The sequence below is a fragment of the Bartonella sp. A05 genome, from assembly GCF_026930145.1.
Classification (GTDB): domain Bacteria; phylum Pseudomonadota; class Alphaproteobacteria; order Rhizobiales; family Rhizobiaceae; genus Bartonella.
Map to the genome: position 1 here is coordinate 57,672 of NZ_JANHOJ010000004.1, position 57,671 is coordinate 115,342.

Annotated in this window: 46 protein-coding genes, 4 tRNA genes and 1 pseudogene (2 of these 51 cut by a window edge); 26 read left to right on the plus strand and 25 right to left on the minus strand. The window is 35.7% G+C overall.

The genetic code is table 11. The features are described 5' to 3' along the window. Both hutH and NPX98_RS04885 read left to right on the plus strand, forming a co-directional pair. Positions 1–686 carry the 3' end of a histidine ammonia-lyase gene (hutH, locus tag NPX98_RS04880; RefSeq protein WP_269023038.1) on the plus strand. It extends 853 nt beyond the left edge of the window, so 686 of the gene's 1,539 nt are visible here — the last part of the coding sequence; its start codon lies off the left edge, out of view; it ends in the stop codon at positions 684–686. A gap of 551 nt (positions 687–1,237) precedes the next feature. After that, on the plus strand, positions 1,238–2,662 hold the full coding sequence (locus NPX98_RS04885; protein WP_269023039.1) for an amino acid permease: 1,425 nt from the start codon (positions 1,238–1,240) through the stop codon (positions 2,660–2,662). 486 nt (positions 2,663–3,148) lie between these two features. Here the strand turns inward: NPX98_RS04885 and NPX98_RS04890 are convergent. The 3 genes from NPX98_RS04890 to NPX98_RS04900 all read right to left on the minus strand — a co-directional run bounded on the left by NPX98_RS04890 (position 3,149) and on the right by NPX98_RS04900 (position 5,454). Next, positions 3,149–3,223: transfer RNA gene (locus NPX98_RS04890), tRNA-Val, on the minus strand. A 100-nt stretch (positions 3,224–3,323) separates the two neighbouring features. Continuing rightward, complete coding sequence (gene cpdR, locus NPX98_RS04895; RefSeq protein ID WP_269023040.1) at positions 3,324–3,686, minus strand: cell cycle two-component system response regulator CpdR; 363 nt, start codon at positions 3,684–3,686, stop codon at positions 3,324–3,326. A gap of 847 nt (positions 3,687–4,533) precedes the next feature. Further along, a complete protein-coding gene (locus NPX98_RS04900) occupies positions 4,534–5,454 on the minus strand; it encodes a serine aminopeptidase domain-containing protein (protein WP_269023041.1) in 921 nt (306 codons plus the stop codon). 266 nt (positions 5,455–5,720) lie between these two features. On the opposite strand from NPX98_RS04900, the gene NPX98_RS04905 reads away from it, so the two are divergent. Beyond that, positions 5,721–6,218 carry an Hsp20 family protein gene (locus NPX98_RS04905; RefSeq protein WP_269023042.1) on the plus strand — a complete coding sequence of 166 codons (498 nt, stop codon included), beginning with the start codon at positions 5,721–5,723 and terminating at the stop codon, positions 6,216–6,218. A gap of 114 nt (positions 6,219–6,332) precedes the next feature. Here the strand turns inward: NPX98_RS04905 and NPX98_RS04910 are convergent. Further along, positions 6,333–6,409 (minus strand) — tRNA-Pro (locus tag NPX98_RS04910). Between the two features lie 662 nt (positions 6,410–7,071). On the opposite strand from NPX98_RS04910, the gene sufA reads away from it, so the two are divergent. After that, complete coding sequence (gene sufA / locus NPX98_RS04915) at positions 7,072–7,449, plus strand: Fe-S cluster assembly scaffold SufA (protein ID WP_269023043.1); 378 nt, start codon at positions 7,072–7,074, stop codon at positions 7,447–7,449. Positions 7,450–7,517: 68 nt separating this feature from the next. Here sufA and mazG read toward each other — a convergent pair whose 3' ends face one another. The 4 genes and pseudogenes from mazG to NPX98_RS04935 all read right to left on the minus strand — a co-directional run bounded on the left by mazG (position 7,518) and on the right by NPX98_RS04935 (position 17,668). Then, positions 7,518–8,339 (minus strand): nucleoside triphosphate pyrophosphohydrolase, encoded by an 822-nt coding sequence (gene mazG / locus NPX98_RS04920; protein ID WP_269023044.1) that lies wholly within the window; start codon positions 8,337–8,339, stop codon positions 7,518–7,520. A gap of 566 nt (positions 8,340–8,905) precedes the next feature. Then, positions 8,906–9,215: pseudogene (locus tag NPX98_RS04925) on the minus strand (acyl carrier protein). Between the two features lie 174 nt (positions 9,216–9,389). After that, positions 9,390–11,723: an NADP-dependent malic enzyme gene (locus tag NPX98_RS04930; RefSeq protein ID WP_269023045.1), complete on the minus strand. Its 2,334-nt coding sequence runs from the start codon at positions 11,721–11,723 to the stop codon at positions 9,390–9,392. 1,286 nt (positions 11,724–13,009) lie between these two features. Beyond that, positions 13,010–17,668, minus strand: a complete 4,659-nt coding sequence (locus NPX98_RS04935) for a hypothetical protein (RefSeq protein WP_269023046.1) — start codon at positions 17,666–17,668, stop codon at positions 13,010–13,012. Between the two features lie 678 nt (positions 17,669–18,346). Here NPX98_RS04935 and hfq point away from each other — a divergent pair. From hfq to NPX98_RS04950, 3 genes are all read left to right on the plus strand, one after another. Continuing rightward, a complete protein-coding gene (hfq, locus tag NPX98_RS04940; protein WP_269023047.1) occupies positions 18,347–18,586 on the plus strand; it encodes an RNA chaperone Hfq in 240 nt (79 codons plus the stop codon). A 52-nt stretch (positions 18,587–18,638) separates the two neighbouring features. Then, complete coding sequence (gene hflX / locus NPX98_RS04945) at positions 18,639–19,985, plus strand: GTPase HflX (protein ID WP_269023048.1); 1,347 nt, start codon at positions 18,639–18,641, stop codon at positions 19,983–19,985. A 790-nt stretch (positions 19,986–20,775) separates the two neighbouring features. After that, complete coding sequence (locus tag NPX98_RS04950) at positions 20,776–21,882, plus strand: COX15/CtaA family protein (protein ID WP_269023049.1); 1,107 nt, start codon at positions 20,776–20,778, stop codon at positions 21,880–21,882. On the opposite strand, the gene argC is transcribed toward NPX98_RS04950, so the two are convergent. Then, complete coding sequence (gene argC, locus NPX98_RS04955) at positions 21,871–22,806, minus strand: N-acetyl-gamma-glutamyl-phosphate reductase (protein ID WP_269023050.1); 936 nt, start codon at positions 22,804–22,806, stop codon at positions 21,871–21,873. The two genes, NPX98_RS04950 and argC, sit on opposite strands and share 12 nt — an antisense overlap. 307 nt (positions 22,807–23,113) lie before the next feature. On the opposite strand from argC, the gene glyA reads away from it, so the two are divergent. From glyA to nusB, 6 genes are all read left to right on the plus strand, one after another. Then, positions 23,114–24,427: a serine hydroxymethyltransferase gene (glyA, locus tag NPX98_RS04960; RefSeq protein WP_269023051.1), complete on the plus strand. Its 1,314-nt coding sequence runs from the start codon at positions 23,114–23,116 to the stop codon at positions 24,425–24,427. A gap of 12 nt (positions 24,428–24,439) precedes the next feature. Beyond that, complete coding sequence (gene nrdR, locus NPX98_RS04965; protein WP_269023052.1) at positions 24,440–24,922, plus strand: transcriptional regulator NrdR; 483 nt, start codon at positions 24,440–24,442, stop codon at positions 24,920–24,922. After that, complete coding sequence (ribD, locus tag NPX98_RS04970; protein ID WP_269023053.1) at positions 24,915–26,039, plus strand: bifunctional diaminohydroxyphosphoribosylaminopyrimidine deaminase/5-amino-6-(5-phosphoribosylamino)uracil reductase RibD; 1,125 nt, start codon at positions 24,915–24,917, stop codon at positions 26,037–26,039. Before nrdR ends, ribD begins: the two co-directional genes overlap by 8 nt. Continuing rightward, a complete protein-coding gene (locus NPX98_RS04975; protein ID WP_269023054.1) occupies positions 26,021–26,638 on the plus strand; it encodes a riboflavin synthase in 618 nt (205 codons plus the stop codon). Before ribD ends, NPX98_RS04975 begins: the two co-directional genes overlap by 19 nt. Positions 26,639–26,722: 84 nt before the next feature. Further along, positions 26,723–27,181 carry a 6,7-dimethyl-8-ribityllumazine synthase gene (locus NPX98_RS04980; RefSeq protein WP_269023055.1) on the plus strand — a complete coding sequence of 153 codons (459 nt, stop codon included), beginning with the start codon at positions 26,723–26,725 and terminating at the stop codon, positions 27,179–27,181. Position 27,182: 1 nt separating this feature from the next. Next, complete coding sequence (gene nusB / locus NPX98_RS04985) at positions 27,183–27,653, plus strand: transcription antitermination factor NusB (protein WP_269023056.1); 471 nt, start codon at positions 27,183–27,185, stop codon at positions 27,651–27,653. A 69-nt stretch (positions 27,654–27,722) separates the two neighbouring features. Here nusB and NPX98_RS04990 read toward each other — a convergent pair whose 3' ends face one another. Further along, positions 27,723–28,196: an outer membrane protein assembly factor BamE gene (locus NPX98_RS04990; RefSeq protein ID WP_269023161.1), complete on the minus strand. Its 474-nt coding sequence runs from the start codon at positions 28,194–28,196 to the stop codon at positions 27,723–27,725. Between the two features lie 238 nt (positions 28,197–28,434). Between NPX98_RS04990 and NPX98_RS04995 the strand changes: the two genes are divergently transcribed. The 5 genes from NPX98_RS04995 (at position 28,435) to NPX98_RS05015 (ending at position 32,299) form a co-directional block, all read left to right on the plus strand. Beyond that, positions 28,435–28,992 carry a DUF177 domain-containing protein gene (locus NPX98_RS04995; RefSeq protein WP_269023057.1) on the plus strand — a complete coding sequence of 186 codons (558 nt, stop codon included), beginning with the start codon at positions 28,435–28,437 and terminating at the stop codon, positions 28,990–28,992. A gap of 141 nt (positions 28,993–29,133) precedes the next feature. Next, a complete protein-coding gene (plsX, locus tag NPX98_RS05000; RefSeq protein ID WP_269023058.1) occupies positions 29,134–30,204 on the plus strand; it encodes a phosphate acyltransferase PlsX in 1,071 nt (356 codons plus the stop codon). A 49-nt stretch (positions 30,205–30,253) separates the two neighbouring features. Further along, positions 30,254–31,228, plus strand: a complete 975-nt coding sequence (locus NPX98_RS05005) for a beta-ketoacyl-ACP synthase III (RefSeq protein WP_269023059.1) — start codon at positions 30,254–30,256, stop codon at positions 31,226–31,228. Between the two features lie 76 nt (positions 31,229–31,304). Further along, entirely contained in the window at positions 31,305–31,616 is a 312-nt protein-coding gene (locus NPX98_RS05010; RefSeq protein WP_269023060.1) for an integration host factor subunit alpha, read from the plus strand. A 173-nt stretch (positions 31,617–31,789) separates the two neighbouring features. Further along, entirely contained in the window at positions 31,790–32,299 is a 510-nt protein-coding gene (locus tag NPX98_RS05015; protein WP_269023061.1) for a MerR family transcriptional regulator, read from the plus strand. 417 nt (positions 32,300–32,716) lie between these two features. Here NPX98_RS05015 and thrS read toward each other — a convergent pair whose 3' ends face one another. The 3 genes from thrS to NPX98_RS05030 all read right to left on the minus strand — a co-directional run bounded on the left by thrS (position 32,717) and on the right by NPX98_RS05030 (position 36,019). Next, positions 32,717–34,693 carry a threonine--tRNA ligase gene (thrS, locus tag NPX98_RS05020; RefSeq protein WP_269023062.1) on the minus strand — a complete coding sequence of 659 codons (1,977 nt, stop codon included), beginning with the start codon at positions 34,691–34,693 and terminating at the stop codon, positions 32,717–32,719. Positions 34,694–35,217: 524 nt separating this feature from the next. Beyond that, positions 35,218–35,562 carry a membrane protein insertion efficiency factor YidD gene (yidD, locus tag NPX98_RS05025; protein ID WP_269023063.1) on the minus strand — a complete coding sequence of 115 codons (345 nt, stop codon included), beginning with the start codon at positions 35,560–35,562 and terminating at the stop codon, positions 35,218–35,220. Then, on the minus strand, positions 35,549–36,019 hold the full coding sequence (locus NPX98_RS05030) for an iron-sulfur cluster assembly scaffold protein (protein WP_269023064.1): 471 nt from the start codon (positions 36,017–36,019) through the stop codon (positions 35,549–35,551). The genes yidD and NPX98_RS05030 overlap by 14 nt, the downstream gene beginning before the upstream one ends. 127 nt (positions 36,020–36,146) lie before the next feature. On the opposite strand from NPX98_RS05030, the gene folE reads away from it, so the two are divergent. The 4 genes from folE (at position 36,147) to NPX98_RS05050 (ending at position 39,019) form a co-directional block, all read left to right on the plus strand. After that, positions 36,147–36,770 (plus strand): GTP cyclohydrolase I FolE, encoded by a 624-nt coding sequence (gene folE / locus NPX98_RS05035; RefSeq protein ID WP_269023065.1) that lies wholly within the window; start codon positions 36,147–36,149, stop codon positions 36,768–36,770. Positions 36,771–36,899: 129 nt separating this feature from the next. Then, positions 36,900–36,984 (plus strand) — tRNA-Leu (locus NPX98_RS05040). Positions 36,985–37,205: 221 nt separating this feature from the next. After that, entirely contained in the window at positions 37,206–38,396 is a 1,191-nt protein-coding gene (locus NPX98_RS05045; protein WP_269023066.1) for an alpha/beta hydrolase, read from the plus strand. Between the two features lie 134 nt (positions 38,397–38,530). Then, entirely contained in the window at positions 38,531–39,019 is a 489-nt protein-coding gene (locus NPX98_RS05050) for a hypothetical protein (RefSeq protein WP_269023162.1), read from the plus strand. A gap of 322 nt (positions 39,020–39,341) precedes the next feature. On the opposite strand, the gene NPX98_RS05055 is transcribed toward NPX98_RS05050, so the two are convergent. From NPX98_RS05055 to NPX98_RS05070, 4 genes are all read right to left on the minus strand, one after another. After that, a tRNA-Thr gene (locus tag NPX98_RS05055) sits at positions 39,342–39,417 on the minus strand. A 439-nt stretch (positions 39,418–39,856) separates the two neighbouring features. Continuing rightward, positions 39,857–41,215 carry an acetyl-CoA carboxylase biotin carboxylase subunit gene (gene accC / locus NPX98_RS05060; RefSeq protein WP_269023067.1) on the minus strand — a complete coding sequence of 453 codons (1,359 nt, stop codon included), beginning with the start codon at positions 41,213–41,215 and terminating at the stop codon, positions 39,857–39,859. A gap of 14 nt (positions 41,216–41,229) precedes the next feature. Next, positions 41,230–41,730 carry an acetyl-CoA carboxylase biotin carboxyl carrier protein gene (accB, locus tag NPX98_RS05065; protein ID WP_269023068.1) on the minus strand — a complete coding sequence of 167 codons (501 nt, stop codon included), beginning with the start codon at positions 41,728–41,730 and terminating at the stop codon, positions 41,230–41,232. Between the two features lie 232 nt (positions 41,731–41,962). Further along, positions 41,963–42,856, minus strand: coding sequence for a DsbA family protein (locus NPX98_RS05070; RefSeq protein WP_269023069.1), 894 nt, complete (start codon positions 42,854–42,856; stop codon positions 41,963–41,965). A 550-nt stretch (positions 42,857–43,406) separates the two neighbouring features. On the opposite strand from NPX98_RS05070, the gene glpD reads away from it, so the two are divergent. From glpD to NPX98_RS05085, 3 genes are all read left to right on the plus strand, one after another. Further along, positions 43,407–44,906 (plus strand): glycerol-3-phosphate dehydrogenase, encoded by a 1,500-nt coding sequence (gene glpD, locus NPX98_RS05075; protein ID WP_269023070.1) that lies wholly within the window; start codon positions 43,407–43,409, stop codon positions 44,904–44,906. A gap of 430 nt (positions 44,907–45,336) precedes the next feature. After that, the gene (gene dusA, locus NPX98_RS05080) at positions 45,337–46,317 is read left to right on the plus strand and encodes a tRNA dihydrouridine(20/20a) synthase DusA (protein ID WP_269023071.1); all 981 of its coding nucleotides are present in this window, start codon (positions 45,337–45,339) and stop codon (positions 46,315–46,317) included. A 603-nt stretch (positions 46,318–46,920) separates the two neighbouring features. Beyond that, positions 46,921–47,928, plus strand: a complete 1,008-nt coding sequence (locus NPX98_RS05085; RefSeq protein ID WP_269023072.1) for a nicotinate-nucleotide--dimethylbenzimidazole phosphoribosyltransferase — start codon at positions 46,921–46,923, stop codon at positions 47,926–47,928. A 391-nt stretch (positions 47,929–48,319) separates the two neighbouring features. On the opposite strand, the gene NPX98_RS05090 is transcribed toward NPX98_RS05085, so the two are convergent. The 5 genes from NPX98_RS05090 to topA all read right to left on the minus strand — a co-directional run bounded on the left by NPX98_RS05090 (position 48,320) and on the right by topA (position 55,434). Further along, the gene (locus NPX98_RS05090; RefSeq protein ID WP_269023073.1) at positions 48,320–48,955 is read right to left on the minus strand and encodes a uracil-DNA glycosylase family protein; all 636 of its coding nucleotides are present in this window, start codon (positions 48,953–48,955) and stop codon (positions 48,320–48,322) included. 48 nt (positions 48,956–49,003) lie between these two features. Further along, entirely contained in the window at positions 49,004–49,567 is a 564-nt protein-coding gene (locus tag NPX98_RS05095) for a thermonuclease family protein (protein ID WP_269023074.1), read from the minus strand. Between the two features lie 560 nt (positions 49,568–50,127). After that, complete coding sequence (gene rpmG, locus NPX98_RS05100; protein ID WP_269023075.1) at positions 50,128–50,295, minus strand: 50S ribosomal protein L33; 168 nt, start codon at positions 50,293–50,295, stop codon at positions 50,128–50,130. 267 nt (positions 50,296–50,562) lie between these two features. Further along, positions 50,563–52,830 (minus strand): ribonuclease R, encoded by a 2,268-nt coding sequence (gene rnr / locus NPX98_RS05105; RefSeq protein ID WP_269023076.1) that lies wholly within the window; start codon positions 52,828–52,830, stop codon positions 50,563–50,565. Between the two features lie 3 nt (positions 52,831–52,833). Next, on the minus strand, positions 52,834–55,434 hold the full coding sequence (gene topA, locus NPX98_RS05110) for a type I DNA topoisomerase (protein WP_269023077.1): 2,601 nt from the start codon (positions 55,432–55,434) through the stop codon (positions 52,834–52,836). Positions 55,435–55,679: 245 nt separating this feature from the next. Here topA and NPX98_RS05115 point away from each other — a divergent pair, with 245 nt between their 5' ends. Next, positions 55,680–55,886, plus strand: a complete 207-nt coding sequence (locus NPX98_RS05115; RefSeq protein WP_269023078.1) for a hypothetical protein — start codon at positions 55,680–55,682, stop codon at positions 55,884–55,886. On the opposite strand, the gene dprA is transcribed toward NPX98_RS05115, so the two are convergent. The 3 genes in view from dprA to NPX98_RS05130 are tightly spaced (at most 11 nt apart) and all read right to left on the minus strand, a layout consistent with a single transcriptional unit that may run on beyond the window. Next, entirely contained in the window at positions 55,816–57,030 is a 1,215-nt protein-coding gene (dprA, locus tag NPX98_RS05120) for a DNA-processing protein DprA (protein WP_269023079.1), read from the minus strand. The two genes, NPX98_RS05115 and dprA, sit on opposite strands and share 71 nt — an antisense overlap. Further along, positions 56,987–57,640, minus strand: coding sequence for a glycerol-3-phosphate 1-O-acyltransferase PlsY (plsY, locus tag NPX98_RS05125; protein WP_269023080.1), 654 nt, complete (start codon positions 57,638–57,640; stop codon positions 56,987–56,989). Before plsY ends, dprA begins: the two co-directional genes overlap by 44 nt. Before the next feature lie 11 nt (positions 57,641–57,651). After that, positions 57,652–57,671, minus strand: partial view of a dihydroorotase gene (locus NPX98_RS05130; RefSeq protein ID WP_269023081.1) — the final stretch only. The gene runs 1,282 nt beyond the window's last position; only the last 20 of its 1,302 coding nucleotides appear in the window; its start codon lies beyond the right edge, outside the window; its stop codon occupies positions 57,652–57,654.

A 57,671-nucleotide genomic window follows, 5' to 3' on the forward strand; every position in this document is an offset into this window, starting at 1 on the left:
AACCACAGGTCATGGGGGCATGTTTTGATATTCTTGCGGCGGTGGCAAAAACGCTCATTATTGAAGCCAATGCAGTAACGGATAATCCTTTAATTTTAAGTGATGGTTCAGTTGTATCAGGCGGAAATTTTCATGCTGAACCTGTGGCTTTTGCTGCCGATCAGGTCGCTCTTGCTTTATGTGAAATAGGCTCAATTTCTCAAAGACGTATTGCGCTTATGGTTGATCCAGCAGTTTCTCACGGTCTTCCAGCTTTTTTGGCTCAAAATGCTGGTCTCAATTCAGGTTTCATGATTGCTGAAGTGACTGCAGCTGCTTTAATGTCTGAAAATAAACAAATGGCGTATCCAGCTTCGGTTGATTCAACACCAACTTCAGCAAACCAAGAAGATCATGTTTCAATGGCCTGCCATGGTGCTCGTCGGTTGTTGGCAATGACAGAAAATCTTTTTACGATTATTGCTATCGAAACGCTTGTTGCAGCACAAGGTATTGAATGTCGCACTCCTTTAAAAACAAGTCCTTTGTTACAGTCTGTTATAGAGCATTTACGTAAAAATATTGCAACTCTTGAAGTCGATCGCTATATGGCTTCAGACCTTGATAAAGGTCATATACTTGTGCGTGAAGGAGAGTTATTATCCATTTTGCCACAAACAATTTTTCCACAATTAGAGCTAAGATAAGTTATTTGAGGTCAAGTAAAGGAAGAGAGTTAACGGTTTTAGATTTTCTTATATGATATTTTTCACTGAATAGTATATATGATAAGAAATGAATGGTGGTTTATTGCCTAATGTAAATGGACATTTTCATTATTTTTTATAACAGATTAATAACGATACGACGATGCTATGAACACTTTATGTTATTTTGGTGGTCTTGCTCCTCTAAAGTTTTTTTGCTAAATCTAAAAGTTATTGAACTTAAGTACTATGATGATATACGGAAAGTGTTATCGTAAAAGGCTTATCTTGTTATCAGCAGTTCCTTAAAACTGAGAAAGCGGAAATGATGCAATTTTTTTGTTGTAAAAAGTGGGTGTTTTATCACCATACGAAGTAACATTATGCATTTTAGATACCATGATGTTGTGTTCTTTTGTGAAATGAAAAAATAAGATTTTAAATATTTTAGATCCGTTAGAATTTTTTCCACATTTCAATCGGCTTCGATGCTTATTAATCTGCAAACATTGCTTTTATAAAGTTATGATAGCGTTTTAAGAAGGAAATAAATGACAGCAAATGAACTTAAAAGGGGAATGGGAAAGCGTCAGGTTATATTTTTAGCTCTTGGTTCTGCTATTGGAACGGGTCTTTTTTATGGGGCAGCACAGGCGATTAATCTTGCTGGTCCAAGTGTCCTTTTGGCTTATTGTATTGCTGGTTTAGCTGTTTTTATGGTGATGCGTGCTCTTGGTGAGATGATTATTCAAAATCCGCTACCCGGTTCTTTTGCTCGTTACGCTGCAAATTATATATCGCCGTTGGCTGGTTTTTTAACAGGATGGACATATGTTTTTGAAGTTGTTCTTGTCGGTTTAGCTGATATCACAGCTTTTGCAACTTATATGGGGTTTTGGTATCCCAGTGTTGCTCCTTGGATATGGACACTCAGCATTACACTTATTATTACCGCTATTAATCTGGCAGCGGTAAAGGTATATGGCGAGCTAGAATTTTGGTTATCTTTTATCAAAATCACCGCCATTATTGCTATGATTATTGCTGGCATAGCATTAATTTTGTTTGATTGGGGAACGAATACAACCGCTACCTCTGGTATTCATAATTTATGGCAAAATGGAGGTGTATTTCCTAACGGTTTGTTTGGTTTTTTGGCTTGCTTTAGTGTTGTTGTTTTTGCATTTGGTGGGGTAGAAATTGTTGGTATGGCGGCAATGGAAGTGCAGAATCCTAACGCAACTATCTCAAAAGCAATTAATTCTATACCGATTCGTATTTTGCTATTTTATGTCATGACGTTAGCAGTTTTAATGTCACTTTATCCTTGGAATAAACTTGGTCTTATAGATAGTCCTTTCGTTTCAGTTTTTGAAAATCTTGGCATTTCATCAGCAGCTCATATTCTTAATGCTGTTGTTGTTATAGCGGCTATTTCAGCAATTAATAGCGAAATGTATGGTGCTAGCCGTATGATACATGGGTTATCACAGGAAGGCTATGCGTTTAAGAAGTTTCAATATTTATCAAAAAATGGTATACCAATTTTTGTTATTTTATTGATATTATTAATCTTTCTTCTCGGTGTTATCCTTAATTATTTTTACCATGACCAGCTTTTCTTTTTGATTGCTGCAATGGCAACATTTGCGACAGTTTTCGTTTGGATGATGATTTTACTCTCACAAATTTTTATGCGGCTTAAAATGCCTAAAGAGGAACAGCGTAATTTAAAATTTCCAATCCCGTTTTGGCCAATAGGATCGATTTTAGCTTTTATATTTATGGTTTTTATTGTTATTTCATTATGGTTTTTTGATAATACATGGCCAGTTTTGGTTGTAGGCGTTCTTTGGGTTGCTTTGCTAATTATTTGCTTTTACGCACTCAAACTTCATCCTCCTGAAAAAAGCAAGATGCATCAAGCTGTAAAAAAAGATGTAAACAAAGAGCAATATGAGGTTGAGCAACAGTGATTGCGCTAAAAAAGAAATTATTATGCTTAAGGATTCTACGGGGCAGTTTATGAAAGCACTCTTCTCTCATTGTAAGAGATATGAGAAGAACAACTTAAATTGGCAACAAAATAGTTTTCTTTTTTAAAAGAGGCGAGTTTAAGTTATCAGCGTAATTTTAATTGTATGTCAATCGTTTATTGGTGAAGAAAGAGTTTTGCTACGTTTTATAGGTTTATTGTGAGTTACGTTTAATGTACTATTTTAATAAAGGACTATTCATGGAAATATAAAATATTATTGATACAAAATAATTATTTTCATTGCGTCAGCATTATCAGATAGACACATAATTGAGGCTCATTTGATTCAACATCCATGAGGCTTTTTGGGCTAATTCTCAATAAGCTGTTAGCAAACATATTGAACAATTTATTACCGTATTACTCAATAGTAGTTAATATTGAAAAAATATCAATATAATTAACCTATTTCACTTAATAAAGCTGGTGGGCGTGACAGGGATTGAACCTGTGACCCCTACGATGTCAACGTAGTGCTCTCCCGCTGAGCTACACGCCCCACCTAATGATGATTGCATACACCACATAGAATTACAAACGTCAATGCTTAATTCAACTTTTTATTCAGTTTAACACGAATAATTTAAAGGAATATTTCTTTAAGCCGCTATAAGTATTTTTTCAACTTCACTCACCAATTCACGTAAATGAAACGGTTTAGAAAGCACTTTAGCATCAGGGGGAGCATCACTATTTGAGTTTAATGCAACCGCTGCAAAGCCTGTAATGAACATTACGCGTAAATCAGGATCAATTTCGGTAGCGCGTCGTGCAAGTTCAATACCATCCATTTCTGGCATCACAATATCAGTGAGTAAAAGAGAAAACGGCTCTTCTTGTAAACGTTGATATGCGCTTACACCATTATCGAAATCGGTAACTTCATAGCCTGCACGTTCTAGGGCTTTTACTAGAAAGCGACGCATATCATTATCATCTTCCGCAAGCAGGATTCGTTTCATAATTATATCCAATTACTTTTCATGTGTCAGAGTTTTTTGCCATATCGAATCTATACAATATAAGATATTTGTAAAAAAGCGATAAAATGCTTATAATTGGAATCAGTGGCAAAATGGTTAATTTTTATATGTTTGTTAAAAATACGCAGTATCGATTCTGAATTGAGTCAAATTTGAAATGTGTATTATGTCATCAGAAAATCTCAGTGTTTAGATTATGTAAATTCAGTGTGTAGACATTGTATGTCTATTTAGTTGTGGATTCCATTTTTTTTGTAATCCTCCTAATGTTGTCTATATTTTTAAAATTCTTATAGATGTGTCGATTTTAAATGCCGCTGATTTGAATACCGCAGAAAAGAATTGCCATATTGCCATTGTTGCAGAAATCTGTACAACATGATGCCATTTTTATGGCTATGTATTTTGCATTTTCCTTTATTGATATGAATTATGAAGCCTGTAAATTTGATTCGGATTTATGTAGTTTTAACTTTTTTAGATTGAATCAAAATCATTTTACATTGCTTTGCTTGGTTTGAAGATAGACGAAGATAATAATATTATTTGGAAGAAAAACGGCTTTACAAAGGTTTCTTAATGGATATAAATTATTATTTTCTATATGTTTATAGTAAAAATTTTTAGTAATTTATCAGCCATTAGCAATTTAGTTTTGTTTTGCTGTTTTTTTAGAAACTTTTAAAAAATTTTGCTCATATATAGTGCAGATATATATTGAGTGTTTTGCTATACAGAGAATAACATTTTTTCTATCGGGCAAGCTTAGAGGGGTTTTTGATAGCGCGATCCATTATGCTACATAGGGTTTGTTAAATAATTTTACTCATGGATATGTTCCGGGAATGAATGCATCGAATGCTGCCCAAAATTGTTTTTGATAATATTCTTCGTGCATTATTGTATTGAGTTCAGCACCTATAATTGTAATGCTTTCTGCTAGATGCGTGAATAGACATAATTTTCGCGCTTCAATATTGTTTGCAATATTGTTTTGATTGGCAAGGATAAACAGTGTTGGAATTTGTAAATGTCCATTTAGGATATTTTTTTTCATAGCATCAATTGCATTGAGTGTTGACGCCATCCATCGGACTGTTGGTGGTTTGATAGGAAGACTAAGAGGTAAAGGTATTTCATTACTTTGCCCCAATTGCGTATCTTTTTGTTTTGCTTGTTTTAATTTTTTTTCACCTTTGATAGCTAGTTTTCCAAGTCCTATATCGGAAAGAAGTTGTATTAATTTATGTTGGAAACTATTTGTTTTATTCCCTAAAGGAGCGAAAAGAGGAGATACGCACAGCATCTTTTTGAATTTATGGTTGATAATACTCAATCCGCTAAGCGCTATTAATCCACCCATGCCATAAGTTAGCATATAGTAAGGTGGAGGGCAGTTAGGATAAATTATTTTATTAATAAATACATCTAAATCATTAATATCACTGTTTATATCAAAATAATTATGTCGGCTTTGTTTCTGTTTATTCGGTTGAGATCCATCTCTACCAAACCAATCGAATGTTGTTGTATAAAAACTACGTTGAGAAATTTCATTCATTGATGAAAAATATTCCTCTATGGCATTTGCATAACTTTCGAGAATAACAACTGTCCCTTTGGCTTTTTCTGTTGCAGAATGCGTTATCACAAAACGAATTTCACGATTGATATCTGTTTTTAAGTAGCCGTTATGAAAGTTTGGAGGAAAACAATCTCGGCTTGTAAAAGAAAGAGGTGTTTCCAATTGATACGCCTTTATGGTGTGTTTTTATAAATCGAAGTAAGGTAATAGAGAGAACTTACGTTTATTGTAATGATGATGAAAGATTAAGAAACAGTTATCTTATTTTACATGTTATTATGAATTAAAGCAGAAAAGAGTTGAAATGAGGAAGATCTATTCCCAAATAAATATTACAATCGCCATGATGGGATTGTTGGTTCGTAAACAAGTCTGCCATTTGGAGACTTTGTGGGTTAATGATAGTCGCTCTAAAGGAGGGCAATATTATGCGTCAAGTAGACTTTTCACCATTTTATCGTTCAACGGTAGGTTTTGATCATCTTTTAAATTGGTTTGATTCTAGAACTCAACTGGATGATGTTTCTTCTTATCCACCATATAATATTGAGCGTTTAAGTGAGGATTCTTATAGGATTTCTATGGCTGTTGCTGGCTTTTCTCAGAATGAAATCGATATCGAAACGCATTGCAACCAGCTAACCATTAGGGGTGAAAAAACACCTGAAAATTCTGATGAAGGACGTGACTTTCTTTATAGAGGAATTGCTTCACGTGCTTTTGAGCGGCGTTTTCATTTGGCCGATCATGTTAAGGTCATTGGAGCAGAATTAAGTGATGGCCTGCTTCATATTCAGCTTATAAGAGAAATGCCGGCTGAATTAAAACCAAAGAAGATAGTTGTACAAGCATCACCATCTATTGCTAGAAGTAGTGGCAATGGTCATATACGTAAAGCAAGTCTAGAAGTTGAGAAGACAGACTAATTATAGATTTCTAATATGCTAATAACGCGAGATGAAAGTCTCGCGTTTTTTATTCACTGTTTTCTCAAAAACATGCATATTCCTTATTCTTTGATACATGACTTGAAAAAATAATGGTCGGAGCGGCGGGATTTGAACCCACGACCCCTTGACCCCCAGTCAAGTGCGCTACCAGGCTGCGCTACGCTCCGAATAATCCAAAATGACTAAACAACTGTTCTTTTAAAGGCAAGAAAAAAATAAATAGAGTAAAATCTGAGATGTTCTTTTTTCATTTTAGACAAAGAAACTCAAAATGACAAAGATGAAAATTGCGCATTTTAATGTTTTTCTATTGATTTGAGATGAGCTATCAAATCATAAAGATTTTAACGAACATCGTTTATTTTTGTTCTTAATGTACGCATATTATAATTTTTTTATGTGTATTATTAATAGGTTAAATAATTTTTTTTAGATTTTAGATAATTTATTTTTTCAGCATAAACCATAGCTGGAAAAAAGCGATATCCTTTTAATGTTCTGTTTATTGGAGAAAATATTTTTTGAGGATAAACAAAATTTCATGAGTAGAGTAGAAGACTGCGCAATAAGAAAAAATGTTTTTATTTTCGATATTTGCGAAAAAAATTGTTTCCTATCGTTAAAGGGATCATAAAAAAACAGTAGCAATAAAAAGTGGATAATTAATAATTACAATTCAGTTTGTTTGATATGATATTTTATTTCTATAAGGAAAAGATCAAAATATACCAATTTATGTCTTGTTGTTCTATTCTTAATAGAACAAACTAAATAAAGTTTCGTCGACAAAATTATTTTAAGTTCTTGTTTTGCAAGAAAAGAGTGAATGATGAATCGTTTTTCAGTTATAAGTTTAACAGAAGCTGCAATAGCTCGTGTTAAGGCTATTATGGAATCGAAAGATGCGCATGGTATCCTTATCGGGATCAAGAAAGGTGGTTGCGCAGGAATGGAATATAGCATTACTCTTGTAAAAGAAGAGATGCCTGATGCGGATATTGTTGAAGCTAATGGTGCGCGTGTTTTTATCGCACGTGATGCAATATTGTTTTTGTTAGGAACGCAAATGGATTATGAAGTTACAACACTTCGTTCGGGTTTTATATTTAACAATCCTAATCAAATTTCAGCATGCGGTTGTGGTGAGTCGGTAGAGATTCGCCCTGCTTTACAAAATGAGTTCGATGAAATGTACAAAACTAATTGAGTTTAGTGAATAATTAGATTGGATAAGCTTTCTATTGATTTTTAAAGTTAATAAAAACATGCTGTTTTTTATAATTTAATTTTGGCTTCGTTCCAGAGAGATTCCATTTCTGTCAGAGATGCTTCAGACAACGTTTTGGATTGAGCAGATAGATTTTCTTCGATATAAGCAAAACGGTTACGGAATTTTATATTTGTTTTTTTTAATGCTTTTTGTGGATCGAAGTTCAAGTGGTGCGCGAGATTGAGCATGACAAAATAAAGATCGCCAAATTCAGCTTCTATATCTGAGGTTTGATTGGCTTCAATTGCTTCTTGCAGTTCATCAAGTTCTTCTTTGATTTTTGCAAAAATGTCATCATTTTTTTTCCAGTAAAATCCTACTTGAGCAGCTTTTTTTTGTAAAGCAAGTGCTTCTTGCTCTGCTGGTTGGGTTTGTTTTACTTTTGCAAGATAGCTTGTTTGCGTATCATCTGGTAGACCTACTTTTTCGCACTGTTGTTGTCGTTCTTCTTTTTCTATTTTTTTGATATTTTCCCACATACCCTTTATAAAACCGCGACTTTTTTGTTCTTCATTTCCAAAAATATGGGGATGACGACGAATCATTTTTGCAGTAATTGCATAGACGATATCATCAAAAGTAAAGCTGCCTTCTTCTTCGGCAATGACAGCATAGTAGACGACTTGTAATAGAAGATCACCAAGTTCATCGCAAAGATCCCTTCGATTACCCTGTTCAATGGCATCGATGACTTCGTAAACTTCTTCGAGCGTATAAGGTATGAGTGATTCAAAAGTTTGTTTTATATGCCACGCGCAACCGTTATTACGATTTCGTAGTGTTGCAATAATTGCACGAAGACTATTGATATCTTTTGATGCAAACACTTATGTCTCTCTATGAATAATATAAACAGATTATTCGCTTCAACCTTAATGAAAATCACACCTTTGCTCAAGACATTCACGTACCCCAAGGACGTATCCAAGCTAAACAATATCATTTAATTTTTTGTACAGAGCCATTCACTTCGATTTTATTTTTTGTATCAAGAGAAAGCTTTATGCGCTCATATAATTTTAAACGATACCACTCTCCAGTTCATTGAACACAATACAGTGAATAAATATCACATTGCTTGATTAAATTTGTAATAAATGTTCCAGAAATACCTAGGAAAAATTTTTGATCGCTGAGCATCCCAATATTTTTACTTTCTTTTAATCTTTTTGCTAACGCTTAAGCTGCCCAAGCTTTAAGAAAATCAGGTGTTCTAAAAAAGTGTGTTTGCTTCTAAGAATTTGTGCTGCAATATTTTAAAGAGCACTGTCACATTGGATTAAAACTTTATGCACATCTCAGTTCAAAATTTCCACTATGGGCTGTAAAAAAATATGCAGCTTCAATCATATCCATTGTTGATGTTTAACTATTCATTTCTTTTCATTCCGCATCATAAATAAAAATTCATCGGTTGTTTTAAGGAAACAAATTTATCAATCTTTGCACAAAAATTTTCAATAACAAATATTTTTCAGTTGCATTACCTTCTCATTGGCTTCTTTGTATCTATTATTCTAACAGAATTTTAATTCCAAAAACTTTATCAATAGCAAAACAATATCAGAAAAATCGATGTTATCAATTCCTAAGTCATCAATTGTATAACTTTTAGGTGCAATTTATTTGCGATCAATTTCACAGATTTTTGCAATAATATCAGTAATTTTATCAAAAACAGAAGGTAATGCGCAATTCCTTATTATGGTTTATAAATATTAGTAAAATTCCCTATTTAGCTTTTTGACTTTTAAAAAAGGACTTAATTCCAAAACCATCTATTTTTTTGATATTAAAAAATAGGTTCGTCGTATAGCAAGTTGTTTCTTTTCAAAATTTTGAAGAAAGTTTTGAAATTTTATTCCAAGTAACGGTGATTAATTATCTTTATTTAACCTTATGAACGTGTTTTTTTTATTCGCAGCAAGTACTGCAAGTGCTGTCATATTAACAACACCTCGTGAGGTTACTGAAGGCGTTAAGATATAAGCAGGACGTGCAGCACCGATTAAGATTGGACCTACGTGGAGCGCATTTGTTAGGCTTTTAACGATATTGAGTGTGATATTGGCTGCATCAAGCGTTGGAAAGACAAGTAAATTAGCTTCGCCTTTAAGACGCGAATTAGGGAAAACACGATCGCGAAAAATTTGAGAAAGAGCTGCATCACCATGCATTTCTCCATCGGCTTCTAAATCTGGGTATAACTTAGATAGAATTTCAGTAGCGCGACGCATTTTACGCGCACTTGCTGTATTTTTGGAACCAAAGTTTGAATGTGACAGCAAAGCTACTTTAGGTGTTATACCAAAAGCTTCAATTCCTTGTGCTGCTAGCACTGTCATTTCTGCTATTTCTTCTGCAGAAGGATTTTCATTAACGTAAGTATCTGTTAGAAAAAGCTTACCATATGAGGAAATAAGTAAACTGACAGCAGAAAAATGACTCACATTTGGATCAAGGCCAATAATTTGTTCGATTAATTCAAGATTTCGCTCAAAACGTCCTTCTAGGCCGCAAATCATTGCATCGGCTTCCTCCCGCATAACCGCAAGGGCAGCAATAGCTGTCGTTGACGTTCTCACGATTGTTTTTGCAACGTCAGGTGAGACACCATGTCTGCCTGTATAATGCAGAAATAAATTAACATAATCACGAAAACGTGGATCATCTTCTGGATTTGTAAGTTCAAAGTCTATGCCAGGACGAATTTTTAAGCCAAAGCGTTTTAACCTTGCTTCTACTACATGTGGACGTCCAATGAGAAGGGGAATTGCGGTTTTTTCTTCAAGAACAATTTGTGCTGCACGAAGAACACGTTCATCCTCACCATTGGCATAAATCACGCGTTTACGTTTTGCTATTTTTGCAGCTGAAAAAACGGGTTTCATTATTAAACCAGAACGAAACACAAAACGATTAAGAACATCGCTGTAAGCTTCCATATCTTCAATTGGCCGGACTGCCACGCCGGTCTTCATTGCAGCTTGAGCAACGGCAGGAGCGATGCGCAGGATTAAACGCGGATCAAAAGGGGAAGGGATAAGATAGTTTGGCCCAAAACTGGGTTGCTCTTTGGAATATGCACGTGCTGCAATATCTGAAGATTCTTCACGAGCAAGGGCAGCGATGGCGTGGACTGCAGCTATTTTCATTTCTTCATTAATAGCGGTAGCACTAACGTCTAATGCACCACGGAAGATATAAGGAAAACAAAGAACATTATTGACCTGATTTGGGTAATCAGAACGTCCTGTACAGATCATTGCATCTGGTCGTACGATACAAGCTTCTTCGGGCATAATTTCTGGTGTTGGATTAGCAAGTGCTAGGATTAATGGCTTTGGAGCCATTTTTTTCAGATATTCAGGTTTTAAAACACCGCCTGCTGAAACACCTAGAAAGATATCTGCATTCTCAATGATTTCAGATAAAGTCCGTGCATCAGTTTTTTGTGCATACTTTATTTTCCAACGATCCATAAGTGTTTCGCGACCTTCATAAACAACACCGTCTAAATCGCTAAGCCAAATATTTTCAATTTTTGCTCCAAGGTAAACCAAAAGATTAATACACGCTAACGCAGCTGCACCCGCACCCGAGGTAACGATTTTTGCATCTTCAATTTTTTTTTCAGCAAGACTTAATGCATTTAACACGGCGGCGGAAACAATAATGGCCGTTCCGTGTTGATCATCATGAAAAACCGGAATATTCATTTTAGCACGAAGTTTTTCTTCTATTTCAAAGCATTCCGGAGCTTTAATGTCTTCAAGATTGATACCACCGAAGGTCGGTTCCAATGCCGATACGGTTTCAACTACTTTTTCAATATCGTGTGCATTAAGTTCAATATCAAAAACATCAATATTCGCAAACTTTTTGAATAAAACAGCTTTTCCTTCCATGACTGGTTTTGACGCAAGCGGACCAATATTTCCTAATCCTAGAACAGCAGTTCCGTTTGATATAACGGCGACTAAATTGGAGCGGGAAGTATATTGAGCTGCAAGTTTTGGGTCTTCATGGATTGCAAGACATGGAGCAGCGACACCCGGAGAATAAGCAAGAGCCAGATCACGTTGATTATCAAGAGGTGTTGTTGCGTGTATTTCCAATTTTCCTGGTTTTGGATATTGATGATAAAAAAGTGCTGCATCGTCATGTTCAGTTTTTTGTGAACTGAAATTATTGTTTTGTTCTGTAGACATTATTTACGATATCCAGGTTAGTATACGTTTATATAGGGTTGTCATCTATGATATAAGGTTTTTGTTCGCTAATGGCTCCTAATTTGAATACAAAATGCGTCATCCTGAATTACCATTACCAAGTCATTTTATGGATGGTTGTTTTTGCACGGCTTGGTAATTATTTTATTTCTCTCTGTTCTTAGTAAAATTTCTGCCACAATTAGTCACTTTGAAAAAGCTAATAGAATAGACACTGCATTAGCAAGTAGTCACTCTTTTTGCAATGTATACATGATATAACGTCAGAAGTACAAAAGATGATTGCTTGATCCTTTAAAACTGAATTTCATAAAGCATATCCCTCATTATTATTCGATATATTCTTGTAGTAAGTGTGTGAAGAATTTTAAAAATCCCCGATATTTTAATATCTTTTTTGTTATTAATATGCTTTTAAAAGGAGGCTGACAAGCCTTAGTGTTTTTTGTTATTAATGCAAGGTAAAAAAAATTCAACGGCTTTATGATTAAAGCTTTGTCAAATCCTTTGGAAGATGCTGAAAAATAACATCAGGTATAAAGAAGTAAATAGCAAATATATACAATTTAATGAGCATATTGTAAATGGATTTAATCTTTTTAGATGTCTGTTTATCAAAATTGCTAATAGTGTTTGAGAACAGTCAGCTATTTACATATTATTTCCAATATGATTATTATGAAATATTAATAGATAGTCCATTGAAGCACAAATATTCAATTGTTCAATGTTTGAATTTCAGAGTTTAGTTTGGTCATATTGAATTTGAAAGACAACATTCTAAACGAAGAAATTCTTTTATAAGGCAGCAGCTCAGAAAAATCTTATTGCCATTCTATGCTCATATTAAGATATATCAATTTAATGTTAAACGACCTAAATTCTTATAAAAGGTACTACATTTACTGACTACAAGTGTTTACCATGTGCATAATATTTTAGAAATATTGAATAATAATACGTAAAACATACAGATAATCATCTGTATGTTTATTCTTAGAGATCAATCAATATACCTCAATTTGTAGACCACGATATTAATTTTATTATCGCTACAGTAGAAATTAAGCCTAAAATGATAGAAGGCCGCATTGAAAACATTAAAGCTAATAAAGCTTTTTGAGTACACAGAAAAAAATAGATCATCAGAACAGAAAAAATAAATACACTCGCATGCTGAACAAATTCTTTTAACAAACATCCCTAATAAGGTTTATTAAATAACAAGGAAGAAAAAAGTATTTGATTCTCTCTTTGTTTCTATCTTATTGAATTCGTTCGCTTGCATGGGCAAGCATCGTGTAAACCTTTCCAGTAGCTGATATCAGATACTCACGAATTAAGCTGTTATCTTCAGAATTACGGGACATGTCGCGTAATAATTTTTCAAAATCAGCAGTGTATTGATTGACTGACCGTTTAAAATCAATATCACTTGCGTATTTCTTCTTAATTGCTTCAAATATCATTCTTCCATTCAAGGTATAAAGACGTTCTGTCACAATGTTTCTTTGCCCACGTCGATAATTGTTCCATAACGCAACGATAGCATCGTGATCAACGGCTTGTACTATATTTTCTGCCAATGCATCAAGAGATCCACTCATAGAACGGGATTCCGCTTGTACTGATGCAAGAACAGGGGCGCTCTCCATTGAAGAAACAAGGGCACTCTCTATTTCTTCACACAACGGTTCTTCACGTGAGGCTCTTGCCAAGAGGTCTGATACCCATTTGTTTTGCTTTGCTTTGTTCTGATCCTGTTCCCAAATAGGCTTTGGTGGTACTATTTTCTTTTTGGCTGATGCAAGTTCATCATTGCAATTACTATTTTGCATAGCGCTTACCAAGTCTTTTAATGCCATAATCTGTTCATTTAGAGCGTAGCGAATTGATTGCGTTGTCTCTTTTGTCTTGGCTGGAAGTTCTTGAACATTTTCATGAAGATTATCATTAATTTTTGAAAATTCTAAACGAATTTCATTTGCTGAGCGACGTATATCTTCTGCTGCGTTTGAAAAACGTATTGAAGCTTCATTAATCAGTTGATTAAGTGATTGCTGCAGCCCATCTGTGGAATTTCGCGCATTTTCATCAGCACGCTCAAATGCCAAGTTGAGAACATTCTCATAATGTCCGATAAGTTGATTAACTTCAGCAGATTTTGCAACAAGCGTATTGCTTAGTGCGGATAGCATTTGTTGTTTTTGTTCGAGTGTTGCACCGAGTGTATTTTCTGATTGTTCGAGAACATGAATAGTTTCAGAAAGTGTTTTAGCATGCTCAGCAAAATTGCTTGTTATATAACTAATTTTCTCAAATGTGTTTTGTGAAAGCCCCTGGAGAATCTCCACATTGTTTTGGAGAGTTTTGCCTGAAGAAAACAAGTTTTCTGCCACTTGGTTAGTATGGTGGAAAAAATTATTTGCAGTTTCGTTTAACTGACCATCAATATTTTGAACTGCAGATATCAGAGTATTACTATTTTCATGGATATTGTAAATTGATCGATTCAATTGCTCAAGGATAGCAGAAACATTACTGACCATATCCTCTTTGACCATGGTCATAGCTTGAACAGTTTCAGAATTTGTCTGCGTAAGAGTGTTTACTAAGTTTTCATTTTGTTTATGAATTTTTTTCGCAGCTTCTTGCGTCGAGAGAGAAAGTTGTTCACTGATATTCTGTGTTAAATGCTCAATCGATTTTGTTGTGTTCTGCGCAGCTTGATTCAAATAATCTGTTAATCCTGTTAGTTGTTCAATATGTCCCGCAATTTGAATAGTTGTTTGATTTTTTGCTTCTTCTAAACGATTGCCCACATGAGCAATCTGATATCCTAAATTATTTCCAAGCTCTTGCATAGATTGATGAAGAACATTGGAACGTTCATTGAGCAATTGTTCAATTGCTATAGCTGAAGTATGAATTGTCTCATTAAGCAATGTTTGTGCGTTATTACCTGCTATTTTAAAAGCTTCTGAAGTCTGAGCCGTTTGTTTAGCCAAACTAGAAAGAACTTTTTCACCAGTCTCATAAATTGTTTGTTCTACATTTGATACAATACGATTGCCAGATTCCGAGAGAACATTTTCTGCCTTTAAAGTAATATCAGCAAAAGACGAAATAAACTGGCTGCCGGCAGAGAGGATAGAGGTTTCTGACTTTTCTACTTGATCAGCCATTATTAATGTTAATTTTTCAGAAACATTAACGAGTTTTTCTTGTACTTTATCTGTTTCGTTATGCAACGATGAAAGCATTTTCTCACCCGTAGAAGAAAGAGCACTAGACGCTTTTATAATATTATCCTGCATGTTGTCTGTGACCATATTAACGGAATTTTCTAATGTAATACGTATATTATCAACGCTTGATTCCAGTGCTTGTTGAATTGCTTGGCTGTGCTGATTATTAAGAACAATAGATGTTTTCAAGTCATCAGAGCGCTCTTCAAAAACCGAGGTTTGTATCTCAATTGTTTCACACACTTGACCAAGTTTTTCGGATAATGTTCCTTCTAGTGTGGCTGCTCGTTCAAAAATTTGACGCGCACGGTTTTCTAAATCTTCATCAAATGATTCCATGCGTGTTTCGAGAGTTTCAAAGAACACACCATTTGATTGAGAAAGGGTATTTTTAAGAGTTTCAGTATGATTTTCAAGGTTTGTTATATGATGTTGAACAGTTTCACTAATAACTTTGTTATGATTAATAATTGCATTCTCAACAAAGCCCGCTTGTTGTTTTAATGCCATATCAACATGTATATCACTTTTTTCGATGAGACTGTGGATTGTATTCATACGCTGTTCGAGCGTGCGTGCTTGATCTGCCAAAACTTCATTGAGAGAAAAACTATTAATAGCCAAAGAATCACGTAGGGCATCAGCACGTATATCAATATTTTGAGCATGTACTGTTAATGCATTGTTAGTTGTTTCACAGCTTTCTGTAACGACTTTTTGTAGCTTTTCTGTGCAGTGAACTATGTCTGCCACATGATTTTCAGCAAACTGATTAACAATTTGAACATTATCAATCAAAATCTTTTCAATATTCGCAGTATTTTCGGTCAACAGATCAGTCTGATGTTTTAATGTGTCAGCAATTTTATTCCTTTCATCATTGAGCATATTTGCCATTATGTCTCTTTGATCAGAAATTTGTAATTTGAAATCCTGTGAGTGCTCCTCTATAATGTCGACAATCGCACTATCAATATTTTTAATTTCTTCTCTCAGTATTTTTTTACTTTGCTCAACTGCAGAAAAAACATTATTTTGTCCATTCGTAAATACATTGGCAATATCAGAGGTTTTTTCCGTAAGATTTGCATTAATTTGTGAGACATGAGTTTCTAAAAATCCACCAAGTTTTTCAGCATTATCTTCTAAGGCTTGACTACGAGCAATGAAGGATTCGATAATAGAATCACTATGTTTTTTAAGAGAAAGATCAACGTTCACTAAACGGTTTTCAAAGGATTCAATTGCTTTTGAGGTTATGTTATCAAATTTAGAAGAAAGCTTACATGCTCGCTCGTCAAGCTGCACAATTTTTTCATCAAAATTTTGCAATGATTGGCTGTTACGATCAACGATTGCTGCATCCAATATCTTAAATTTTTCATCGACAGTGGATAGTGCTTGGGTCGTAGCTGTTTGTATGTTTTTCGTAATGCCAGCAATATGCACTTCAGCTCTCGCAGTTAGTTCGTGGAAGGTATTTTCTAACTGTTTTTCACTATGATCAAAAAGTTCTGAAAAATTATCAAAGTTTTTTCCTAATTCATGGAAGAAACCTATGTTTTTTTTCTGAATTTGTGTCGTTGTTTCATTAAGCTTTTCAATGACCTGATTTGTTACTCCATCACTTGCATAGGAAATCTTCTCAATAAGATCCTCACCTTGTTTGTGCAAAGTTTGGGAAATAGTTTGTGTAAGATTTTCAATGTTGGTCACAATTTTGGATGTAACCAAACCAAATTCATCACTTAGTTGTTCTTTTGTTCCTGTAATTGTTGACCGTATACGATCAGCATGATTCAAAATTGCTGCGCGCTCATTATTCAATTCTTTGATTAAAGTGTGAAGACGTGATTCATTTTCAGCATAAGCTACTTCAAGATGATGCACTTCACTTTGTATAATAGCTTCAAGTTCAATAGCACGTTCGAGAGTTCGTTCAATTCCCTCATTCATTGCTGCTACTTCTTTACGAATAGCTTGTCCTACAGCAACGGCTTGCTCTTCAGACAGGTACTGGGGCTCACTGAGACGTTGTGCAGCACTTGTCATAAGAGTCGCAATATTGTGTAATTCGTTTGAACGTTTTGTTAGTTGAGCAAATCCCCATGTCATAAGTATAGGGATTGCTGTTCCAGCTGCTACAGCTAATCCAACAGGAGATGTAATAAAATTCGCGATATTCGCTAAAGAGCTTAGTCCAGCAGGAGCTAATTTATGAGCAATGAAAGCACCACCTGTTGCCCATAAAGCACTCAGTGCTGTTGTACTCCAATAGATCTGAGAAGACTTTTGTTTTAATAATTTAAATTTTGAAGGAGCTGTTATATCATCATTGGCGGGAAATAATTGCGTAGACAATAGCGTATTACGCACAGTTCCACCTGAAAGTTCATGTACAGGTCTTTGACCAAAAAGCTGTTCACCAACTGAATCATCAATAACAGCAGTATCATGAATGTTAGAGGTAGATGTTGAGGCATTATTTTTAGAAAGAATTTCTTCTTCTGCTGTCGTAATTTTTTGAATCAAATCATCTACATTGATGTGATTTGCGAAATCATTTGATAACATTGCTTCAAACGATGCATTAGATGCATTATCAGAGTTTATTGCTTTTTCAAGAGCTTCCTCAACTTCTACTTCAAATGTTTGTAATTTGGTTCTGCGTGCCATACTCGCCTCATACTCTATAGAGATGGAAAAGAAATACGTACTTTTCCAGATACTGCTGTATATTAACCTTTAATTATTTAGAAAGAAATACACTCAAGCAAAAAGTTTGAAAACTTGATTACGATAAGGTTAACGCGGCTCTTATTATTTGTTGAAAAATGATAAAAACTTATTAAAAACAAAATGATAGGATATCATAATCTAGGATAAAAATATTGTTCATAACTCAGATGTTATGTACTTTGCTCATTTAACAGAGAGAGATTTCTACCGTCTAGAAGGTAGATATATTAAGTTTTGTGTCTAAACTGTGTCTCAATTCGTTTTTATCTTATTCGATAATCGTTGATTCTAAATCAGATGGATTGGCAGTTTGGATACTATCAAATTATACACTTATCAGAATAAAATTGGTTTTTTCTTCATTATCAAAGAATCGCATATTTTGACAGTATTTTGCGCAAAAAAATTGCACAAAAAATGAAAAATTAATTTCTAGGGTAGAGTATAGTGAAAAACAAACGCTAGAAATTTTTATATTTGGTATTTTTTGTGATATTTATAATTTAGTTAAGCGGCATTTTGTTAACTTTTTAATGCTACTACGTTGACAATGGAGTATTTTTCAGTCGATATGTGTTCACGGGTATTTTGTGCAATTCGAAAGGTGTAAGAATAATGGCAGAACGATCACAGCACCTGCAAGATGTGTTTTTAAATACAGTTCGCAAGCAAAAAATTTCTCTTACAATTTTTCTTATAAATGGTGTTAAATTGACAGGTATTGTAACGTCATTTGATAATTTTTGTATCCTTTTACGTCGTGATGGGCATGCGCAATTGGTTTATAAACATGCTATTTCTACAATCATGCCTGGACAATCTGTACAGATGTTTGAAAGTGAAGATTCTCAATAAATAGGTTCTTCTCTTGTGAGGCTTTTATTCTTTGTTTAATGTTTTCATTTAAATGGTTATGATGGAGAATGAGAGATCTGAGAAGTTTATTGCACAGGCTATAGGGCAGGTGCGTGCTATTGTTCTTATACCGATTTACTATGGGCAGAAATGTGAAAAGATTTCAAGTAAACATTCGTTATCGTCTCGGGTAAAGGAAGCGTTGGGCCTAGCGCGCGCTATTAGGCTAGATATTGTTTATTATGAAACTATTAATATTATCACACCACGTCCTTCAACTTTGTTTGGGACGGGTAAGGTGGAGACGTTTGCTTACTATATAAGTAAGCATCATATTTCTCTTGTAATTGTGGATCATTTTTTGACACCAGTTCAGCAGCGTAATTTAGAAAAATCATGGAGTTGTAAGGTCATTGATAGAACTGCTTTGATTCTTGAAATTTTTGGTGATCGCGCACGAACCAAAGAAGGAATTTTGCAAGTTGAATTGGCGCATTTATCCTATCAAAAAAGCAGGCTGGTTCGTAGTTGGACACACTTAGAAAGGCAACGCGGTGGCAGTGGTTTTTTAGGTGGACCTGGTGAAACACAAATTGAAGCGGATAGGCGTATTTTGCAAAATAAAATCAATCGTATTCGTTGTGAATTAGAAACCGTTGTTAGAACACGTGCTCTTCATCGAGCTAATCGAAAAAAGATACCACATCCTGTTGTCGCTTTAGTCGGATATACTAATACAGGAAAGTCAACTCTTTTCAATTGCTTAAGCGGTGCAGATGTATTGACAAAAGACATGTTATTTGCAACGCTTGATCCAACTTTACGCAAAATTATTCTTCCTCATGAACAAGCCATTCTTTTATCAGATACTGTGGGTTTTATTTCTAATTTACCAACACATTTGATTGCGGCTTTTAGAGCAACTCTTGAAGAAGTGATTGAAGCAGATTTAATTCTCCATGTGAAAGATATATCAGATCCTGATCATTGTGCCCATGCCCAAGATGTGTTGGAAACACTTTCAAGTCTTGGTATCAATACTGGCAATACGGATCATATCGTGGAAGTTTGGAATAAGATTGATATATTGGATGAGCATGCATTAAGTGTTTTGCAAACAAGCGCAAAAACATTGTCAAACCCTGCATTAATGGTGTCCGCGCTTACAGGGAAAGGGCTGGATCAATTGTTAGAAACGATTGAAAAGCGGATTTTTGGAGAAACGCAAAGTGTTGAATTTATTTTAAAACCTGATGAAATGCTGCTTATTGATTGGTTTTATAAGAATTCTGCTCAGATAAAACAAGAAGGCCATGATGATGGTTCTGTTACCATTAGGGCAGTTCTTACCAATGAAGCAAAAAAGCGCTTAGATCAGATAAAACAAAATATGCATTAGAATTTCTTTTAATATATTAAAAGAAAATTTTCTTTTTCTTTATATTCTGCTTCTAAAAAGTAATATATATTTAAATTAATAGTATAGTTATTTATCTTAATCAAGCACTGTAAAGTATTTTTACGATTTATAAATATAAAACTTAATCACAATGAGAGTCTATTGGTACATATATGAAATGCTTTGATTGTTGTTTTTATTTGTACTGTGCACAGTTTTTATTTGACTATTGTTTTATCTTATTCGCTTGCGCCCTTATCAAGCGATATTAACATTTATGTTATCTGATGCTACAGACAAGATAATATTATCGCATTTATTACCACTGCAGTTTATTATTTCTAATCATTCAATCCTTCATGGGGGGATTTTTATTAAGAGAAAACTTTACAGAAATATTCGATTGTTTTGCATAGTGATCTGATTAATCTTGCTTTTGATTCACATCGAGGATTGAGCGATATTAATGGGTGCAGCTGCATGATGTTATTTGTGTACAAAGTTACTCCAAATGGTACTCTTAGCATATTGCGCAATGAATAGACTGTTTATTCTTGTTTTCCCTTTAATAAATATGGCTGGATAGTGTGGAGGGGTATCCAAATTTATGAAAACTGTTACCGCGTTATTGCATAATTAAGCTTTGCAAAACGGAAAGAATGCTCACATGTTATAGTACAGACACTTATTTTTGAATAACATTGTTGCATTTATTGCAACAATCGCGATTTAGTGTTTAAACTTGAAAGATATTTACAGCTGGAGATAAATTGAGTGGGGGCGATCAGAAATGGCAATAAAAAAATTGGATGATATCACTTTGACACCTCTACAAAAGAAAAATCGGAAACAGATTCAAGTATGGCTTGATACGATTTTAGTTCTTTGTTTGATTATTGTTTTAGTTGGGGGAGCAACTCGCTTAACAGGATCCGGGTTATCTATAACTGAATGGAAACCAATACATGGCGTGATCCCGCCGATTGGTACAGATCAATGGCAGGAAGAATTTTCGAAGTATCAACAGATAGCGCAATATAAATTGCTGAATCATGATATGACATTAAATGCTTTTAAGGTTATTTTTTGGTGGGAATGGGGGCATCGTGTTCTTGGTCGCCTTGTTGGTCTTGTCTCTTTATTAGGTCTATTTTGGTTTTGGGTCACTAAGCGTATTGAAAAAAATATGTTGTTGCAGTTGATTTCTGTACCGGTTCTGATTGCATTTCAAGGTGTTATTGGCTGGTGGATGGTGGCATCCGGTCTTGGTCAAAGTAATCTAACAAGTGTTAGTCAATACCGTTTAGCGATTCATCTCATAACAGCATGTTTTGTTATAATTTTTGTTACTTATTTATCTCGAGGTCTTTCTGAATATTCAGAAAGACCAACAGACCAAGCTGTTCAACGTTTTGCGGGTTGGCTTGTTTTTTTTATTTTAATTGAGATTTATTTTGGTGCTTTAGTAGCAGGTCTCCATGCGGGTAAAATGTACAATACATGGCCATTAATGGATGGTCAGATTATTCCTGATGGTTTGTTGAATTATAATCCAGTTTGGCTCAATTTATTTGAAAATCCTTTGACAGTTCAATTTATTCATCGTTGCATTGCTTACTTTTTGTTTATTATAGCGATTATTCACGCTCTATACGTACATAGGTATATTCCGCATTCGACTCATGCTCGCCGTGCGTTTTTTTTATGTTCTGTCATTGTTGCCCAAGCATTTTTAGGGATTATTACATTGTTAAATGAGGTTCCAATAAATTTTGGTCTTATTCACCAAGGTGTTGCATTGGTAATATTATGCTTTTCAGTTGCGCATTGGCGCGCAACAAAGGGAGCATATCCCATTGTTGATAAGGATTGGCAACGGGAAACGCTAGCGTCCTAAGAGCATTAAATCAAGGTTTTGAACAACAGCTGCTGCTGCACCTTTTCCCAAATTATCTAATACGGCACAGAGATTGAAAATATCTTCATTTTCGTTGCCGAAGACGAAAAGTTTCATGTTATCTTTATGCGCTAAGCATTCTGGGTCTAGTTTGGTAAGCGTATTAGTCTCTTCTTGTGATGCGATGGATATAATATTTTGACCATTGTAATGAGCATTAAAAATTTCGCGCAGATTAGAGCAATTTGCGGATTTTGTGAATAAACTGCGATGTAATGGAAGGTTTACGATCATTCCTTGAGGAAAACGACCAACACTTGGTACAAAAATGGGTGTTTGCTCGATTTGTCCGTGGATTTTTATTTCTGGCACGTGTTTATGTTTAAGATTAAGACCATAAACAAAGTAATTTTTCCAAAGGGCATTTTTTTGAGATTTATTTTCCATTTGAGCGATTAATTGTTTACCTCCACCTGTATAGCCAGATATAGCATTAATTGATATTGGATAATGGGCGTCTAATAAACCTGCTTCACGTAAAGGACGAATCAAGCTAATTGCTCCAGTGGGATAACATCCAGGATTAGTAACATAACGCGCTTCTTGGATGCGTTCTTTTTGTCCTGTTGTCATTTCAGGAAAGCCGTAAACCCATCCCGATGCAATGCGGTGGGCTGTTGAGCTATCAATGATTCTAATTCTTTTGTTATTTTTGAGAAGTTTGACTGTTTCGCGTGCGGTATCATCTGGAAGACATAAAATAGCAATATCTGCTTGGTTAAGATACTCTTGCCGAGAGTCAATTCTATGTCGGTCTGCATGAGGAATAGAGAGCAATTCTAAATCAGAACGATTTGCTAACCGTTTTTGTATTTGTAGTCCGGTTGTTCCATGTTCACCATCAATAAAGATTTTTGTCGCCATCATAGTTGCCTTAAATCAATTTTTTGCTGCAATATCTAGCTTGTATGATCATAATTTGACTCAAAGTATTAGATGTTTGGAGATGATAATTCCATAGTTTATCTTTTTTGTACAAAAGATATAGTAATAAGAACAATTTAGAAAGTTTCTCCTTGTTAAAATTGTAAAAGAATCAAAGTGTATTTGTAATTAGTTTATCTACTGTATTTTCAATTTTGGCAATTAGAATAGCTTAAAGTATTTTATCTATATAAGCCGTTATGTTACTATCCATTATTTCATTTTTTCTAATGTTAGGACGTATTTTATGACACAGCAAATAAATGAACTACAGAAGCGTTTTTTTAACGATGATTTACAAACCGTGGATTCTGCGGTTTTAGATGCTATAAATGGTGAACTTGAACGCCAACGTTCTGAAATTGAACTGATAGCGTCAGAAAATATTGTTTCGAGAGCGGTTCTTGAAGCGCAGGGGTCCGTTTTTACCAATAAATATGCAGAAGGTTATCCAGGAAAACGCTACTATATTGGTTGCCATTTTGCAGATTTGGTTGAAAAATTAGCAATTGAGCGAGCAAAGGAGCTTTTTGGTGCTGCTTTTGTAAATGTTCAACCGAATTCTGGTAGCCAAATGAATCAAGCTGTATTCTTAGCTTTGCTACAACCTGGTGATACATTTATGGGATTGGATTTGAATTCTGGTGGTCATCTTACGCATGGCTCAGCTGTTAATATGTCTGGAAAATGGTTTGATGTTGTTTCCTATGGTGTTCGTCAAGACGATCAGCTTATCGATATGGAAGAAGTTGAACGTCTTGCAAAAAAGCATAAGCCAAAGCTTATAATAGCAGGTGGAACGGCTTATTCGCGTATATGGGATTGGAAGCGGTTTCGTGAAATTACAGATGAGATTGGGGCTTATTTAATGGTTGATATGTCTCATATTGCAGGTTTAGTTGCTGGTGGTGTTCATCCTTCTCCTATACCATATGCTCATGTTATTACCACTACAACGCATAAGTCATTGCGCGGTCCTCGTGGTGGTATGATATTGACGAATGATGAAACTTTAGCAAAAAAAATTAATTCAGCCGTTTTTCCAGGTCTTCAAGGTGGTCCTTTGATGCACGTCATCGCTGCTAAAGCTGTCGCACTAGGAGAGGCTTTACAACCCGCTTTTAAAAATTATGCTGCTAATGTTGTTTCTAATGCGAAAACCTTGGTCAATGGTTTACAGAATAATGGCTTTAACATTGTTTCTGGCGGTACAGATAATCATCTATTATTGCTTGATTTGCGTTCCAAAAGCATAACAGGAAAAAGTGCAGCGTTAGCTTTGGGGCGTGCTGGAATTATCTGCAATAAAAATAGTATTCCTTTTGATCCCGAACAGCCATTTATAACATCGGGCATTCGTTTAGGTACACCTGCTGCAACAACACGTGGTTTTGCAGCAAGTGAATTTATACAAATTTGTGACTTTATTTCCGAAGTTCTTGATGGTCTTAGAGCTGTAAACAACGATGAAGAAAATGCTGCCGTGGAAATTTCTGTTAAGAAAAAGGTAAAGAATATGACAGAAAAATTTCCTCTTTATTCCTATCTTGCCCCTAATTAAGGTGTACAAAAAATGCGTTGCCCATACTGTCAATCTGAGGATACACAAGTTAAGGATTCACGCCCTGCGGAGGAAGGAGCGGTCATTCGTCGCCGTCGTGTGTGTTCCATTTGTGGTGGTCGTTTTACAACCTTTGAGCGTGTTCAGTTGCGTGAACTTTTGGTTCTTAAAAAAAGCGGTCGTTGTGAGCCATTCGATCGTGATAAATTAACGCGATCGGTTGATGTAGCAGTACGTAAACGGAATATTGATCATGAGCGTATTGAACAGGCAATTTCTGGTATTGTACGTCGGCTTGAGAGTTTAGGAGAACCTGAGATTGCTTCAGAAAAAATTGGGTGTCTTGTTATGGAGTCTTTAAAGAGCATTGACGATATTGCGTATATCCGTTTTGCTTCTGTATATCGAGATTTTCGTAATGCAAGTGACTTTCATAATGTTATAAATGAATTGTCAAAAGATGTGACGGATATAGAATCTTTTTTTGATGAATAAAGAAGAACAAGATAAGCGATTTATGGCTGCAGCTATTCGCTTAGCAGAGCGTCATATTGGCCTTACTGGTGAAAACCCTTCCGTCGGTGCGTTAATTGTACGAAGTGATGGTATGGAGGCATGCATTGTTGGTTATGGTGTAACAGCTGTTGGCGGAAGGCCGCATGCCGAAGTGCAAGCTTTAGGTATGGCTGGTTCATTAGCTCATAACGCAACTGCCTATGTTACTTTGGAGCCTTGTTCACATTATGGGAAGACTTCCCCATGTGTAAATGCACTTATTGAATCAGGTATTTCGCGGGTTGTTATTGCTCTTACTGATCCAGATAAGCGGGTTAATGGCCGTGGTATTGCTCTTTTACGCGCAGCTGGCATTGAAGTTATTGAGGAGGTTCTTGCTGAAGAAGCGTTTGAAGTATTAAGTTCTTATATATGCATAAAGAAATTGCAACGGTGTGCAGTGACTTTAAAAATGGCAATTTCTAAAGATAATGGTGTGGGTAAAACGGGGCAGGGTGGATTAAAAATTAGTGGCGCAATGGCTCATACATATACTCATATTCTGAGAGCGCAAAATAATGCTATTATGGTTGGTATTGGCACTATATTAGCTGATGATCCACAATTAAACTGCCGTTTGCCAGGGTTAGAAATGCGCTCTCCTATACGTGTTGTTTTGGATTCAGATTTACGTATTCCACTTGATGCAAGAGTTGTTCAAACAGCAGCAAAAATTCCTACTTGGGTTTTTTGTAATGCAACTCTTTTGAATAAAAGCAAAAAAAAGGCGCTGGAAAAGCGTGGTGTGTCTGTGTGTTCTGTAGAAGTTAATCATAATTGTATGCCGCCCTTTGTTGTTTTACAGCTGCTTTATCAACGTGGAATCAATAGCGTTTTACTTGAGGGTGGAGTTAAGACAGGAGAGAAGTTTTTAAATGCTGGTTGTGTAGATCATGTGATATGCTTTCATGCACCAATCATCTTAGGAGATAATCGTATTGAAGCTCCTCATTTTGAGGCTTATCTTTCGGAATTTAAACAAATTGAGACGAGAATGCTCGGAAATGACCGTTTTTGTAAATGGAGGCGCAAGACATTATGTTTACAGGGATTATAACGGATATCGGTTGTGTTGAAGATATCCAGTTTTTAAAGCAGGGGCGACGTTTCAATATTTCTACTCGCTATGATGTAGAGAATTTAAAAATTGGTGCGTCAATTGCGTGTTCAGGAATTTGTTTGACAGTTGTTGAGCACGGGCAAACACAAGTATGTGCCAATTGGTTTGCTGTGGAAGCATGGGAAGAAGCATTGCGTTTGACTAATCTTGCACAATGGACGAAAGGAACATACGTTAATTTAGAGCGTTCGCTACGGCTTGGAGATGAAATGGGGGGACATTTGGTGTCAGGTCATGTTGATGGTTTGGCTGAGATTATTGACCAGAAAAGTGAAGGTGATGCGGTTCGTTTTATTTTGCAAGTTCCAATACGGTGGGCACCCTTTCTTGCGGAAAAAGGTTCTGTTGCACTTAATGGTACATCTCTAACTGTTAATAGCGTTAAAGATAATATTTTTGATGTCCTTATTATTCGCCATACGCTTGAAGTAACAACATGGGGACAAGCCAAAGTTGGTGACCAGATAAATCTAGAAGTTGATCAAATTGCTCGTTATGCTGCTAGACTTTCTGGCTTTACAATGAAAGATGAATGAGCTGGAAAATGTGTTGTATTTTTAAAGATTTGGTATTCTGCTACACAAAATTCCTTTATTGATTTTTTCTATTGAGGTTTCATTATGCTCCCCAAAATACAGAAACAGCCACATGTATTGATTGTAGAAGCGCGTTTTTATGATGGAATTTCTGATGCGCTTCTTGCCGGTGCGGTTGGTGTTTTACAAAAAGCTGAAGTAAGTTATGATATTGTGACGGTGCCGGGAGCGTTGGAGGTTCCGGGTGCGATAGCTTTTGCTGAAAAAAATAGCCAAATATCTTATAATGGTTATATAGCGCTTGGTTGTGTTATTCGGGGTGAGACATATCATTTTGAAATTGTCGCTGACCATTCCTGTAGAGCATTAATGGATTTAACTGTTCATCGACATTTGGCTATTGGAAATGGTATTTTGACTGTTGAAAATGAAGAACAAGCATGGGCACGCGCAAAACAAGATGAACAAAATAAAGGTGGTTTTGCTGCTGAAGCTGCTTTATGTATGATTGCTCTAAAGAAGAGATTTGGAGATAAGCATTAATATGACGCGTACAAAAAGCAAATATTCTTTGCGCTTGGCCAACAAACGCGGAGCGGCAAGGCTTGCTGCAGTACAGGCGCTGTATCAAATGGATATAGTAGGTACTGGTGTTACGGAAATAGCAGCTGAGTATGAGGCTTATCGTCTAGGAAAAAATATTGATGGAGATCAGTATCTTGCAGTTGATTTTCAATGGTTTCGAGCTATTATAGCTGGTGTTGTACGAGATCAAAAACAGCTGGATCCTATGCTGCATCAGCAACTTCCTGAACAATGGTCACTTTCACGTATTAATTCGATATTACGAGCTGTTCTGCGAGCAGGCTTATGGGAATTAATAAACCGCAAGGATGTTCCTGTTGCTGTTGTTGTGAATGAATATGTTGATATAGCAAAAGCATTTTTTGAAAGTGATGAGCCAAAACTTGTTAATGCAGTTCTTGATAAAATAGCAAAAGAAATCCACTTTTAAAAGAATGATAAAATCCCACTATTATTGGGATTTTATGGTTATTTGTAAAAGCTAGCTACTCACAATTAGTCAATTTATAATATTTTTTGTAGATTCTTTGATAATCTGTAATAAGAAATTCTGATCTTTATTAGTCGTTGGTGTTGTTTGTGAGACGAAATCAAAAATTTTACCATCTTGTAGACCATAATTAGCTATTTTTGCCACCTGATTTTTTTTATTAAAGTAAATGGCCAAAACTTTACGATCAATTATTTTGGTTTTCATAAATTGCACTCCCCGATACCGAGTTTGTGAAATATAATAGAAAACCTCGTTGTCGTATTTTACCTTTAATGAGGGAGATCCTAAAGCCAAAAGGACTTGTTCTTGACTTGATCCAATAGAAATAGAATCAAGAGCATTCTGATCAAGGATATAGCCTTCTCTATATATCTGCTCCGAATTTAAAGGATTAGAACTACAACCAGCAATTACCACCATACTTGCTATTAATGAGCTAAGTAACAACTTATGTTTTATTAAGGTTATTTTGCGGGGCATTTGAAACAATGATATCTCCATGTCTATACTGAATACACAATAAGAAGGCACATCTAAGCCTTTTTTAACTTTTAAATTTAATATAATCTGCTATGGCTTATGCTAAGCTTCTTCAATTACAAAAGAAAGTATGCCATATAGAATTCCTTTAGAAAAGAAAATTTTACAACTCATAAAATGTAATCTGACCAAATAAAGGCACAATATACTACAATATTTATATTGTGGAGTTTTATCAATGAATGTTCAAAATGTTTCTCAAATGACGTTTGCTTTAACTTATCCGATTTTAGTGCATTCATTACCTGTTAAAGGTATGAAGATTCATATTTGTGCAAATCAACAAGAGCGTGTACATTTGGCTAAAAATCACGATTTAGTTGAAGTGAAACTTTATGAGGGAGAGTTCCAGATTTCACCATGGAAAAAACGTGGAGTGCGTATACAAGGTTTACTGCGATCTCATATAATACAATCATGTGTTGTTACATTAGAACCACTAGAAAATATTATTCATGAAAAAATAGATGTTGTATTTGTTCCTGGAGATTTAAATTTTGTTAAACCAAAAACATCAGAAGATACGGGTGAGTTGTTTTTAGATGTACATGGTCCAGATATACCAGAAGTTTTTTATGATGATAAAATTGATATTGGTGCGCTCATGGAAGAATTTTTTGAATTGTCAATTGATCATTATCCACGCAAAAAGGATATAAGCATGGATGTTATTAACAGTTCAGAAGAAATTGAGCAAAAATTGTCGCCATTTTCTGTTTTGAAAAAGTTAATGTAATTATAAACATATAAATAAAAAATATCTGTTGTACATCAGCATAAAAACAGTATTTTTTGCAGAGTTATTTTAGCTATAAGTTTGGGGGTTGTGCAGTGGCCAAAAATTGCAATGTAAATTTAAAGATGTGGGATATGAGGCGTGATTAGGATTTCTGTGGATGTAATGGGTGGTGATTATGGCCCAGAGGTTATTATTTCGGGAGCAGCGATTGCTCAAAAAAAATTACCCAATATTCATTTTTTGTTTTACGGAATAGAGAAAACTGTTAAGCCAATTTTAAAAAAATATCCTTGTTTGGTTACCGCATCGCGATTTTATCCAACAGAAAGTTATACATGTATGGATGAAAAACCAAGCCAAGCACTTCGCATTGGGCGTGGTAAATCATCAATGTGGTGTGCTATTGAGGCAGTAAAAAATGGCGAAGCTGATGCTTGTATTTCAGCTGGCAATACTGGTGCGCTTATGGCAATGTCTTATTTTTGTTTGAAAATGATGGCAGAAGCTGAACGTCCTGGAATTGCTGGTATTTGGCCAACACTTCGTCATGAAAGTATTGTTCTAGATATTGGGGCAACGATTGGTGCATCTGCTGGGCAATTGGTTGATCTGGCGGTTATGGGGGCTGGTATGTTTCGCGCTTTATATCATGTTGAAAAACCAAGTGTTGGGCTTTTAAATGTCGGTGTTGAAGAAGTCAAAGGTCTTTATGAAATAAAAAAAGCCGGAATGATGTTGCGTAAGGTACAGTTAGACGGGCTAGAGTATAAGGGATTTGTTGAAGGCGATGACATTGGAAAAGGAACAGTTGATGTTGTTGTGACTGAAGGATTTTCTGGAAATATTGCTTTAAAAGCAGCAGAAGGAACTGCGCGACAGATGAGTGAAATCTTAAACGTTGCTATGCGTAGTTCTCTTTGCTCGTCTCTGGGTTATTTTTTGTCGCGAGGTGCTTTCCGTAAATTAAGACAAAAAATGGATCCTGATAGAGTCAATGGTGGTGTACTGTTAGGTTTGAATGGTATTGTTATAAAAAGTCATGGTAGTGCTAATGCTGGCGGTTTTGCTTCCGCTATTCGTGTTGGTTATGAGATGGCGAGGAGCGGACTTTTGGAAAAAATAACTGCAGATTTACGTCGTTTTCATGAGGGTAGAACAGCATTTTTTGAAGATGAAAGTGGAGCTATGGTCAGTGGAGAAACAATATGATCAACATTCGCAGTGCAAGTAAGAAATTTCAGGAAAAGGTTATAGCCGAATGATTCGATCAGTTGTGTGCGGTATAGGAAGTGCCTTACCCAAAAAAAGCTTATCGAATGATGAGATTTCGATGTTTGTTGAAACATCTGATTCGTGGATTGTTCAGCGTACGGGGATTCACCAGCGTTACATAGCCGATGAAGATGAAACAACCGTCTCTTTGGGAGTAGCGGCAGCGCAAGCTGCACTAAAAAATGCTGGTATAACAATACAAGATATTGATTGTATTATTTTAGCGACTTCAACGCCAAACCGAACTTTTCCAGCTTCTTCGGTTGAGATTCAACATGCTCTAGGGATGCGGCATGGTTTTGCTTTTGATATTCAAGCTGTTTGTTCCGGTTTTATTTTTGCGTTAACAACGGGAGATGCTTATTTACGCAGCGGAGCAAGCAAAAGGATTTTGGTGATTGGATCTGAAACATTCTCTCGAATTTTGGATTGGCAAGATCGTACGACATGTGTTTTGTTTGGTGATGGTGCGGGTGCAGCTGTCTTAGAAGCGCGAGAAATTGAAGATAGCTGTGCTTCTGATCGCGGTATATTGTCTACAAAGTTACGTTCTGATGGTGCGTATAAAGATAAGTTGTATGTCGATGGAGGTCCTTCAACAACGCAAACAACAGGTCATTTACGTATGGATGGGCGGGAAGTATTTAAATATGCTGTCGGTATGATAACTGATGTGATTGATGATTGTTTTGCTGCCGTTAATATGAACCCTTCTCAATTAGATTGGTTTGTGCCACATCAGGCCAATAGACGCATCATTGAAGCATCAGCTAAAAAGTTAGGAATCGCGATAGATAAGGTTGTAATTACTATTGATCAACACGGTAATACGTCTGCAGCATCAGTACCATTAGCTTTGACAACGGCTGTTCAAGATGGAAGAATTAAAAAAGGAGATCTCATTATGCTAGAAGCTATGGGAGGTGGGTTTACATGGGGAGCGATTCTTGTTCGTTGGTAGATTATGGCAACTTGACCATATTTGAATAAAACGTATAAATCACTTTGTAATCTTTAATTTTGAATAGGTAATTATAATGACAAGTAAGACAGTAACGCGTGCGGATTTGGCTAACGCGGTTTGTAGGAGAGTGGGCTTGTCACACACTGAATCAGCAGCTTTGGTTGAATTTGTTTTAGACGAAATTTGCAATTCACTTGTAAAAGGTGAAGTAGTCAAATTGTCTTCTTTTGCAACTTTTCAAGTTCGCAATAAAAGTGAACGGGTTGGTCGCAATCCAAAAACAGGCGTAGAAGCACCCATTCCGCCAAGGCGTGTGGTAACATTCAAAGCAGCAAATGCGCTTAAGCAAAGAATTGTAGATGCACACCGTGCGCAACAAAAATAATTTTGATATCAAAACATCTTGTATTTGTTAAAAAGATTTTGTTAACTAAGATCTTCTGCTTTTATTGTTAGAAAAAATATTTAAATTAGTTGAATATGACCTTATTTTTGACCAATATTGGTAAGAAAATTAATCGGTAGTTTATAAATCATTTATTTAGGTAAGGTATTAAAATGGACAAGAGCCCTGATGCTTTTCGCACAATTAGCGAAGTAGCTGAGTTGTTGGGGCTTCCGCAGCATGTATTAAGATTTTGGGAAACGCGTTTTCCTCAGATTAAGCCATTGAAGCGCGGTGGTGGAAGGCGTTATTATCGTCCTGCTGATGTTGATTTACTTAATGGTATTAAGGAATTACTTTATGCACAGGGTTATACTATAAAAGGTGTGCAACGTTTTTTGAAAGATAATGGTGCTGCTTTTGTTATCGCGCTTGGCAATGGCGATCTTGATGCTATGAATGTTGTTGTAGAAAAAAAGCACGCAGAGCAAGAATCTAAATTTGCTCAAGTTAAACCCAAAAAGGCAGCATTTGGGCTTTTAGGTTTCATGAGGGGTGAGGAGGAAGTATCTGTCGGTGCTGTTGACAGCCATCAGGATAAGACTGATAAAATATTATTACAGGAAGCATTACTTGAATTAATTGAATGTAAGCGCGTACTGGACAGAGCGCGGGAGCAATAGGTATTGTTTATTCCGTAATATATGAGTTATATATTATTTTTATTTCCTTTTATTTCCTTTATTGTTAAAGTTGTGGTGAAGAGTGGTGTTTACACCACTCTTTTTTTATTAAGAGAGTTATCCATTATATTTGAGACAACTCTTAGCTGTATTAATATTTTTCAAAAAAGGCAAGGATAATTGACCCTACCACCACTATTAGTAGTATAATAAATATAGTCAACCACAATAGCGTCATACGATATCTCCTTTAAAATTTGTGGTTATTCTTTAGTTTCTGTGTTAGTGCATTAACGACATGGGTCTGAGAGCATCGCTGCGTTTATGTGTTGTTTTAATATTTTCTTCTATAGGTAATAGCAACAGCCATTTTAGTTCAGATTAGTTCAGAATTATTAGCCTTTTAATTTTCATGCTTTAAGCATTCATCAAACGACGTAAATCTGGAGGTGTTGCTTCATCTGCAAGTTGTTTAATGGCTTCTTCTATAGGTAAAACAATTTGATTCATACTGCCCAAGCGGCGTATATTTATACTATTTGTTTCGGATTCGCGTTTACCACATACGAAAATTACAGGAACTTTCTGTAAAGAATGTTCACGTATTTTATAGTTAATTTTTTCATTGCGAAGATCTAATATTGCTGAGAGACCAGCTGTTCTAAGCTTTGCCGTTATCTTTTTTGCATATTCGTTTGCTTCGGATGTAATTGTTGCTACAACGACTTGTTGAGGTGCAAGCCAAAGCGGCATATGTCCAGAAAAATTTTCAATTAATATACCAAAAAAACGCTCCATCGAACCTAAAATAGCTCGATGAATCATAACAGGTTGGCGCTTTTCTGAATCCTTATCAATATAGAATGCATCAAAACGTTCAGGTAGATTAAAGTCTACCTGCGTTGTGCCACATTGCCATTCGCGACCGATAGCATCTTTTAATGTATATTCAAATTTTGGTCCATAGAATGCACCTTCACCAGGAAGGATACTTGTTTTAATGCGTCCTGCGGATTCTGTTTCGATAGTTTTAAGAACAGATGTCATGATATTCTCTGCATGGTCCCATAATTCGTCAGGGCCGACACGTTTTTCAGGACGTGTTGAGAGCTTAAGACTAATTTCTTCGAAACCGAAGTCAGCATAAGTGGATAAGATAAGATCATTAATCTTAAAACATTCGTCAGCCAATTGCTCATCGGTACAAAAAATATGCGCATCATCTTGTGTAAAGCTACGCACGCGCATGAGACCGTGTAAAGAACCTGAAGGTTCGTAACGATGGACAAGACCAAATTCAGCTAGCCTAACAGGCAAATCGCGGTAAGATTTTAAACCATGTTTAAAAATCTGCACATGACCAGGGCAATTCATTGGTTTAAGGGCGTAAACATGTTCATCATCCCAGTTATTAGTAGCTGGGATTGTTTTAAACATATTCTCTTTATACCATCCCCAATGACCAGATGTTTCCCAAAGTGATTTATCAAGAACTTGCGGTGCATTCACTTCTGCATATTGATGATCATCGAGGCGTCGACGCATATAGCTAATCAAATTTTGGAACATTTTCCAGCCTTTAGGATGCCAGAAAATCATCCCTGGGCCTTCTTCTTGAAAATGAAATAAATCCATTTCACGTCCTAAGCGGCGATGATCGCGCTTTTCAGCTTCTTCTAAAGTATGGAGATAGGCTTTTAAGTCATTTTCATTAGTAAATGCTGTGCCATAAATTCTTGTTAACATAGGATTATTGACATCTCCACGCCAATAGGCTCCGGCAACTTTCATCAATTTGAATGCACTACCGATTTGGCCAGTAGATTGCATATGTGGACCGCGGCAAAGATCAAACCAATCACCTTGATAATAGATTTTCAATTCTTGATTTTCTGGAATGGCATTAATGAGCTCAACTTTATAGAATTCACCTTTTTCAGCAAAAACTTTTTTGGCTTTTTCGCGTGTCCAAATTTCCTTTCTGAAAGCTTTATTGCGTTGGATAATTTCATGCATTTTTTTTTCAATGATTGTGAGATCATCTAGAGTGAAAGGCTGTTTCCGTGCAAAATCATAATAAAAACCATTTTCAATAACTGGACCTATTGTAACTTGTGTTTCAGGAAATAGCTCTTGTACTGCTTCGGCTAAAACATGCGCGCAATCATGGCGTATTAATTCAAGTGCACGTGAATCATCGCGGGTAATAATTTCCACCCGACCAGATTGGCTTAATGGATCTGAAAGATCTCGAGCAATACCATTGAGGTTATAGGCAACTGCTTTTTTTGCGAGTGATTTAGAAATGGATTCAGCTAATTCTAAGCCTGTCATTCCAACAGGGTAATCACGTTTTGAGCCATCGGGAAAAGAAAGAGAAACAGAGCAAGACATAAAACACCCTTTTAATCCAATTCCGCTAACGATTGCGGATGGTTACGTGAAAACCCAATGATGATAAGATAAAGTTAATTCAAAATCAACAATCTTCCAATATAGTTTCTGCTTAAAGGATTTTTTGTCTTTTTTACAAATATTTCGAAAAAAAACCTATATTTATAGGCTTCTTCATTAGAGTTAATTCTTGGGTTTATTGATTTAAGCGTTTGCCCATTTTCTTCGCGTTGAATATTCATAACACGAGGTTTGCTTCTTTTTTATTTGTGATCCTGATGTCATTCATGATCTTTAGTTATTCATTCTGTGCATTTGATTAATAGCTCTTCTTTTTCTTTCATTAGATTATTAAGTCTCCAATAAAATTTGTATTTTTCCCATATTAATAGTGTGGAAACGACTACAGCAACCGTTATACAGATGCAAGTATATCTATTAACATATTGCTATTCCTTTTTTCTTTTAGATGCATTAGTTTTCTACTAATAAGTTTTTACTAATATGCATGAGAAAAAGAAGAACTATTTGTTATGTTTGGTAGAAATTTTCCAATAGCGCCAAGGTTTATAAAAACAATAAAAACTCTCAAGAGAGAGTGGTACCGGATCAAAACCATGTGTTCCAAATGGACCACAACGCACGATACGAAAAAAACCCATCCACGCACCAGCCCATAAGCCGTGGCGTACGATTGCTTCATAAGTATATTCTGAGCAGGTTGGCATATGACGGCATTGGTTTCCTATAAAACTAGAAAGCGTTATTTGATAAAGGCGTATAAACGCAATACCAATTAACCGCCCAGGAGTTTTTCGCCAAGGACCTGTGTAATTCCGGGTTTGTAGCTTTTTTTTACAGGAACACATTTCTATAAGGGGGCGTGCAGCTTAACCGTTTCTTTTTTTCAATTTGTTCAATACAATCCACAACTGCATCAAAGGTAAGCATTGTTGATGCATGACGTGCTTTATAATTTTTAATGGGCTGCAAGCAAGAAAATTCTTCAAATGGAGCAGAAGGGGGAGGGCCATCCTTTGTTAGCATATTTTTAATAGTTTTTTGTAACAGTTTTAGATCCTGTATTTTTTTGCCAATGATGTGATCCGCTAAAATAGAAGACGAAGCTTGCCCAAGTGTGCAGGCACGTACTTCATGGCAAAAATCTATAACGATATCATCTTTTACTTTGAGATCTACGATAACCGTTGAACCGCAAAGTCGCGCGTGTTTTCTTGACGTTGCATCTGGATTACTAAGGCGACCAATTTTACTCATATTGGCAGCATATTTAAGTATTCTGCCATTATAGATATCGTCAATCATAAGGCTACGGCCTGAAATTTCAAGAGTTATAACTGTTGTTCACACTTTTAATTCGCTTGCATAGAGATTATACAGAATAAAATGGATATGTAACAGATATTTTGTACATAGTAAGCTGGAGTTTTTAATGCATAATTTTGTAAAAGGAGTAGCTACAGACTCATTTTCATTTGAGAAAGAGCGTCCTAGTTTTGAGGAAGTAGAGGCAGCAATTCGCACATTGTTGTTATGGATAGGAGAAAATCCAAATCGAGAAGGGCTTTTAGATACTCCAAGTCGTGTTGCCAAAGCATATCGCGATCTTTTTACCGGTTATAGCGAATCGGTTGAAGAAATTTTGGGCACAGTTTTTGAAGAAGTTTCGGGATATAATGAATCTGTAATTATGAAGGATATCTCTTTTTATTCACATTGCGAACACCATATGATTCCCATCGTTGGTAAAGCTCATATTGCTTATATTCCTGATGCAAAAGTTGTTGGTCTTTCAAAAATTGCACGTGTTGTAGATGTTTTTTCTCGCCGTTTACAAACACAAGAAACCATGACAGCTCAAGTGGCTGATGCTTTGCAAACATATCTAAAACCACGTGGTGTTGCGGTATTGATTGAGGCTGAACACATGTGCATGGCTATGAGAGGAGTACAAAAACAGGGTACGATGACGATTACAACAAGTTTTCATGGTGCTTATGCAAAAGATCAAGCTGCACAGGTTAATTTTATGACAATGGTTCGCAGCTTACGGTAAAATGCTCACTTTTATATCGAAATATTAATGATTTTAACAAAATAAATTATAAGAATGCGAAAATGAGCTTGTGACTTTCTTTACGATTTGTTACATGCCAATAATTGATACATTTTATTTTTACTGTGTGCGGTCGTGGCGGAATTGGTAGACGCGCAGCGTTGAGGTCGCTGTGAGGCAACTCGTGGAAGTTCGAGTCTTCTCGACCGCACCATTTTATTCTATAGTTGGTGTGTTCTATAGTTAATGTGAAATGCAAATAATAATATAATAGTCATATAAAATACGTATTAGAAGCTGAAATTTCTTCTTTTTTTATTATTTATTGTAATGCGCATCTTAATGATGGCTCTATTTCAGATTATCAGAAATTTTGTCTTCGTACTGTGCGGCTTAAAACATAGACTCTTTTTAAGATAACTAGGTAGCATTACAATGAAAAGTATCATTTTTTTAAAATATTTGGCACTTCTGATTTGCATTGCTTTGTTAGCAGCATGTAGTAGGTCGCGTGCTGTGCTTTGGCATGGAATACATGCCACACCGTCTATGATTGCAGTACAACGGGAAGTTGAAGGTGAACCGATTCCTCCGCAAGCTATCGTTCCAGTATATGTTGCAACGAGTCGTAAGATGCAGAATAGTTATTCTCAGCCTTATGGAGCTGCGCGATCAAATCAAGTACACTATAATCGTGTTGATGTAGGAATTCCTCAACGACATGTAAAAGGTATGGTTGAAACGAATGCATATAAACCCACTCACGATAAATATTTTGCAGCAGTGGCTTTGCACAAATATGATAACAAGGAACAGTTTAAGCAGAAATTAAATGCTGCTTTAGCTAAGAAGCCCAAAGGGAAAAAAGAGATTTTTCTTTTTATTCATGGTTACAACAACAATTTTGCTGATGGTACATTTCGTGCCGCTCAATTCACCCATGATTATTCTTTGAATACAGTTACGGTACACTATTCATGGCCTTCTGCTGGATCGATACCTCTTTATATTTATGATCGTGATAGCGCTAATTTTGCACGTGATGGACTGTTGGAGCTTTTGATAATTATTAGTAAAACAAATGCTGAACATGTTTCGATTATTGCGCATTCTATGGGAAATTTTATTACGATGGAAGCGTTTAGAACTTTGGCATTACAAGGAAAATATAAGCAAATTCAGCGTATTACAAGTTTCTTAATGGCTGCACCGGATATTGATCTTGATGTGTTTGAGCGCCAACTTAATGATATTAAGGAATTACCTCAACCAACAGCTATTTTGGTATCTCGTAAAGATAGAGCTCTTGCTGTTTCAGGGCGTCTTACGGGTGGGCATTCTCGTATAGGGGATGGTTCCGATATTGAAATATTGCGCAAGAATGGAATAGCTGTCATTGATCTCTCTAATGTTGATGGTGGAGAGCACAGTGTATTCGCATCTTCTCCAACATTGATGGCTCTTTCTCGAGAAGGGTCGTTAGCTTCAATGATTATGCAAGGCACAGAATTATCACCCAGTCAAGCAATTCTTGCTGATGGTCACAGTGTTTTAGAAAAAACAACACGCCTTATTTTTTATACACCTCTACATCTTTTATCTCCGTTAACGCATCGTTCAAGATGAAAGGAGTAGAAGTAATTATCAAATATAAAATGAATTAGAAATACTACTTTAGCATTTTCTTTAGAATAATTTTATAAAATAAAAGGTGAATAGTGGGATAAAAATATAAAACCAGTCATTAAGGTGAGTTCATGATGGTTACACAAAAGCACTATGCTAATACACAGACGTTAGTCGATTATTTGTCTCATTCTGCAGCTAGGTTATTGGATATTCATGCTATGCTTTTGAAAGCAAAAAAGGATAACATGGGGGGAAAATCAGATTTGTTGAATAAAATTGATTCTACGAAAAAACAGTTGGATGAAATAAGTTATGCTCTTATTTTAGAGTATCGTCAGCGTCAAGAAAATGAGCGTTTTTTAAAACAAATTTTGACTTCGATTTCAGATCAACTTTTTTCACTTAATAATGGTTTTAAGGAAACAGGACGCCTTTTTTTTCAAGAAATTAGAATACTTCAATCTCAGATGCAGTGTTTTTATGAAGGTGGAGAGAAGCAATCTGCGTCAACCGACAAAGAAATTTCTTATCCCCCATCAAAAATTGACGAAATCATTGTACAATTGCAAAAAACAAGAGAAAGGCTTGCTTTTGAAAGTCCACATCTCTTTAAAAGATAATGCTGTATAAGAATATCTTCTTTATTGAAAATTTTTACAGAAATGTTTGAAAAATTTTAAAAATTTAGAAAAGAATCAAAATAAGATTTTTTTATTGTGCTCTTCGTTAGAATACAGGTCTAAAAATAATTTTTGAAGTAGAGGGGCACGACAAACCGCAGAATCGCAGAACCTTTGTAAATGCAAACGATTCCAATCAGAGGACCAGATATTTTGCAGATCATAAATGATTCACATAAATAAGGTAGACTAGCTAGCGGGCAGATCAAAAAATGATTAAAGTAGCTAACTTACAGATTTTATTAAATTCTTTAAGATGAAGTGGTGCCCCCAGAGAGACTTGAACTCCCGACCCCCTGATTACAAATCAGGTGCTCTACCAACTGAGCTATAAGGGCAACAATGCATTAGAATTAGCATAAACTTACAAAAAGGCAAATAGAAAGTTATAAATTTTGCTACATCTTTTTAAGAAATTATATCCTAGATTATAAAGTAACCGAATCTTTTATCACTTTATTATCTTTTATAAAATTTTTTAATAATTATTACTCTATTTCCAATAAGTTAAAAAAATCCTTTATCTATAAGTTTTGATTTTTATAACATTACTTTAGAAATTTTATTGCATCAAAATAAATGAGGCATTTCGTATTAAAGGGTGTAAAATTTCATTATTTTGAGTTCCTTTTATTAAATATCTTTTTTATACACCCATTATTTGTAAGAATATATTCCATTAAGTATTACTTCTTATAGCAAGGATAATAGCACCAAGATGCATCTAAAAAATATAAACTATACTTTAAGGAATTGCTGCTTAATATTTCTTATTGTTCACACTTTTGGTGAATCTGACTTATTAGAGAGATATTTCTCTAGCCAGTGAATGTTATAATTACCTTCTATAATATCTTGATTATTAATGAGATCGTGAAACAGAGGCAAAGTGGTTTTGATTCCATCAATTACAAATTCATCCAAAGCACGCCGTAAACGCATCATACATTCTAAACGTGTCTGCCCATGAACGATCAGCTTTCCAATTAAGCTATCATAATAGGGCGGAATATGGTAGCCTGAATAGGCTCCTGAATCAATTCGAACACCTAAGCCTCCAGGAGTATGGAAGTGTGTAATGAGTCCTGGCGATGGTGTGAAATTAATAGGGTCTTCAGCATTGATACGACATTCAATAGCGTGGCCAAAGAAGCGAATATCGTTTTGTGCGACTGAAAGCCCTTGGCCAGACGCAATACGAATCTGTTCATGAACCAAATCCATGCCTGTAATTGCTTCAGTTACAGGGTGCTCAACTTGTAAGCGAGTATTCATTTCAATAAAGTAGAATTCGCCATTTTCATAAAGAAATTCAATGGTTCCCGCTCCACGATATCCAAGATTTGCACAGGCGTTTGAAACAATGTCACCAATTTTTTTTCGTTCTGATTCACTAATTATAGGCGAAAAAGCTTCTTCCCATACTTTTTGGTGACGCCGTTGAATGGAACAATCACGTTCTCCTAAATGGATAGCATTACCAGCGCCATCACCCATAATCTGAATTTCAATATGGCGTGGTTGTTCTAGATATTTTTCGATATAAACTGCATCATTATTAAAAGCTGCTCCAGCTTCTGAACGTGTTGTGCTAAGAGCTACAGAAAGTTCTTGCTCAGAACGTACAACTTTCATACCGCGTCCACCACCGCCAGCAGAAGCTTTAATAATAACAGGGTAACCGATTTCATTTGCAATACGCAAAGCTTCATTATCATCACTGATGGCTTCTTCAGAACCTGGTACAACAGGAATTCCAAGCTTTTTAGCTGTTTTTTTAGCTTCAATTTTATCGCCCATCATACGAATATGCGCGGCCGTTGGACCAATAAATGTAATATCATGAGCTTCCAAAACATCTGCAAACTTAGCATTTTCAGAAAGAAAACCATAACCTGGATGAATTGCATCAGCTCCCGTAATCTCGCATGCAGCAAGAATTTGATAAATATTCAAATAAGAATCACGAGATGAAGGAGGGCCAATACAAACACTTTCATCAGCAAGGCGGACATGCATAGCATCAGCGTCAGCAGTTGAATGAACGGCTACGCTTTTAATTCCAAGTTCTTTACAAGCACGTAGCACACGAAGAGCAATTTCTCCTCGATTAGCAATGAGAATTTTTCGAATCATAACTTTTCCTTGCTTCATTCAACAACAATAAGTGGATCACCAAATTCAACTGGTTGACCATCTTTAACAAAAATAGCGGTTACAGTACCAGAGCGTGGTGATGGAACTTGATTCATTGTTTTCATTGCTTCAATGATAAGTAATGTTTGACCTTCAGAAACATTTTGTCCTATCTCTACGAATGCTTTTTCGCCTGGTGCAGGTGCAAGATATGCTGTGCCAACCATTGGGGATGTGATTGCATCCTTTAATTTGTTTTCTTTTATAGGTGTTTCTATAGGCGTTACAGTAGTCGTTTGAGTTGGAGGAGAAGCTACAGCAGGAGTAGAAATGGGTGCATAAATTGTTTGTTCAGAAGAGGTTAAAGTATTTTGGCGTGATACACGAATGCGAAGACCATTCTGTTCCAGTTCAATATTGGTTAGGTTTGTATCATTCAAAATCTCAGCGAGGTCGCGGATAATTGCCGTGTCAATTCCGGTACGTTTTGTCGCGTCCATTTTTTTTGTTGTCATCTTATTTTTAACTCCTTGATCGATGAAGATCGCTATTCTCAAATTTTATGACCAAATATCTTCTCGTGATCTCTTTAAATTTTTTGTATTTAAGATTCATTTTTTCTGATATTTGCGCATATTTCACAATTTTAGATTTCTAATTCATACAATGAGATTTATAAGTTTGTTAATAAAGCAGAAAATGCTATATAAAATATCCCTTCAATAGGTTTGAGAGCAATATAGATATTCATTGTACGCTTTTTATTGCGGCTTTCAAAAGATCTTCTCCCACAGCTCCCATAAACACTCTATCACCAATTATATAAGTAGGAGTACCTGAAATATTCAATGCAGAGGCAATTTGAACACTTTTTTTAAAGGATTCCTGTATGTTAAGGTTTGGTATTGCATCGCGCAGCTCTTTTTCATTTGCTCCTAATGCAACTGCTATTTTCATGGCTTTAGCTCCATTTGCGCGACCTTTGCTTGTTAAAAGTTCTTTATAAAATTGAAAATATTTATTAGGAAATTGTTTGCGAAAAGCATAAGCAATAGTATGAGCGTCCACTGAATCAGCTCCTAAAATCGGTAAATCTTTAATAACGACCCGAAGATCCGAGTTCTTTTTTATTAAGTTCATCATATGAGAATGAGACTGTTTACAGTACTGACAATTATAATCAAAGAATTCGACGACTACTATTTTGCCGTTGGGATTTCCTAAAACAGCATCGTCAGGAGATTGAAAAATTTCTTTTTCCCATAATTTGATAGCTTCAGCTTGTTTTTGAGTCTCTTGCTTGTATTGCTTTTCCATCTTTTCTTGGAGGATCATTTGCACTTCAATCATAATTTCTGGATTGTTTAAAAGATAATTTTTTACAATCTGTTGGATATATTTATCATTTGTTTGTTGAATATGATTGTTCGTTATATATGGTATGAGTTTCTCACTAAATTTTGATAAAAAAGCAGGATCTTCGAGAATCTGCATTTTAAGATTTTCTATAGTCGAATGCGTTGGATTTTTTTCTTTTTCTCCTGCTTTTGATAAAGGTAAGCAGATTAAAATACCCAGCACGGTTGTTATTGATAACTTTGCAATGAATGTTATTTTTGAGTGCTGGGATTGATGAGTCATCTGTATACCTTTATATTTTTATTAGAGTATTTATTGGATAAATTATACGGAGAGTATCGTGTATGTGCAATAAGGCATTTAACATAAGTGTATATCTAATAGATTACAGAAAGAATATTAATTTCTTTTTTGATTTTTATGAAAAATATTTATGTAATACACCTACTCTAATAGTTACTTTACTCAGTTCACTTACTTTATTTTTGTAGAGAGGGTATAATTTCTGTAAAATTAAGGTAATACTGTTTATGTATTCATGATGCTCTCCAATGAACACAAGTGCTTTCCAGTTAACACAAGGAAGAGAGATGCTCTAAAAGTATCTATAAAGCAGTTTACTTAAGAGAAGATTTTTTATTTCAGTTCACATCTGCTTTAAAAATTGTTATGCGTATGCATTTACGGAGTTTTTTATGCTCTCTCAAGTGAGTTATTTCTTTTATGCCGAGCATCTACTGTTATTGAAGAGTCACTGATTGTTTTTAACAATGTTTGACATAACATGACCTCTTTTTTAGTTTTACCTTAATATTAATATGAAAGTGGAAAGATGAAGATCACAACGCATTATGATTTGTTTATCATTGGTGGTGGGATAAATGGATGTGGAATAGCGAGAGATGCTGCCGGTCGCGGGTTTTGTGTTGGATTAGCTGAAATGAATGATCTTGCATCAGGCACATCCAGTGCGTCAACAAAACTGATTCATGGCGGTCTTCGTTATCTTGAACACTATGAATTCAGACTTGTTCGTGAAGCATTGAGGGAACGCGAAGTTATTTGGCGTATGGCTCCGCATATTGTGCGTCCTTTGCGCTTTATTCTTCCTTATCATAAAGGATTACGTCCTGCTTGGATGTTGCGCTTTGGGCTTTTTATTTATGATTTTCTCGGCGGTTTGAATCAAAAATTGTGGCGCACAAAAATGGTTAATTTTTCAAAAAAATTTAAAACTGTGCTTAAAGACAATTATCATAAAGGTTTTGAGTATTCTGATGCAATCGTTGATGATGCCCGTTTGGTTATCGCTAATGCGCGTGACGCAGAAAAATGGGGCGCCGATATAAAAGTCCGGACGGAAGTTTTATCCTTAAAAATAGAGGGCCAAAAATGGCTTATTACCCTTCGTGATAAGTTGAATGCTCAAGAATATCACGTTACAGCTTCTTATGTTGCTAATATGGTCGGGCCCTGGATTAATCGCATTTTGATAAATGTATTAGATTATAATGGGAATCCACCAGTGAGGCTGGTTAAAGGCTCTCATGTTTTAGTTCCTAAACTTTATGATCATGATCGTGCTTATATTTTTCAAAATGGTGATGGTCGTATTATTTTTTCCATTCCATATCAGGAAGAATTTACGTTGATTGGAACGACGGATTGTGACTATCAAGGTGATCCTTCCGATGTACATATTAGCGATGCAGAAATTGACTATATTTGTGTAGCAGCAAGTGAATATTTTACACAACCAGTATTACGTGAAAGTATTGTATGGACCTATTCTGGTGTTCGCCCACTTTATGATAATGGCGTTTTAAAAGCACAGGAAACAACGCGAGATTATGTTCTCAAAGAGATTGGTAAAGAAGGCGCTCCACGAATTCTAAACCTTTATGGTGGCAAAATCACAACTTATCGCAAACTGGCTGAAGAGGCGATGGAGTTTATTGAAAAAGCTCTTGGTTCCAAGGGAGTGCCATGGACACTGGATTCAGTACTGCCAGGGGGTGATTTCCCCTATAATAGATTGGATATGATTGAAAAAAGGATCTCTTCTTTGCTTCCTGATTTAGATTCTTTTACCTGTCGCAGACTTGCGCGCTCTTATGGTTCAGAGGCGCTTGTGATATTTGCAAATGGTAATGCAGATAGAGGAAAAGATTTTGGACATGGGCTTTATGAAATAGAAGTAAAATGGTTAATGGAAAAGGAATGGGCTAGAACGTGTGAAGATGTGTTATGGCGTCGTTCAAAGCTTGGCCTTTTATTTAATAAGCAAGAAGTTGATATTCTTGCTACCTATATAGAAGGTAAAAACAAATAAAGTAAACTGTGATTATATTACCTGTCCAGTGCTCAAATCTATTATGAAGATATTTTCGATATAATACTCAAGGTATTATAAAGAGATAGGATTGCCGTTGTAAATTTATTGTTTTATTCAGTTTACAGTTGTCGTTCTTATTACTACAGTTTATAGTTATAATTTGATATTTTGTATCATCAATTACAGTATTGCATGTTGTCGTTAATCTATCACATATTAAAAATTATTGCATTAGAAGCACTATATTGTGCTAGAATCCTGTTGATTTTGATAAAACGAGATAAATTGAAAAGATCATTTAGATATAATTTTGCTTTTTCATCATCCAGCTGATAGGCAAAAGCAACAAAATTGTTATGCAGAGTGGAAAAATCGTTTACTCGTATGCATAAGAGGATAATAATGGAAATTTGTAAGTAACGCTTTTATGACATTGTATAGTTCTCCATCGTTGGTAAAATTCGCGGTAGCACCAATGTTAGAGTGGACAGATCGGCATTGCCGATTTTTTTATCGTCTCTTAACAAAAAAAACTCTGCTTTATACTGAAATGATTGTAGCAGATGCTGTGATTCATGGTTTTCGTGAAAAATTATTGGCTTTTAGTGATCAAGAACATCCTATTGCATTGCAATTAGGGGGAGCAGATCCGCAAACGTTAGCAGAGGCTGCACGAATTGCAGAAGATTTTGGTTATGATGAGATAAATCTCAATGTTGGCTGCCCATCAGATCGTGTTCAGGCTGGCACATTTGGCGCTTGCTTAATGCTAAATCCTGATAGTGTGGCGCGTGCTGTAGAAGCGATGAAGCGAGTCGTTACCATATCTGTAACTGTCAAATGCCGTATTGGTGTGGATGAGCAAGATGAAGAAGAATCCTTAGATTGTTTAGCTAATCGAGTGTGGAATGCTGGCTGTGATGCACTTTGGGTGCATGCGCGCAAAGCGTGGTTAAAAGGATTAAGTCCGAAAGAAAATCGTGATATTCCACCCCTTAATTATGAAAGAGTTTATAGATTAAAGAATAAATATCCTAATAAATTCATTGGTATAAATGGTGGTATTAAATCAATTAATCAAATAAAAGAACATTTAAAATTATGCAATGCTGCTATGCTGGGACGGCATATTTATCATAATCCAGCTTTGCTATACCTTATTGATTCTGAAATATATGGTGAACCACAGAATAATCTTAGCGATTGTGATATTATAGATGCCATGTGTGATTACGCTGCTAAACATATTGCATCTGGTGGTCGTCTTTCTCATGTAACACGCCATATGATTGGTTGGTTTTATGGTCGGAAGGGTGCACGTCGATGGCGACAAATATTATCAAGTGATGCAACAGAAAGAGATGCAGATGTGCACATTTTAAAAAAAGCTTTTTTAGCTCTTACTTAAAATAAGTTTTATTATAATATTTTATAATAAATAATTTATATAATAAATTGTAATTTATAGATATTTTATAACTAATTTAAAAATTTTAAAAAATAGATTTAAATATCATTATTTACGATAATGAAATGCTTTTAAGATTTTAGAAAAACAATATATATCACAGATAGATAGTTATTGCGGATAAAATTGTTATGAGATGGGATTTTTTGAGGATTTTTAAAGTAAAAGTAATATATAAATCACTAGCGAAAACCAGTCTCAATATACTGTAGTCCGATATACAAATTATTTAAATGGCTTTATGTTTTTTTTGTAAAAAGCATTTGTAGCGCTACTGTTTAGATTATTTTTGTTAAATATGCTCGTGAAGCTGGTTATTATATATCCTGATCAATGAATAGAGAAGTCAGTTTATATTATGGGCAAATATTGTCAGAATCTGTAAAATTAGTAGCCAAGAAATGGCAATTTTGTTAGAAAGCCTAACTTATAAATAATTTCCTTAATAACAGTGGTATGTTGATAGCAATTTTTTAAAAAGCACAAATTATTTGTACCCTGTCTATCAGATAAGATTCTAATTAGCTTTGAAAAAGGTGTTTTATGACTGCCAGTCCATTTGATGATTTTCGTGCTTTACTGACAAATTTACCTGTTGCTGATGAGTTTGCTACAATTTTGGCAAAAAAACGGCAAGAACAATTAACAAAGGTGCAGGGAGAGCTAGGAAAATTAGGCGATATTGCGGTTTGGTATGCGGGATGGAGAGGTGGAGAAACGCCAGTCATAACACGGCCTTTGGTGGCTATTTTTTCTGGTAATCATGGTGTTATAGATGAACATGTTACACCATTTTCACAGTCTATAACGCAGCAGATGGTGGAAAATTTTACAATGGGTTGTGCTGCTATTAATCAAATCTGTGTGGCTTATAATCTTGGACTAAAAATTTTTGATTTAGCACTGGAATATCCAACAATGAATATTACCAAAGATGCAGCAATGGATGAGCGCAGTGCAGCTGCAACAATGGCATTTGGAATGGAATCAATTGCTGGGGGAACGGATCTTTTGTGTATTGGTGAAATGGGAATTGGTAATACAACGATAGCTTCAGCTTTATGTTTAGCTTTATTTGGTGGAGAAGCTGAAGAATGGACAGAGCCAGGTATGGAGTCTGTAGGAGAGTTTTATGAACGCAAGGTAATAGCGGTTAAAACGGCAGTTTCTTTGCATAAGAATTATTTAAACGATCCTTTTGAAATCATGCGCCGTTTAGGAGGACGTGAAATTGCTGCTATGGTAGGTGCTATCTTAGCCGCAAGAATGGAAAAAATTCCGGTTATCTTGGATGGTTTTGTGGCAACGGCCGCGGCAGCAGTGCTTTACAAAATACATCCCAATGCTCTTGATCATGTTATTGTTGGTCACGTTTCTTCTGAATCAGCGCATCGTAAACTTTTAGAAAAAATAGCAAAAGACCCTCTTTTAGATTTGAGGATGGGTCTTGGTGAAGGAACGGGGGCGGCTATAGCGGCTGGTATCGTTAAAGCTGCTGTTTTAATCCACGCACAAATGGCTATTTTCAATAAGCAGGCGCAAGCTGTTTAAAAACATTATCATAATATCGGGAAAATCTTTTAGAGTTTTGCGTGTTTGAATCTTCATAGCTTTGTATAATGAAGGAGCTGCTCCATTGTATATTCTATTTGTTCTATTATGAAGAAATAGAATATCGTAAGCATTTTGAGTCATTTATTTTTAATAAAGTAGCATATACATTATTCTTTCTGGAAAAATGATAGTATGATTCTTAAATTACCGTTTTTGTGCATTTTTGAATGCTCTACGAACAAGGAATTTTGAAAAGCTTTACTTCTTTAACAATATCAAAAGGTTTAACTTTTTAGTAATATCAGCAATAAAAAGTATGCTGTTTTTTCGCAAAAGATGAATGTTTTTTTACACAAGACTAATGATGTTTTTCTTTTTTGATTCAAATTTATAAGAATTTACGCACCAAATAGCGGAGATCCACAATAAGCTCATTATTAAACCACGAGTGTTTTTGTAACCAAGATGTATTCCGCCATGATGGATGAGGTAAAGGCATAACACGATATCCTCGGGGCTGATATGTGGAAAGAATGTTTTTCCAATCCTGAACAGTTGCTGAGACAGTTTTATGTTTTAGTTCCGCAATATGCCATTTTTGCGCATAACGTCCAATAGCAAGAACAAGCTTTATTTGTGGCATAGATTGAAACACTTTTTCATGCCATATTTCCTGACATTCACGTCTTGGCGGTAAGTCAGCTTTGTTGTGGTTATAGCCAGGAAAACAAAATCCCATGGGGACAATAGCAAACAAAGACTTATCATAAAATTCATCTCTGGTTACACCAAGCCAATCACGTAATCTTTCGCCAGAGCGATCATTAAAGGGAATGGAGCTTTCATGTACACGTAAGCCTGGTGCTTGACCTGCAATTGCAATAGAAGCTGTATGAGATAAATAGACGACAGGATTTGGCTCATGAGGGAGAGGGGGAAAGTACCGTGGATGTTCGATACAAACACGACAAGAATAAATGTCTTCTTCAAGTTTAATAATTTGACCATATTTTTGTTGCTTCATGATAGATAAAAATGAGCGTCATTTGTACAAATAAAGAAATCATTTTGCTTATTTTATGTAAGGATTAGCTTTTCGCCATTCCTGTGGCATTTGAAAAGGTGATTGCCATATACCTTTTTTTTGTTCTTTGGCTTCTTTTTCTTCTTTACGATAGCTATAATAACTTACAGCCCAACCATTATGCACTATTGTTGCATTAATATTGCTGATTTGATCTGTTCTACAGGTGGCAAGGATACGGTCATATTTATCTTTTTTATTCCAATAACAGGTAACAGGTTGGTTAGCTATAAGCTTTTCTAAATATTCTTTGGCTTTCAATCCGCATGGATAACTTCTTTTTTTTATACCGCAAAATTGATGAAGTTCAGGAGCATCAATTCCTGCAAGCCGTATCATAATGGAGAGAATCGCAATTGAATCGCCATCAATGATAGAGGCATTGCCTTTTATAATTCCTCTGGAAACAGGCATTATCTTATGAGGTTGTGTTTGAATATGCTTAAAATGGATTGCTACATCAATGAAAAGAATAGAAGCCGTAAGGATGCTTAAGCTGATAGCTTTTTGCTTAAAATTACCTAAATTAGAAAGAAAGTTTTTTCTTTTCATGAGGTTAAGAAATAGATGTTAAGCACTATCATTTATGAAGCAGATGATAAAACCCACTTTTCAATTCTTCCAATAAAGTGCTTATATTTGCTAGAAACAGGATAGAACCTTAATTAAAACCACTACAATACTTTAAAATTTATAAAAAATAATTACTTGAAATATTTTGAAAAAAACTGCACAGAGCACTTTACAATAGTTTATATGATGACACACTCGGAAAAGATAGAAACCAATTACTACGAGATAGAAAAAACTATAATAAATACGTTAATGATTTCACTTTACGTAAAAGCTTTATGTTGTTTCACGTTATACAAAAATACCCACCGCTCCATTCTATTATTCATTATGGATTACATTAACGTATTCAACAAAATCTTTGGCGATCAAATTTGGATCTAATTAAAAAGCACAGATCCTATCCACATCACCATGGATACAAAAACAAGTAAACCCTCAACGAGTGCTTCCATTATTTTACTCCTTTCCATTTTATGACGCCTAATCACTATGCTTATAATTAAATAGAACGAAGTGTTTCAATAGAATAAAGCCAATTATTTAATTTTTGTTTCTCTGAACTCAACGTGCTTTTTCACCACTGGATCATATTTACGTTTACTCATTTTATCTGTCATCGTACGGCTATTTTTCTTTGTGACATAGAAAAAACCAGTATCTGCAGTCGATAAAAGCTTGATCTTAATAGTTGCTGCCTTAGCCATAATAAATGTCCCGTTTTATACTAAAAACAATCTCATTTCGCTATCAAAATACACCTTTGATACAATTAGATTCTATAATGACCCTATGGATTTTGTAAAGAAAGTCAAGAGCTGATTAGCTTTCTTATCAAGAAGATAATAATTTTTCATATTTTTTGGGGAAAAATAATTTTCAGTGAAAGAGAATATTTTATTTTTTTGCTATCTGTAATTAATACGACATTTTTCTAGAGAAATGCAGCAGAAGTTTGAATCTTGAAGTTTTTTTTACAATTTATGGAAAGCACGATTCCGTTTTTTTTCTATCAATTTGTTTTTGTGGTAGGAAACAGAAGAAAAAGTTATAGGACGAGGTTTTGTTAACATTTCAAAGCATAAGGAACCTGCAAGAGGCTGCACTTCCACAAGTTTTACATCTACTATATCACCAAGTTGATAGCACTTACGACACCGTTTCCCTATAAGAGCATGCTGTGTTTCATCAAAATGATAATAATCATTTTTAAGTGTAGAAATGGGTACAAAACCATCAGCATTTAGTTTATCGAGTGAGATAAAAAGACCCGCTTTTGTAACTCCGGAAATGCGTCCCCCAAATGAATGGCCGACTTTATCAGCCAAATAATGTGCAACAAGTCGATCAACGGTTTCTCTTTCAGCTATCATTGCACGGCGCTCATATGAAGAAATTTGCGTAGCAATTTTTTCAAGATCTTGTTCCTGAGTATCTGTTAAGATATCATCACCTAGTTGTAGAATTTTAATAAGTGCGCGATGAATAATTAGATCAGCATAACGGCGGATTGGTGATGTAAAATGCGTATAGTTATTCAGATTCAATCCAAAGTGGCCTATATTTTTAGGATTATACTCAGCTTGAGACTGTGAGCGCAAAATAACCTGATTGACTAATTCTTGTTGTTGTGTATTCGCGACCTTCTTCAGAATGTTATTAAGTCGCGCTGATGTCAGTTCAGCTCCTCGGGAGAGTGATATTCCCAAACTTTTAAGAAAGCCCCGCAATATTTCCTGTTTTGCAAGAGAGGGCTTGTCATGAATACGATAAATAAAAGGTTGATGATATTTCTTTAATGTTTCCGCCGCCGCAACATTCGCTTGTATCATGAATTCTTCAATTAAACGATGTGCTTCTAAGTGAGGTGGAACCACAACATCTTTAATCTGCCCATTTTCATCAAGAATAATCTTTTTTTCTGCAATTTCTAATTCTAGCGGTTGTCTACGGTTGCGCGCATTTTTGAGATTGATATAAGCTTTCCATAATGGTTGCAAAATATCTTCAAGAAGAAAAGCGGTCTTTTTATTTGTATTTCCTTCAATAGCACTTTGCATCTCTTGATAAGACAATTTGGCTACTGTACGCATTATAATTCGGTGAAAACTATGTTCACGTTTGTTGCCATTGGAATCAAAAATCATACGGACTGCTAAGGCGGGTCTATCTTCTCCTTCACGCAAAGAGCATAAGTTATTAGAAATATATTCTGGAAGCATTGGCACAACACGATCGGGGAAATAAACAGAATTTCCTCGTTTAAAGGCCTCTTTATCTAAAAGACTTCCTGCCTTTACATAATGAGAAACATCAGCAATTGCGACAGTAACAATCCAGCCACCACTATTTGTAGGGTCTTCATCCTTTGTTGCATAAACTGCATCATCGTGATCTTTTGCGTCTGGTGGATCAATGGTAACAAATGGTAACTGCCGCCAATCTTCGCGATTGATTGAGCTGGAAGGCTTCATATTTTTAGCTTGCTCAAGAACATCTTCAGGAAAAATATACGGGATTCCTTTTGAGATAAGAGCAATCATTGAAAGTGCTTTTTCACTATCAATATGTCCCAAAATATTTTTTATTTTTGCACTTTTTAGTCCATAATCAGTGCCTTTGCTCATTTCAATTTCAACGAGAGCACCAGATTCTATATCAATTTCTGAAGGTGTATCGAGAAGAAGTACGTTGAATTTGCGTTCTATAGGTTCAAGAAGCAATTGGCCATTTTCTAATTTTCTTACTACGCCAAGGGTGGTTGTTTCTTGCTTATTAATTTTACGGATAATTTGTCCTGTATAGGGGGCACTATGAAGAACCTTTTTTCGAAAAACTTTTACAAGAACATGGTCTCCAATACCAACATTGACTTCTTTTTTACGACGAGAAGAGAGAATTACAATGTATGGCTTTTGATCACTTTTCCACTCAAGGGGTTGAGCAATAAAACCACCATTGTTATCAAAAGCACTAATTTTTGCTAAAGTAATTGGCGGCAATTTTTCTTTGGTTATGACTTTTTTACGTTGTTTTGATATGAGTCCATTTTCTTTTAAATCACGTAATACGTTTTTTACCCAAATACGAGAATCGCTTTTCAAGTTAAAAGCTTTGGCAATTTCGCGTTTACTTGATAGGTTAGGATTCTCAGTGATAAAGGCAAGAATGTCTTGTTTATTGGGTAATCGTTCAATATTGAGTGATTGTGAATGTTTTGTATTTTTTTTGCCTTTAGCCAAAATTTACGCCTCTTTTATTTTGGAGGAAGTTTTTTTCTGTGTTGTTTTTTTCTTTGAAGCTGCTTTTTTAGTTGTAACTTGTAGCTTTTTGGGCTTAGATTCTTTGATCGATATAAGTTCTAACGCTTCTGAAAGCGTTACACACATTGGATCTTTGTCTTTTGGCAATGTTGCATTAATTTTGTTCCAATTAACATACGGGCCGTAACGCCCATCACGTATGGTAATTATTCCACCATCTGGATGATCCCCTAAGGTTGCAAGCGTGGCAGCGACTGGCTTGCTTCTTTTTGTTGTATTATCTTGTTTTTCAGCAAGCACTGTAACAGCACGATTGATTCCAATATCAAAAACTTCATCTACATTAAGAAGATTTGCATATTTTCCATCATGAGCAAGATAGGGGCCATATCGCCCAATTGAGGCTGTAATTATTTTCCCGGTTTCTGGATGAATTCCAATTTCACGGGGAAGTGCTAGTAAAGCTAAGGCTTTATCAAAGCCAATATTTTCTATTTTCCACTCTTTGGGCAATCCTGCACGTTTGGCTTCTTTGCCCTCACCAAGTTGAAGATATGGACCAAAGCGACCATTACGAAGAGAGATATCTTTTCCCGTTTCAGGATCAACACCAAGCACAACAGGTTCATCAGTGAGCACAGTTTCATTCTCTTCTCCTGCATCTGAGCCAAGTTGACGTGTATATCTGCATTCAGGATAATTAGAACAGCCAACAAATGCACCATAACGGCCTAGTTTTAGGGATAATTGGCCGTTTGTACAAAGAGGGCAGGAACGAAAATCACTTCCGTCTTCACGCTTAGGAAAGGCAAGAGGCGCTAAAGCTACGTTTAAAACATCAAGGACATTCGTTATGCGTAGTTCTTGGATATTCGTAACGGAAGCATTAAATTCATTCCAAAAATCGCGTAAAACATTTTTCCAAGAAAGTTTTCCATCTGATATAAGGTCCAGTTTTTCTTCAAGGTCTGCCGTGAAACCATATTCTACGTAGCGATTAAAGAAATTTTCAAGAAAAGCTGTAACAATGCGTCCTTTGACATCAGGAATAAGCTTGCGTTTATCAACGACGATATATCCACGATCACAGAGTGTTGCCAATGTCGATGCATAAGTTGAAGGTCGGCCAATTCCTAAGTCTTCAAGTTTTTTAATTAATGAAGCTTCAGAATAACGGGGAGGCGGTTCCGTGGTGTGTTGTGTCGCTTCAACCTTTTCTTTTGTAAGTATTTCATCAACGTTGATTTGTGGCAAACGTGCTCCATCCTCATCGCTGCTTTCTTCGTCTTGCTGATCCGTATAAGCGGAAATAAAGCCATCGAAACGAACAATAGAACCAGTTGCACGCAGATTTGCGAGATCTTCTCCTTGACGCGCTTCAATTTCAATTGTTGTACGCTCGATTTCAGCAGAACGCATTTGGCTAGCAATAGCGCGCTTCCATATCAATTCATAGAGTTTTGCTTGATCGCTGTCGAGAAAATTGCGTACTTGATTGGGATGACGTTCAAAATCTGTTGGGCGAATAGCTTCATGTGCTTCTTGTGCATTTTTTGCTTTTGTTGAATAAAGACGTGGTTTTTCAGGAAGATAATTGCCACCAAAGGATCCACTAATCACTTTTCGTGCCGAATCAATAGCTTCTGACGCCATTCGTACACCATCAGTACGCATATAGGTAATAAGACCTGCCATCTCACCATTAATTTCAATACCTTCATAAAGCTTTTGGGCAACTTGCATAGTACGAGAAGCTGAAAAACCTAATTTTGAAGAAGCAGCTTGCTGTAATGTAGATGTTGTGAATGGCGGAAAAGGATTTCTTTTTGTGGGCTTTGCTTCGACGCTTAATGTACGATATTCTGCTTCCTCCAACATAAGGCGGATTTGATCTGCTTGTTCTTGAGATTGAATATCAAGCTTGCCAAGCTTTTTTTGGTTAAATGCTGTCAATTTCGCAGAAAAACCATCATTTTTGGGTGTTCTTAAGTATGTTGTAATTGACCAATAATCTTCCTTAATAAAATGTTCTATCTCTGATTCGCGATCGCAAATAATACGTAAGGCGACTGATTGAACGCGACCAGCCGAACGAGCACCAGGTAATTTACGCCATAAAACAGGGGACAGTGTAAAACCGACGAGATAATCAAGAGCACGGCGCGCAAGGTAGGCATCTACGAGCGATGTATCAAGATCGCGGGGATTACTCATGGCGTCAAGCACAGATTTTTTTGTGATTGCATTAAAAACGACTCGCTTAATAGGTTTGTGCCCTAAAACTTTTTTTTGATTTAGAATATCAAGAATATGCCATGAAATGGCTTCTCCTTCACGATCAGGGTCAGTAGCTAAAATAAGGCTATCAGCTTCTTTGACTGCTTTTGCTATTTCATTCAAACGTTTTGCGGAAGCGGTATCGATATCCCATTTTATGGAAAAGTCTTCATCAGGAATAACAGAACCATCTTTTGCAGATAGGTCACGAACATGTCCGAATGATGCGACTACCTTATATTGAGACCCAAGATATTTATTAATTGTTTTGGCCTTAGCTGGAGATTCAACGATAACGATATCCATAATTTTATCCGAATGTTGAAATAAAAATGATCTTTATAAACTCCTTTCAAATGAATAGCTAATGGCAATTGGTCAAGAGCACATAAAAAAATTATATTATACAACTTTTGATTGTTATTATTAAAAATACACCTTATAAGAATAATGGTGCGACTTATTTTTCACGGCTAATATAAAAGGCATACGGCAAAATACTGAAATAACGTCTGTTGAGAGATGAGGAGAATACTTAAGGTTAGAAAATTATGTTTATAAATCGTTTAAAAGTTATCCAATATATTACAGATATGTCAAAGCAAATGAATCAGATGGCACGTCAAGCGCATAGTCCACTTTTAGCATTGCTTTTGGATATGGTAGTTGAAGAAGGACAAAGTATTATTAATAGCGCTGAAACTCTTGGTGAAGATTCGAACTCGACAATGACACATAACCGCCAGAGTGTCGAATAAGTTTTCCAGCAAGGTCAAGCTCAACCAACAAGAGGTAGAGGTTTTGTAAGGGGACGCCTGAATGAATGCTGAGTGTATCTAAATCAATTGGGGTTGTTGAAAGTGCTGAAAGGATGGCGGTGCGTTCTGTGTCATTTCCAATTGAAGAAGGTCTATCGGTTTGTTCTTTGGGTGAACTAAAGCTTTCTGGTTGCAATGGAATTGGATCTGATTCTTCAAAAAAATTGAGTTGAAGATTATCTGTATCCGGGCTTAACGGTGTAAGCGTTTCTATGATATCAGAAGGATGGGTAGACAGTAAGGCGCCTTCTTTTATAAGCTTATTTGTCCCAACCGATCTTGGATCAAGTGGAGAGCCGGGGAGAGCAAAAACCAAACGTCCTGTTTCAACAGCGTGGCGTGCTGTAATTAAGGAACCTGATTGCATAGCGGCTTCTACCACTAAAAGACCAAGCGATAGACCTGCAATAATACGATTTCTTCTTGGAAAATCGACAGCACGAGGTTTCCAACCAATTGGCATTTCACTAACAATAGCGCCACCATTGGTGATAATATCATCATAAAGTTTGTTATTTTCAGAAGGATAGATATGATCGATGCCACCCGCCATAACTGCAATGGTGCCGGTTAGCAAACTTGCTTGATGAGCGATGCTATCAATGCCACGTGCGAACCCAGAAATAATCGCAAAGTTAGCATTTCCAAGAAAATTAGCAAATTGAGCGGCTAATTTTTGCCCGGCTGCAGAAGCATTTCGAGAGCCAACAATTCCAACTGAAGGTTTATCAAAAACCGAAAAATTTCCTTTTATGGCAATCAATGGTGGTGAAGATTCCATTGCTCTAAGGAATGGCGGATAGTCTGGTTCTCCTACACCAACAAACCGAATACCCAATTTCTCGGCTTGTTGCATTTCTTTTTCCGCATCTTCTAGCGTTGCTATTCGGATAGATGCACCAAAACCTCCCTTTCTACTTAGCTCAGGAAGCATATCTAGAGCATTTTCAGCTGTTTTATAATAATCAATCAAATTGCGAAAAGTAACTGCTCCAACATTCTCGCTGCGCAACAGTCGCAGCCAGTTCAAACGTTGATGATCAGTCAGCAGGATCCCCTTTTTTATTCCTGTTTTTATCGCCAACTTTACTCTCTTCTCCAGCTAATAGTCTGCTCATATTTTCATGATGTTTTATAAGAACGAGTATGCTCATTGCTACTATGATACAGTTAGCATAAAGGTTTGGAAAGAAAAAATAAACAAAAATTGGTACAATAATGACAGCCATAATGGCGGATAACGAGGAATAGCGTGTAAAGAAAAAAAAAGCTATCCAGATAATGGCAAAAACAATTGCTGCTGGCCAATAAAATCCTAAGCATACACCTAAATAGGTAGCAACACCCTTGCCGCCTTTGAATTTGAGCCATATGGGAACAAGATGCCCCAAGAAAGCAAAAAATCCAGTGAGAGGAACAATAATATTATTTTCTACTGGATAAAAGAAAAATTTTGCAATCAGAATAACAATGGTTCCTTTCAATGTATCGCAAAGAAGAGTCAGAGCGGCAATTTTTTTGTTTCCTGTTCGTAAAACATTGGTCGCCCCAATATTTCCAGAGCCAATCGTTCTTACATCGCCAAGTTTAGCAAATCGTGTGAAAAGCAATCCAAATGGTATAGAGCCAATAAGATAGGATATGAGGAAAATTGAGTATGTGTGGAATTGAAAAAGTGTTTCTATTTCTCTCATCTAAAATCTCATTAATTTTTTTGAGAAAGTT

What these genes read in the sequence shown, in the direction of transcription:
- NPX98_RS04905 (WP_269023042.1), top strand. Translation starts at nt 5,721, where the DNA reads ATGCGTCAAGTAGACTTTTCACCATTTTATCGTTCAACGGTAGGTTTT.
- nrdR (WP_269023052.1), top strand. Translation starts at nt 24,440, where the DNA reads ATGCGTTGCCCATACTGTCAATCTGAGGATACACAAGTTAAGGATTCA.
- NPX98_RS05090 (WP_269023073.1), bottom strand. Translation starts at nt 48,955, where the DNA reads ATGAAGCAACAAAAATATGGTCAAATTATTAAACTTGAAGAAGACATT.
- nusB (WP_269023056.1), top strand. Translation starts at nt 27,183, where the DNA reads ATGACGCGTACAAAAAGCAAATATTCTTTGCGCTTGGCCAACAAACGC.
- accB (WP_269023068.1), bottom strand. Translation starts at nt 41,730, where the DNA reads ATGACAACAAAAAAAATGGACGCGACAAAACGTACCGGAATTGACACG.
- accC (WP_269023067.1), bottom strand. Translation starts at nt 41,215, where the DNA reads ATGATTCGAAAAATTCTCATTGCTAATCGAGGAGAAATTGCTCTTCGT.
- glyA (WP_269023051.1), top strand. Translation starts at nt 23,114, where the DNA reads ATGACACAGCAAATAAATGAACTACAGAAGCGTTTTTTTAACGATGAT.
- cpdR (WP_269023040.1), bottom strand. Translation starts at nt 3,686, where the DNA reads ATGAAACGAATCCTGCTTGCGGAAGATGATAATGATATGCGTCGCTTT.
- glpD (WP_269023070.1), top strand. Translation starts at nt 43,407, where the DNA reads ATGAAGATCACAACGCATTATGATTTGTTTATCATTGGTGGTGGGATA.
- topA (WP_269023077.1), bottom strand. Translation starts at nt 55,434, where the DNA reads ATGGATATCGTTATCGTTGAATCTCCAGCTAAGGCCAAAACAATTAAT.
- NPX98_RS04995 (WP_269023057.1), top strand. Translation starts at nt 28,435, where the DNA reads ATGAATGTTCAAAATGTTTCTCAAATGACGTTTGCTTTAACTTATCCG.
- NPX98_RS05030 (WP_269023064.1), bottom strand. Translation starts at nt 36,019, where the DNA reads ATGATTGACGATATCTATAATGGCAGAATACTTAAATATGCTGCCAAT.
- NPX98_RS05050 (WP_269023162.1), top strand. Translation starts at nt 38,531, where the DNA reads ATGGTTACACAAAAGCACTATGCTAATACACAGACGTTAGTCGATTAT.
- dusA (WP_269023071.1), top strand. Translation starts at nt 45,337, where the DNA reads ATGACATTGTATAGTTCTCCATCGTTGGTAAAATTCGCGGTAGCACCA.
- yidD (WP_269023063.1), bottom strand. Translation starts at nt 35,562, where the DNA reads ATGTGTTCCTGTAAAAAAAAGCTACAAACCCGGAATTACACAGGTCCT.
- NPX98_RS04975 (WP_269023054.1), top strand. Translation starts at nt 26,021, where the DNA reads ATGTTTACAGGGATTATAACGGATATCGGTTGTGTTGAAGATATCCAG.
- ribD (WP_269023053.1), top strand. Translation starts at nt 24,915, where the DNA reads ATGAATAAAGAAGAACAAGATAAGCGATTTATGGCTGCAGCTATTCGC.
- folE (WP_269023065.1), top strand. Translation starts at nt 36,147, where the DNA reads ATGCATAATTTTGTAAAAGGAGTAGCTACAGACTCATTTTCATTTGAG.
- rpmG (WP_269023075.1), bottom strand. Translation starts at nt 50,295, where the DNA reads ATGGCTAAGGCAGCAACTATTAAGATCAAGCTTTTATCGACTGCAGAT.
- NPX98_RS05045 (WP_269023066.1), top strand. Translation starts at nt 37,206, where the DNA reads ATGAAAAGTATCATTTTTTTAAAATATTTGGCACTTCTGATTTGCATT.
- NPX98_RS04935 (WP_269023046.1), bottom strand. Translation starts at nt 17,668, where the DNA reads ATGGCACGCAGAACCAAATTACAAACATTTGAAGTAGAAGTTGAGGAA.
- NPX98_RS05070 (WP_269023069.1), bottom strand. Translation starts at nt 42,856, where the DNA reads ATGACTCATCAATCCCAGCACTCAAAAATAACATTCATTGCAAAGTTA.
- NPX98_RS05095 (WP_269023074.1), bottom strand. Translation starts at nt 49,567, where the DNA reads ATGAAAAGAAAAAACTTTCTTTCTAATTTAGGTAATTTTAAGCAAAAA.
- argC (WP_269023050.1), bottom strand. Translation starts at nt 22,806, where the DNA reads ATGGCGACAAAAATCTTTATTGATGGTGAACATGGAACAACCGGACTA.
- NPX98_RS05005 (WP_269023059.1), top strand. Translation starts at nt 30,254, where the DNA reads ATGATTCGATCAGTTGTGTGCGGTATAGGAAGTGCCTTACCCAAAAAA.
- hfq (WP_269023047.1), top strand. Translation starts at nt 18,347, where the DNA reads ATGGCAGAACGATCACAGCACCTGCAAGATGTGTTTTTAAATACAGTT.
- NPX98_RS04980 (WP_269023055.1), top strand. Translation starts at nt 26,723, where the DNA reads ATGCTCCCCAAAATACAGAAACAGCCACATGTATTGATTGTAGAAGCG.
- NPX98_RS04930 (WP_269023045.1), bottom strand. Translation starts at nt 11,723, where the DNA reads ATGTCTACAGAACAAAACAATAATTTCAGTTCACAAAAAACTGAACAT.
- NPX98_RS05015 (WP_269023061.1), top strand. Translation starts at nt 31,790, where the DNA reads ATGGACAAGAGCCCTGATGCTTTTCGCACAATTAGCGAAGTAGCTGAG.
- NPX98_RS05010 (WP_269023060.1), top strand. Translation starts at nt 31,305, where the DNA reads ATGACAAGTAAGACAGTAACGCGTGCGGATTTGGCTAACGCGGTTTGT.
- NPX98_RS05085 (WP_269023072.1), top strand. Translation starts at nt 46,921, where the DNA reads ATGACTGCCAGTCCATTTGATGATTTTCGTGCTTTACTGACAAATTTA.
- hflX (WP_269023048.1), top strand. Translation starts at nt 18,639, where the DNA reads ATGGTTATGATGGAGAATGAGAGATCTGAGAAGTTTATTGCACAGGCT.
- NPX98_RS04990 (WP_269023161.1), bottom strand. Translation starts at nt 28,196, where the DNA reads ATGCCCCGCAAAATAACCTTAATAAAACATAAGTTGTTACTTAGCTCA.
- thrS (WP_269023062.1), bottom strand. Translation starts at nt 34,693, where the DNA reads ATGTCTTGCTCTGTTTCTCTTTCTTTTCCCGATGGCTCAAAACGTGAT.
- NPX98_RS04950 (WP_269023049.1), top strand. Translation starts at nt 20,776, where the DNA reads ATGGCAATAAAAAAATTGGATGATATCACTTTGACACCTCTACAAAAG.
- NPX98_RS04885 (WP_269023039.1), top strand. Translation starts at nt 1,238, where the DNA reads ATGACAGCAAATGAACTTAAAAGGGGAATGGGAAAGCGTCAGGTTATA.
- plsY (WP_269023080.1), bottom strand. Translation starts at nt 57,640, where the DNA reads ATGAGAGAAATAGAAACACTTTTTCAATTCCACACATACTCAATTTTC.
- NPX98_RS05115 (WP_269023078.1), top strand. Translation starts at nt 55,680, where the DNA reads ATGTTTATAAATCGTTTAAAAGTTATCCAATATATTACAGATATGTCA.
- sufA (WP_269023043.1), top strand. Translation starts at nt 7,072, where the DNA reads ATGAATCGTTTTTCAGTTATAAGTTTAACAGAAGCTGCAATAGCTCGT.